Source organism: Amycolatopsis sp. NPDC051128, assembly GCF_040682715.1.
Classification (GTDB): Bacteria; Actinomycetota; Actinomycetes; order Mycobacteriales; family Pseudonocardiaceae; genus Amycolatopsis.
Genome location: NZ_JBFBBN010000004.1, coordinates 54,290 through 109,200, shown reverse-complemented (window position 1 = coordinate 109,200; position 54,911 = coordinate 54,290). Strand labels below are relative to the sequence as shown.

57 protein-coding genes, 3 tRNA genes and 2 pseudogenes (2 of these 62 running past the window's edge) are annotated in these 54,911 nt (G+C 70.7%); 27 read left to right on the top strand and 35 right to left on the bottom strand.

All coding sequences use genetic code 11. The features are described from left to right. Positions 1 to 121, top strand: partial view of a protein phosphatase 2C domain-containing protein gene (locus AB0M82_RS06310; RefSeq protein WP_364718179.1) — the 3' end only. 641 nt of this gene lie to the left of the window's left edge; only the last 121 of its 762 coding nucleotides appear in the window; the start codon falls outside the window, past its left edge; it ends in the stop codon at positions 119 to 121. A gap of 75 nt (positions 122 to 196) precedes the next feature. Continuing rightward, positions 197 to 757 (top strand): annotated as a pseudogene (locus tag AB0M82_RS06305) (DUF998 domain-containing protein); the annotation flags it as partial. 84 nt (positions 758 to 841) lie between these two features. On the opposite strand, the gene AB0M82_RS06300 reads toward AB0M82_RS06305, so the two are convergent. Next, a complete protein-coding gene (locus AB0M82_RS06300; RefSeq protein WP_364718177.1) occupies positions 842 to 1,870 on the bottom strand; it encodes a D-cysteine desulfhydrase family protein in 1,029 nt (342 codons plus the stop codon). Between the two features lie 95 nt (positions 1,871 to 1,965). Between AB0M82_RS06300 and AB0M82_RS06295 the strand changes: the two genes are divergently transcribed. The 3 genes from AB0M82_RS06295 to AB0M82_RS06285 are packed head-to-tail and all read left to right on the top strand — an operon-like array spanning position 1,966 to position 4,759. Continuing rightward, positions 1,966 to 3,351 carry an amidase gene (locus tag AB0M82_RS06295; RefSeq protein WP_364718176.1) on the top strand — a complete coding sequence of 462 codons (1,386 nt, stop codon included), beginning with the start codon at positions 1,966 to 1,968 and terminating at the stop codon, positions 3,349 to 3,351. Further along, on the top strand, positions 3,318 to 3,893 hold the full coding sequence (locus tag AB0M82_RS06290; protein WP_364718174.1) for a TetR family transcriptional regulator: 576 nt from the start codon (positions 3,318 to 3,320) through the stop codon (positions 3,891 to 3,893). Before AB0M82_RS06295 ends, AB0M82_RS06290 begins: the two co-directional genes overlap by 34 nt. Then, entirely contained in the window at positions 3,893 to 4,759 is an 867-nt protein-coding gene (locus tag AB0M82_RS06285) for an oxygenase MpaB family protein (RefSeq protein WP_364718172.1), read from the top strand. The genes AB0M82_RS06290 and AB0M82_RS06285 overlap by 1 nt, the downstream gene beginning before the upstream one ends. Here the strand turns inward: AB0M82_RS06285 and AB0M82_RS06280 are convergent. Then, positions 4,746 to 5,297, bottom strand: coding sequence for a CGNR zinc finger domain-containing protein (locus AB0M82_RS06280; RefSeq protein ID WP_364718170.1), 552 nt, complete (start codon positions 5,295 to 5,297; stop codon positions 4,746 to 4,748). The genes AB0M82_RS06285 and AB0M82_RS06280 overlap by 14 nt on opposite strands. 54 nt (positions 5,298 to 5,351) lie before the next feature. On the opposite strand from AB0M82_RS06280, the gene AB0M82_RS06275 reads away from it, so the two are divergent. From AB0M82_RS06275 to AB0M82_RS06255, 5 genes are all read left to right on the top strand, one after another. Beyond that, the gene (locus AB0M82_RS06275) at positions 5,352 to 6,203 is read left to right on the top strand and encodes an alpha/beta hydrolase (protein ID WP_364718168.1); all 852 of its coding nucleotides are present in this window, start codon (positions 5,352 to 5,354) and stop codon (positions 6,201 to 6,203) included. 95 nt (positions 6,204 to 6,298) lie between these two features. Beyond that, positions 6,299 to 7,696 (top strand): hypothetical protein, encoded by a 1,398-nt coding sequence (locus AB0M82_RS06270; protein ID WP_364718166.1) that lies wholly within the window; start codon positions 6,299 to 6,301, stop codon positions 7,694 to 7,696. Continuing rightward, positions 7,693 to 8,085 (top strand): FixH family protein, encoded by a 393-nt coding sequence (locus AB0M82_RS06265; protein ID WP_364718165.1) that lies wholly within the window; start codon positions 7,693 to 7,695, stop codon positions 8,083 to 8,085. The genes AB0M82_RS06270 and AB0M82_RS06265 overlap by 4 nt, the downstream gene beginning before the upstream one ends. A gap of 17 nt (positions 8,086 to 8,102) precedes the next feature. After that, positions 8,103 to 9,245 (top strand): hypothetical protein, encoded by a 1,143-nt coding sequence (locus AB0M82_RS06260; protein ID WP_364718164.1) that lies wholly within the window; start codon positions 8,103 to 8,105, stop codon positions 9,243 to 9,245. Continuing rightward, positions 9,238 to 9,783: a hypothetical protein gene (locus AB0M82_RS06255; protein WP_364718163.1), complete on the top strand. Its 546-nt coding sequence runs from the start codon at positions 9,238 to 9,240 to the stop codon at positions 9,781 to 9,783. Before AB0M82_RS06260 ends, AB0M82_RS06255 begins: the two co-directional genes overlap by 8 nt. A 170-nt stretch (positions 9,784 to 9,953) precedes the next feature. On the opposite strand, the gene AB0M82_RS06250 is transcribed toward AB0M82_RS06255, so the two are convergent. Then, complete coding sequence (locus AB0M82_RS06250) at positions 9,954 to 10,208, bottom strand: DUF397 domain-containing protein (RefSeq protein WP_364718162.1); 255 nt, start codon at positions 10,206 to 10,208, stop codon at positions 9,954 to 9,956. 367 nt (positions 10,209 to 10,575) lie between these two features. On the opposite strand from AB0M82_RS06250, the gene AB0M82_RS06245 reads away from it, so the two are divergent. Continuing rightward, entirely contained in the window at positions 10,576 to 10,830 is a 255-nt protein-coding gene (locus AB0M82_RS06245; RefSeq protein WP_364718160.1) for a hypothetical protein, read from the top strand. A gap of 73 nt (positions 10,831 to 10,903) precedes the next feature. On the opposite strand, the gene AB0M82_RS06240 is transcribed toward AB0M82_RS06245, so the two are convergent. The 4 genes and pseudogenes from AB0M82_RS06240 to AB0M82_RS06225 form a co-directional block, all read right to left on the bottom strand. Further along, the gene (locus AB0M82_RS06240) at positions 10,904 to 11,509 is read right to left on the bottom strand and encodes a class I SAM-dependent methyltransferase (RefSeq protein ID WP_364718159.1); all 606 of its coding nucleotides are present in this window, start codon (positions 11,507 to 11,509) and stop codon (positions 10,904 to 10,906) included. Beyond that, entirely contained in the window at positions 11,506 to 12,291 is a 786-nt protein-coding gene (locus AB0M82_RS06235) for an SAM-dependent methyltransferase (protein ID WP_364718508.1), read from the bottom strand. Before AB0M82_RS06235 ends, AB0M82_RS06240 begins: the two co-directional genes overlap by 4 nt. A gap of 40 nt (positions 12,292 to 12,331) precedes the next feature. Then, a pseudogene (locus AB0M82_RS06230) lies at positions 12,332 to 13,181 on the bottom strand (SAM-dependent methyltransferase); the annotation flags it as partial. A 90-nt stretch (positions 13,182 to 13,271) separates the two neighbouring features. Then, complete coding sequence (locus tag AB0M82_RS06225) at positions 13,272 to 14,135, bottom strand: helix-turn-helix transcriptional regulator (protein ID WP_086860877.1); 864 nt, start codon at positions 14,133 to 14,135, stop codon at positions 13,272 to 13,274. A gap of 234 nt (positions 14,136 to 14,369) precedes the next feature. On the opposite strand from AB0M82_RS06225, the gene AB0M82_RS06220 reads away from it, so the two are divergent. Together AB0M82_RS06220 and gndA are read left to right on the top strand one after the other, a co-directional pair. Then, complete coding sequence (locus AB0M82_RS06220) at positions 14,370 to 15,290, top strand: MBL fold metallo-hydrolase (protein ID WP_364718158.1); 921 nt, start codon at positions 14,370 to 14,372, stop codon at positions 15,288 to 15,290. 86 nt (positions 15,291 to 15,376) lie between these two features. Further along, complete coding sequence (gene gndA, locus AB0M82_RS06215) at positions 15,377 to 16,816, top strand: NADP-dependent phosphogluconate dehydrogenase (RefSeq protein ID WP_364718157.1); 1,440 nt, start codon at positions 15,377 to 15,379, stop codon at positions 16,814 to 16,816. Positions 16,817 to 16,971: 155 nt separating this feature from the next. Here gndA and AB0M82_RS06210 read toward each other — a convergent pair whose 3' ends face one another. The 4 genes from AB0M82_RS06210 to AB0M82_RS06195 are packed head-to-tail and all read right to left on the bottom strand — an operon-like array spanning position 16,972 to position 20,990. Further along, a complete protein-coding gene (locus tag AB0M82_RS06210; RefSeq protein ID WP_364718156.1) occupies positions 16,972 to 17,709 on the bottom strand; it encodes a Clp protease N-terminal domain-containing protein in 738 nt (245 codons plus the stop codon). A 50-nt stretch (positions 17,710 to 17,759) separates the two neighbouring features. Beyond that, a complete protein-coding gene (locus AB0M82_RS06205; RefSeq protein ID WP_364718155.1) occupies positions 17,760 to 18,935 on the bottom strand; it encodes a 4-hydroxybenzoate 3-monooxygenase in 1,176 nt (391 codons plus the stop codon). Next, positions 18,932 to 20,146 carry an FAD-dependent oxidoreductase gene (locus AB0M82_RS06200; protein WP_364718154.1) on the bottom strand — a complete coding sequence of 405 codons (1,215 nt, stop codon included), beginning with the start codon at positions 20,144 to 20,146 and terminating at the stop codon, positions 18,932 to 18,934. Before AB0M82_RS06200 ends, AB0M82_RS06205 begins: the two co-directional genes overlap by 4 nt. A 52-nt stretch (positions 20,147 to 20,198) precedes the next feature. Next, positions 20,199 to 20,990 (bottom strand): IclR family transcriptional regulator, encoded by a 792-nt coding sequence (locus tag AB0M82_RS06195; RefSeq protein ID WP_364718153.1) that lies wholly within the window; start codon positions 20,988 to 20,990, stop codon positions 20,199 to 20,201. Between the two features lie 116 nt (positions 20,991 to 21,106). On the opposite strand from AB0M82_RS06195, the gene AB0M82_RS06190 reads away from it, so the two are divergent. Next, positions 21,107 to 21,571, top strand: a complete 465-nt coding sequence (locus tag AB0M82_RS06190) for a hypothetical protein (protein ID WP_364718152.1) — start codon at positions 21,107 to 21,109, stop codon at positions 21,569 to 21,571. 40 nt (positions 21,572 to 21,611) lie between these two features. Here AB0M82_RS06190 and AB0M82_RS06185 read toward each other — a convergent pair whose 3' ends face one another. Then, positions 21,612 to 21,929: an NIPSNAP family protein gene (locus AB0M82_RS06185; protein WP_364718151.1), complete on the bottom strand. Its 318-nt coding sequence runs from the start codon at positions 21,927 to 21,929 to the stop codon at positions 21,612 to 21,614. Continuing rightward, a complete protein-coding gene (locus AB0M82_RS06180; RefSeq protein ID WP_364718506.1) occupies positions 21,929 to 23,053 on the bottom strand; it encodes a 5-methyltetrahydropteroyltriglutamate--homocysteine S-methyltransferase in 1,125 nt (374 codons plus the stop codon). The genes AB0M82_RS06185 and AB0M82_RS06180 overlap by 1 nt, the downstream gene beginning before the upstream one ends. Before the next feature lie 134 nt (positions 23,054 to 23,187). On the opposite strand from AB0M82_RS06180, the gene AB0M82_RS06175 reads away from it, so the two are divergent. Continuing rightward, positions 23,188 to 24,519, top strand: a complete 1,332-nt coding sequence (locus AB0M82_RS06175) for a nucleobase:cation symporter-2 family protein (protein WP_364718150.1) — start codon at positions 23,188 to 23,190, stop codon at positions 24,517 to 24,519. Here the strand turns inward: AB0M82_RS06175 and AB0M82_RS06170 are convergent. Continuing rightward, complete coding sequence (locus AB0M82_RS06170; protein WP_364718149.1) at positions 24,506 to 25,045, bottom strand: TetR/AcrR family transcriptional regulator C-terminal ligand-binding domain-containing protein; 540 nt, start codon at positions 25,043 to 25,045, stop codon at positions 24,506 to 24,508. The two genes, AB0M82_RS06175 and AB0M82_RS06170, sit on opposite strands and share 14 nt — an antisense overlap. A gap of 88 nt (positions 25,046 to 25,133) precedes the next feature. Here AB0M82_RS06170 and AB0M82_RS06165 point away from each other — a divergent pair, with 88 nt between their 5' ends. Continuing rightward, positions 25,134 to 25,574, top strand: a complete 441-nt coding sequence (locus AB0M82_RS06165; RefSeq protein ID WP_364718147.1) for a pyridoxamine 5'-phosphate oxidase family protein — start codon at positions 25,134 to 25,136, stop codon at positions 25,572 to 25,574. A gap of 8 nt (positions 25,575 to 25,582) precedes the next feature. On the opposite strand, the gene AB0M82_RS06160 is transcribed toward AB0M82_RS06165, so the two are convergent. Then, positions 25,583 to 26,110, bottom strand: a complete 528-nt coding sequence (locus AB0M82_RS06160; protein WP_364718146.1) for a hypothetical protein — start codon at positions 26,108 to 26,110, stop codon at positions 25,583 to 25,585. A 169-nt stretch (positions 26,111 to 26,279) separates the two neighbouring features. Here AB0M82_RS06160 and AB0M82_RS06155 point away from each other — a divergent pair, with 169 nt between their 5' ends. Both AB0M82_RS06155 and AB0M82_RS06150 read left to right on the top strand, forming a co-directional pair. Further along, positions 26,280 to 27,029 (top strand): rhomboid-like protein, encoded by a 750-nt coding sequence (locus AB0M82_RS06155; protein WP_364718144.1) that lies wholly within the window; start codon positions 26,280 to 26,282, stop codon positions 27,027 to 27,029. A gap of 40 nt (positions 27,030 to 27,069) precedes the next feature. Next, positions 27,070 to 29,436 (top strand): EAL domain-containing protein, encoded by a 2,367-nt coding sequence (locus AB0M82_RS06150; RefSeq protein WP_364718142.1) that lies wholly within the window; start codon positions 27,070 to 27,072, stop codon positions 29,434 to 29,436. On the opposite strand, the gene AB0M82_RS06145 is transcribed toward AB0M82_RS06150, so the two are convergent. Beyond that, the gene (locus AB0M82_RS06145; RefSeq protein ID WP_364718140.1) at positions 29,430 to 30,233 is read right to left on the bottom strand and encodes an arylamine N-acetyltransferase; all 804 of its coding nucleotides are present in this window, start codon (positions 30,231 to 30,233) and stop codon (positions 29,430 to 29,432) included. The two genes, AB0M82_RS06150 and AB0M82_RS06145, sit on opposite strands and share 7 nt — an antisense overlap. A gap of 33 nt (positions 30,234 to 30,266) precedes the next feature. Then, on the bottom strand, positions 30,267 to 30,617 hold the full coding sequence (locus AB0M82_RS06140; protein WP_364718139.1) for a YciI family protein: 351 nt from the start codon (positions 30,615 to 30,617) through the stop codon (positions 30,267 to 30,269). Between the two features lie 188 nt (positions 30,618 to 30,805). On the opposite strand from AB0M82_RS06140, the gene AB0M82_RS06135 reads away from it, so the two are divergent. After that, positions 30,806 to 31,189 carry a hypothetical protein gene (locus AB0M82_RS06135; protein WP_364718137.1) on the top strand — a complete coding sequence of 128 codons (384 nt, stop codon included), beginning with the start codon at positions 30,806 to 30,808 and terminating at the stop codon, positions 31,187 to 31,189. A gap of 187 nt (positions 31,190 to 31,376) precedes the next feature. After that, on the top strand, positions 31,377 to 31,667 hold the full coding sequence (locus AB0M82_RS06130) for a hypothetical protein (RefSeq protein WP_364718135.1): 291 nt from the start codon (positions 31,377 to 31,379) through the stop codon (positions 31,665 to 31,667). Positions 31,668 to 31,960: 293 nt separating this feature from the next. On the opposite strand, the gene AB0M82_RS06125 is transcribed toward AB0M82_RS06130, so the two are convergent. The 5 genes from AB0M82_RS06125 to AB0M82_RS06105 form a co-directional block, all read right to left on the bottom strand. Further along, positions 31,961 to 32,034: transfer RNA gene (locus AB0M82_RS06125), tRNA-Phe, on the bottom strand. 31 nt (positions 32,035 to 32,065) lie between these two features. Next, a tRNA-Asp gene (locus AB0M82_RS06120) sits at positions 32,066 to 32,139 on the bottom strand. Positions 32,140 to 32,177: 38 nt separating this feature from the next. Next, positions 32,178 to 32,250, bottom strand: a tRNA-Glu gene (locus AB0M82_RS06115). Positions 32,251 to 32,349: 99 nt separating this feature from the next. Then, on the bottom strand, positions 32,350 to 33,144 hold the full coding sequence (locus AB0M82_RS06110; protein ID WP_364718133.1) for a hypothetical protein: 795 nt from the start codon (positions 33,142 to 33,144) through the stop codon (positions 32,350 to 32,352). 168 nt (positions 33,145 to 33,312) lie between these two features. Beyond that, positions 33,313 to 33,567 carry a hypothetical protein gene (locus tag AB0M82_RS06105; RefSeq protein WP_086683067.1) on the bottom strand — a complete coding sequence of 85 codons (255 nt, stop codon included), beginning with the start codon at positions 33,565 to 33,567 and terminating at the stop codon, positions 33,313 to 33,315. Positions 33,568 to 34,421: 854 nt separating this feature from the next. Here AB0M82_RS06105 and AB0M82_RS06100 point away from each other — a divergent pair. Then, positions 34,422 to 34,859, top strand: coding sequence for a hypothetical protein (locus AB0M82_RS06100; protein ID WP_364718132.1), 438 nt, complete (start codon positions 34,422 to 34,424; stop codon positions 34,857 to 34,859). A 172-nt stretch (positions 34,860 to 35,031) separates the two neighbouring features. Here the strand turns inward: AB0M82_RS06100 and AB0M82_RS06095 are convergent, their stop codons facing one another. Then, positions 35,032 to 35,235: a cold-shock protein gene (locus AB0M82_RS06095; protein ID WP_003097368.1), complete on the bottom strand. Its 204-nt coding sequence runs from the start codon at positions 35,233 to 35,235 to the stop codon at positions 35,032 to 35,034. 469 nt (positions 35,236 to 35,704) lie between these two features. Here AB0M82_RS06095 and AB0M82_RS06090 point away from each other — a divergent pair, with 469 nt between their 5' ends. The 4 genes from AB0M82_RS06090 (at position 35,705) to AB0M82_RS06075 (ending at position 38,414) form a co-directional block, all read left to right on the top strand. After that, positions 35,705 to 36,904, top strand: a complete 1,200-nt coding sequence (locus tag AB0M82_RS06090) for an Ig-like domain-containing protein (RefSeq protein ID WP_364718130.1) — start codon at positions 35,705 to 35,707, stop codon at positions 36,902 to 36,904. A 169-nt stretch (positions 36,905 to 37,073) separates the two neighbouring features. Then, positions 37,074 to 37,367, top strand: coding sequence for a hypothetical protein (locus AB0M82_RS06085; protein WP_364718129.1), 294 nt, complete (start codon positions 37,074 to 37,076; stop codon positions 37,365 to 37,367). 4 nt (positions 37,368 to 37,371) lie between these two features. Beyond that, the gene (locus tag AB0M82_RS06080) at positions 37,372 to 37,926 is read left to right on the top strand and encodes a SigE family RNA polymerase sigma factor (protein WP_364718128.1); all 555 of its coding nucleotides are present in this window, start codon (positions 37,372 to 37,374) and stop codon (positions 37,924 to 37,926) included. A 5-nt stretch (positions 37,927 to 37,931) separates the two neighbouring features. Next, positions 37,932 to 38,414 carry a hypothetical protein gene (locus AB0M82_RS06075; protein WP_364718126.1) on the top strand — a complete coding sequence of 161 codons (483 nt, stop codon included), beginning with the start codon at positions 37,932 to 37,934 and terminating at the stop codon, positions 38,412 to 38,414. Positions 38,415 to 38,734: 320 nt separating this feature from the next. On the opposite strand, the gene AB0M82_RS06070 is transcribed toward AB0M82_RS06075, so the two are convergent. After that, on the bottom strand, positions 38,735 to 40,069 hold the full coding sequence (locus tag AB0M82_RS06070; protein ID WP_364718125.1) for an MFS transporter: 1,335 nt from the start codon (positions 40,067 to 40,069) through the stop codon (positions 38,735 to 38,737). Positions 40,070 to 40,306: 237 nt separating this feature from the next. On the opposite strand from AB0M82_RS06070, the gene AB0M82_RS06065 reads away from it, so the two are divergent. Next, the gene (locus AB0M82_RS06065) at positions 40,307 to 40,900 is read left to right on the top strand and encodes a PaaI family thioesterase (RefSeq protein ID WP_364718124.1); all 594 of its coding nucleotides are present in this window, start codon (positions 40,307 to 40,309) and stop codon (positions 40,898 to 40,900) included. A 56-nt stretch (positions 40,901 to 40,956) separates the two neighbouring features. Here the strand turns inward: AB0M82_RS06065 and AB0M82_RS06060 are convergent, their stop codons facing one another. The 11 genes from AB0M82_RS06060 to AB0M82_RS06010 form a co-directional block, all read right to left on the bottom strand. Further along, entirely contained in the window at positions 40,957 to 43,623 is a 2,667-nt protein-coding gene (locus AB0M82_RS06060) for a tetratricopeptide repeat protein (protein ID WP_364718123.1), read from the bottom strand. 52 nt (positions 43,624 to 43,675) lie between these two features. Then, a complete protein-coding gene (locus tag AB0M82_RS06055) occupies positions 43,676 to 44,647 on the bottom strand; it encodes a glutamate ABC transporter substrate-binding protein (protein ID WP_364718121.1) in 972 nt (323 codons plus the stop codon). Next, positions 44,644 to 46,062, bottom strand: a complete 1,419-nt coding sequence (locus AB0M82_RS06050; protein WP_364718120.1) for a hypothetical protein — start codon at positions 46,060 to 46,062, stop codon at positions 44,644 to 44,646. Before AB0M82_RS06050 ends, AB0M82_RS06055 begins: the two co-directional genes overlap by 4 nt. 180 nt (positions 46,063 to 46,242) lie before the next feature. Continuing rightward, the gene (locus tag AB0M82_RS06045) at positions 46,243 to 47,514 is read right to left on the bottom strand and encodes a GAF domain-containing protein (protein ID WP_364718119.1); all 1,272 of its coding nucleotides are present in this window, start codon (positions 47,512 to 47,514) and stop codon (positions 46,243 to 46,245) included. Positions 47,515 to 47,684: 170 nt separating this feature from the next. Beyond that, positions 47,685 to 48,665 (bottom strand): alpha-ketoacid dehydrogenase subunit beta, encoded by a 981-nt coding sequence (locus tag AB0M82_RS06040; RefSeq protein ID WP_364718118.1) that lies wholly within the window; start codon positions 48,663 to 48,665, stop codon positions 47,685 to 47,687. 15 nt (positions 48,666 to 48,680) lie between these two features. Further along, positions 48,681 to 49,586 carry a thiamine pyrophosphate-dependent dehydrogenase E1 component subunit alpha gene (locus AB0M82_RS06035; RefSeq protein WP_364718117.1) on the bottom strand — a complete coding sequence of 302 codons (906 nt, stop codon included), beginning with the start codon at positions 49,584 to 49,586 and terminating at the stop codon, positions 48,681 to 48,683. Beyond that, on the bottom strand, positions 49,583 to 50,617 hold the full coding sequence (locus tag AB0M82_RS06030; protein WP_364718115.1) for an NAD(+)/NADH kinase: 1,035 nt from the start codon (positions 50,615 to 50,617) through the stop codon (positions 49,583 to 49,585). The genes AB0M82_RS06035 and AB0M82_RS06030 overlap by 4 nt, the downstream gene beginning before the upstream one ends. A gap of 199 nt (positions 50,618 to 50,816) precedes the next feature. Further along, positions 50,817 to 51,041: a heavy-metal-associated domain-containing protein gene (locus AB0M82_RS06025; RefSeq protein ID WP_364718114.1), complete on the bottom strand. Its 225-nt coding sequence runs from the start codon at positions 51,039 to 51,041 to the stop codon at positions 50,817 to 50,819. A 64-nt stretch (positions 51,042 to 51,105) separates the two neighbouring features. Further along, positions 51,106 to 51,309 carry a cold-shock protein gene (locus tag AB0M82_RS06020; RefSeq protein ID WP_013222289.1) on the bottom strand — a complete coding sequence of 68 codons (204 nt, stop codon included), beginning with the start codon at positions 51,307 to 51,309 and terminating at the stop codon, positions 51,106 to 51,108. A 208-nt stretch (positions 51,310 to 51,517) separates the two neighbouring features. Then, complete coding sequence (locus tag AB0M82_RS06015; RefSeq protein WP_364718113.1) at positions 51,518 to 51,691, bottom strand: hypothetical protein; 174 nt, start codon at positions 51,689 to 51,691, stop codon at positions 51,518 to 51,520. Positions 51,692 to 51,905: 214 nt separating this feature from the next. Beyond that, complete coding sequence (locus AB0M82_RS06010; protein WP_364718505.1) at positions 51,906 to 53,564, bottom strand: thiamine pyrophosphate-dependent enzyme; 1,659 nt, start codon at positions 53,562 to 53,564, stop codon at positions 51,906 to 51,908. 124 nt (positions 53,565 to 53,688) lie between these two features. On the opposite strand from AB0M82_RS06010, the gene AB0M82_RS06005 reads away from it, so the two are divergent. Further along, positions 53,689 to 54,911: the 5' portion of a hydroxyacid-oxoacid transhydrogenase gene (locus AB0M82_RS06005; RefSeq protein WP_364718111.1), read on the top strand. 58 nt of this gene lie beyond the right edge of the window; the window shows 1,223 of its 1,281 coding nt (coding positions 1–1,223); its start codon is at positions 53,689 to 53,691; its stop codon lies off the right edge, out of view.

The window sequence follows — 54,911 nt, the reverse complement described above, 5'->3', positions numbered from 1 at the left end:
CGGGCCCGACGCCGTGCTGAACGCCGTCCGCACCGCGGAAAAGCAGGACCCGGACGGCGCCCGCTGGCCCCGGCCGAAGCGGCACGACGACCAGGCACTCGTCCTCGTCGATTTTCATTAGGGGGGTCGACAATCAGGGGGTTAATCAGGGTCTTCCCGGATCACGAACCTCCCATTTCCCGAGACCCTGGATGGCATGGGGACGGAAACGGGGAAACGCACGAGACCATGGCGGCTGGTGGCACTGGGCGCGATCGGGTGGGGCCTGTTCACGGCCGTGGTGATGCACATGATCAGCTCGCACGACCCGGTGTACGACACGCTGTCGAGCTACACCATCACTGACCGGGGCGAGGGCATGCTCGCCGCGAGCGTGCTGTCGCTGGCCATCGGGTCGCTGGCGGTGCTCGGCGCGCTGCACGTCGCCGGCGTGCCGCTGTCGCGGACGACCCGGCTGCTGCTCGCGCTGTGGGCGCTCGGGATGGCCGCGGCCGCGGTGTTCCCGGCGAGCTACCCGGCGGCGCCGGCCCCGGTGAGCGGTGAGATCCACCTCTACGCGTGCCTGGTCGCGTTCCTCAGCCTGCCCGGCGCGGCGATCTCGCTGCTGGAACCGCTGCGGGGACGGCCGGAGCGCGTCGCCCTGGTCCGGGCGATCCAGCTGGCCGGGGGCGCTTTCGGGCTCTTCGCCCTGAGCTTCGTCTTCGTGCGGCTGAACGAGGCCGGGATCGAGCCGTTCGGCGCGGTCTCCGACGCGGTCCCGATCGGCGTCACGCAGCGGCTGCTGCTGCTCGCCGACGTCATGCTGCTGGTCACGCTGCTGGGGGTCGCGACCCGGCTGGAGTCAGCTTTCGACGGCCGCCGCGAATTCGGGCGCGTAGCCGTACAAGCCGGGCAGCCCGCCGGTGTGCAGGAACACCACGTGGTCGTCCGGGGCGAACTGGCCCGCCCATTCGATCAGCGCGGCGGCCACTTTGCCGGTGTAGACCGGATCGAGCACAACTCCCTCGGTACGGCCGAAAAGGCGTAGCGCGTTCCAGACCGCGTCGGTCGGGATGCCGTAGCCGGGACCGAGCGTGGAGTCGCCCAGCCGGACGTGGTCGAGCGACGGCGGTTCGACGCCGAGCAGCGTCGCCGCGCCCGAAGTGAGTTCGCGCAGGTTCTCCGTGGCCTCGTCGAGCGGGTGGCTGACGCAGGCGACGCCGACGCCGAGGCCGCCGAGCAGCCCGGCGGCCAGCGCCACCCCGGCCGCGGTGCCGCCGCTCGCGTGCGGGACGACGAGGTGGGCCCGCTCGATCCCGCGTTCGGCGAGCTGGGTCGCCAGCTCGTGGGTGGCGCGCACGTACCCGAGGGCGCCCAGGTCGTTCGAGCCGCCGACCGGGATGGTCGCGACCTTCCGGCCGTCCTGGGCGGCTTCGGCGACCAGGCGGTCGTAGGTGCGGCCGGTCTCCTCGCCGTCGGCGCAGACGTGGACGGTCGCGCCGAAGAGCCTGTCCAGCGGGAGGTTGCCGCCGCGTTCGTACGCGTCGCCGTCGCGCGGGACCTTCGCGGTGAGGACGAGTTCGCAGCGCAGACCGAGTTTCGCGCACGCGGCGGCGGTCTGCCGTCCGTGGTTCGTCTGGAGCGCGCCGAAGGTGATCACGGTGTCCGCGCCGGCTTCCCGGGCGGCGCCGAGGTGGTATTCCAGCTTGCGGAGCTTGTTGCCGCCCGCGCCGAGCGGGTGCACGTCGTCGCGCTTGAGCAGGAGGTTCGGCAGACCGAGGGCTTCACCGAGCCGTGGCGCCGCGTGCAGCGGCGTCGGCCAGCCACCGAGGTCGACGCGCGGGACGGCGTCCAGCGCCGCGGCAGGGAATCGGGCGAAGTCGAACGTCACCAGCCCGATCCTAAGCGCGGCCGCCGCGGGGATCGCCGAACCGGCCGGAATCCGGTAACGTTCGTTCGAACGAACGAGAACCTTCGGGGGCTGCCATGACCGCGACGCCGAAGACCGGCCTCGACTTCGCCAGCCTCGCCGCGCAGGCGGGCCGGCTGGCCGCGGGCGAAGTCACCTCGAGCGAGCTCACCGCGGCGGCGCTCGACCGCGCGCACGCGAGCCAGCCCACGCTCAACGCCTTCCGCCACCTGCGCGACGACGAGGCCCACGCCGAAGCCGCCGAAGCCGACCGGCGGCTCGCGGCCGGTAACCGGGCACCGCTGCTCGGGGTGCCCGTCGCGATCAAGGACGACGTCGACCTCGCCGGGCTGCCCACCGCGTTCGGCTGCACCGGGGACTTCCCCTGCGCGACGGCCGACGCGCCCGCCGTCGCGCTGCTGCGCGAAGCCGGCGCCGTGATCATCGGCAAGACGAACACTCCCGAGCTGGGCCAATGGCCGTTCACCGAAGGCCCCGCCTTCGGGGTGACGCGCAATCCGTGGCACACCGGCCACACCCCCGGGGGTTCTTCGGGCGGGAGCGCGGCCGCGGTGGCGTCGGGGGTCATCGCGGCCGCGCTCGGTTCCGACGGCGCCGGTTCGGTGCGGATCCCGGCCGCGTGGACCGGGCTGGTCGGCATCAAGACGCAGCGCGGCCGGATCCCGACCGACGGCGAGCTGTTCCACGGCCTGACCGTGCTCGGCCCGCTCGCCCGCACGGTCGAAGACGCCGCCCTGCTGCTCGACGCCGCGGCCGGCACCCACGAGACGTTCCGGACGGCCGCGCGCCGCGAGCCCGGCAGGCTGCGGATCGGGCTGTCGACGCGGATTCCGTTCACCGCCACCAAAACGCGGCTCGACCCGGTCGTCGAGGGCGCGGTGCGGCGGCTCGCCGAGTCGCTCGCCGGGCTGGGCCACGAAATCGTCGAAGTCGAGCCCGACTACGGGCTGATCGGCCTGACGTTCCTGCCGCGTTCGCTGACCGGGGTCCGCGACTGGACGCTGCGCGTGCCGGACCGCGCCGGGCTCGATCCGCGCACCCGCAGCAACGCCGGGCACGGCCGCCTGCTCGCCGGGCCGGCCCTGCGGCTGGCCCGCGCCCTCGAGCCGGGACTGCACCGGCGGATCGGCTCGGTGTTCGGCCGCGTCGACGTGCTGCTGACCCCGACCACCGCGACCCCGCCGCCGCGGATCGGCACGTTCGACGGGCTGTCCGGCTGGGAGACCGACCAGGCGATGATCGCCGCCTGCCCGTACGCTTGGCCGTGGAACGTGCTGGGCTGGCCGGGGGTCAACGTCCCGGCCGGGCAGACGAACGGCGGGCTGCCGCTCGGCGCGCAGCTGCTCGGTCCGTCGCACGCCGAAGAGCGGCTGATCTCGCTCGCCGCGCAACTGGAAGAGGTCGAACGGTGGCCGGAGCGGCATCCCGAGACAAGCTGGTAAGCACCCGGGAAGCCATCCTGCGCGGCGCGTTGAAGGTCGTCGGCGAGCACGGGGTCGGCGGGCTGACGAACCGCCGGATCGCGGCCGTCGCCGGGGTTTCGCTCGGCACGCTCACCTACCACTTCCCCAGCCAGACGGCGTTGCTGCGCGAGGCGATGCTCATGTTCGTCGAGGAGGAAACGGCGAAGCTCGGCGCGATCGTCGACGGCTACCGCGCGGACGGCCTCAGCGTCGAGCAGGCGGCCTCGGTCGTCGAGCACGTGATCGCCCAGCTGCCGTTCGGCGCCGACGAGCTCGGCGCGCACGAGCTGTACCTCCAGTCCGCGCGTGACCCAGAGCTGCAAGAAGCTTCTTCGCGCTGCTTCGCGGCGTACGACGAGCTGGCCGTGACGATCCTCGAAGTGCTGGACGTGCCGGAGCCGCGGCGGCTGGCCGGGCCGGTGGTCGCGCTGATCGCCGGGCTGCAGTTGCGCCGGCTCGCCACCGGCGAGACCGACACCCCGGTGGCCGGACCGCTGATGATGCTGATCCGCGGTTCCTGATGGCCCCGCCGGTCGTTCGCGGCACGGCGGCGTGGAAGTACTTCGGCGACTTCCGCGACGGGTTGCTGGCGGGGCAGGTCCTGGTGCTGCAGGTGGCGCACCCGGTCGTCGCGGCGGGCGTGCGGGATCACTCGGACTACACGGAAGACCCGTGGACGCGGCTGATGCGGACCGGCGCGTCGCTGTCGATCTACGTCTACGGCGGCAGTGCGGGCGCGCGCGTCGAGGCCGACCGGCTGCGGGCAGTGCACCGGCGGTTCACCGGCTTGTCGGATGGACGCCGGTACAGCGCCTTGGATCCTGCCGCGTACGCGTGGGTGCACGCGACGCTGGTGAAAGTTCCGGTTGACGCACAACGGTTTTTCGGGCATCCACTGTCCAGTTCGGAGCTTGAGGAGTACTACGCGCAGATGTGCGACATCGGGCGGATGCTCGGGGTGCGCGAACGCGACCTGCCGCCGGACTGGGCGGGATTCCTGGACTACTACGACTCGATGGTGGCCGGGTTTTCCCGGAATCCGACGATCGACCAGCTCTTCGAGACGATCCGGACGGTGCGGAAGCCGGTGCGGTGGCTGCCGGACACGTGGTGGCGGTGGCACGCTCGGACTCAGATGTTCTTGATCCGGGCCACTTTGCCGCCCGCGCTCCGTGATCTCCTTGGTCTACAGTGGACTCTGCGCGATCAGCGGCGGTTCTCGCGGTTCGCTTCGGCGGTGCGGGTTCTGGCAACGCCGATCCCGGCCGGGTCGCGGACCGCGCACATGCGGTGGATCGGGAAACTCAACGTGTGGTTCCGCGCGCACCCGCGGGCGTATCGGGCTTTGGTGCGGGGCGACGGTCCGGGATCGTTCAGTCGCGGCTGATCGTGCGGGCGTAGTGCGCCCGGGCCTTGGCCCGGTTTCCGCACCGCGCCATCGAGCACCACTGCCGGTTGCGACGCGGGGAAGCGTCGCAGAAGCGCAGCCCGCAGTCGTCCGCCGCGCAGACGCGGACGGCGGCGTCGCTCGTCGCCAGGTCGATCGCGTCCGCCGCCAACGCCGCGAACGCCGCCGCCACCGGATCCTTCGGGGCCGGCATCTCGCGCCGCAGACGGCCGTCGTCGAGCGCGAGGCGCGGCGGCGGGGCCGGGGCCGCCGCGGCCGCGTTGTTCACCAGGTCGATGTCCATCCGCCCGGGCAGCTCGTCGGCGAGCAGCACCCGGTCGATCGCCTCTCGCAACGCCTTCGCGGCGAGCATGTTCCCGGCCGTCACCGGCACCCGGCCCGCCGTGAAGCCGGCCAGGGAAAGCCACTCGGCCAGCGCGTCGGGCCCGGTCAGCAGCTCGACGCCGCCCTCGTGCCGGCTGCGCATCGTGTTGACGAGGTCGAGGCACGGCCGTCCGCCGTCGAAGACCCACTCCATACCCCGCATTCTAACCCTTGAAGACAGTTAGAAGGGACGCTACCGTCTAACCGTATGAACCGGTTAGAGAACACCGCCACGGTGAACGGGCTCCGGATGCATTACCTGCGCGTCGGAGACGGTCCACCCCTGTTCCTGCTGCACGGCTGGCCCCAGACTTCACACTGCTGGCACCAGGTCCTGGCACCCCTCGCCGAGACGCACACCGTGATCGCCCCCGACCTGCGCGGCTACGGCCGCACCGACAAACCGAAAACCGGCTTCGACAAGCGCACGATGGCCGCCGACGTCGCCGCGCTGGCCGAGCACCTCGGGTTTCCGAGAACCGCCGTCGCCGGGCACGACCGCGGCGGCCGCGTCGCGCACCGCTGGGCCCTCGACCGCCCGGACCAGGTCGACCGCCTCGCCGTGCTCGACATCGTGCCGACCCGCGCGATGTGGCAGCGGCTCGACGTCATCGCGAAGCCCTCCTGGCACTGGCTCTTCCACCTGCAGCCCGACCTGCCGGAACTGCTGGCCGGCCAGAACATCGCCGGCTACCTCGGCTACTTCTTCGAACGCTGGACCTACCAGCGCCACCGCCTCGACGCGGCCGCCGTCGCCGAGTACGTCCGCGCCTTCTCCCAGCCCGGCGCGCTGCGGGCCGGCTTCGACGACTACCGCGCCTCCTTCCCGGACGACGCCGAACTCGACGACGCCGACTTCGCCGCCGGAAAGCGCGTCACGCAGCCGCTTCTCGCGCTGTGGGGCGCGGACGGCCTGGTCGCCCAGCTGCCGGCCCTGGAGATCTGGCAGGAGTACGCCAACGACGTCACGGGCGGAGCCCTCGCCGAATGCGGCCACTTCCTGGCCGAGGAGCAGCCGGACGAAGTCGTCTCCCACCTGCGGAAATTCCTGAACCCCTGAGACCACCGGGGCCGCCGGTCCCCCGAACTGGGGACCGGAGTTCCCTCGCCGCCGTGACGCCCGCCACCGGCCACCGTCGCTAGGTTCGGACCACGATGGGGACCAAATCAAGCGCCGCGTTGCTGATGCTGCTGACCGTGCTCGGAATCGCGCTCGACGGCGGGATCGCGCACGCCGACGGCGCACCGAGCGGCGCCGACATCCAGATCGCGCAGACACTCGGCGCGCGCGAACTGACCGTGATCATCCGCCGGGTCGACGTCACGCCGTCGCCGTTGCGGGTCGACGTCGTGACGCACCAGGGCACCGCGCCCGGCACGCTCCACCTGACCGCGGCGGCCGACGGCGTCGTGACGTCGCGGGGCGACGTCGTGCTCGGCGCCGAACCGGGCGTGTACCCGGGAAATCTCCAAGTCGGCAAGCCGGGGCCGTGGGAGCTTTCGCTGACCGACGGCACCGGGGTCACCGCGACCATCCCGTTCATCGTCCCGGCGCGGGTCGTCCCGCCATGGGAGAAGGCGACCTACGGCGGGTTCGTCGCCGCGGGCGCCTTCCTGCTCGTCGCCCTGGTCGTGGGCGTGCGAGCCAAGCGGACCGCGTTCGCGCTGATCCCGGCGGGCGGCGCGGTCGCCGCGATCGCCGTCGCGGTCACCGGCGCCCTGCTGTCGGCCGGCACTCCCCCGCCGCCCGCGCCCGGCAGCCAGCTCGATCCGACGTTCGACAACGTCACCGACCCGTACGCCAACGCGCAGCTGTCCACAGTGGATTACTCGCGGCCGCCGGTGAACCTGGCGGCGCACACGACGCCCGGCGGCTTGCGGCTCAGCCTCACCGACGGCGCCACCGGCCGCCCGGTCGACGACCTGCTCATCCACGACAACGCCCTCGTGCACCTGGTGCTGGTCTCACCGTCGGGGCGGATGAGCCACCTGCACCCGGTGCGCGTCGGCCCCGGCGACTACCGCGTGAGCCTCGCCGATCCGGAAGCGGGCACGTACGCCGTCGCCGCGGAACTCGTCCGGCGCGGCGGCGGGGTCCAGCTCGTCCGATCCACTGTGGACGTGACCGGCACCGCCGCCCCCGCGCCCGAGCCGGCGGGCGCCGGACCGCGGACGGTCGACGGCACCCCGGTGGACCTCTCCATCAGCGAGGGGACGCCGACCACCATCACCGCGCACTTCCGGACCCAGGACCTCCAGCCGTGGCTGGGCATGCTCGGCCACCTCATCATCGCCGGGCCGATCACCGGGCAACCGGGCGCGGCCGCCGCGAAGGCGCCCACGTGGGCGCACGTCCACGCCATGATCCCGCCCGTCGCCGGCCAGATCGGCCGCCCCGACGAGACCGTCGCCGCGTACGGCCCGGACGTCAGCTTCACCTACACCTTCGCCGCGCCCGGCCGGTACCGGATCTGGCTGCAGGCCGAACGCGGCTACCGCGTGCTCACCATCCCCGCCGTGGTGGACGTCCCGACGACAGGAGCCGGACGATGAAACGCCCGACGCTGCTCATCGTCGTGGTCGCGCTGGTCGTCGCGGCCGTCGCCACCTGGCTGCTCTGGCCGGGCGGCAGCGCGAAACCCACCGCGCAGCAAGCGGTTTCCGGGCCGTACACCGTCCAGTTCTCCGCGGACCAGCCACGCATCGGCGCCAACACGTTCACCGTGGCCGTCACCGGGCCCGCGCCCGACGCCGTCACGGTCGCGCCGGTCATGGCGCAGATGGGGCACGCGTTCCCGGCCGTGCCCGCCGGGCCGGACGGGCCCGGCCGCTTCCGCGCCGCGGACGTCGGACTGCCGATGGCCGGGCAGTGGGAGATCACCGTCTCGCTGCGCGGACCCGGTGGGCCCGCCCAAGTCGTCTTTCCCGTGTTGGTCAAGTAAGAAGGAGGGTCGGGGGAATGGATCTCACCGCATCCGGCGTCCGTGTGACGCCGGTGGCGAAACAGGCACGAGCGGGGTTGCTGCCGGCGAACGTCGTGCTCGGCGGGTCGCTGCTCTCACTGGTCGGGCTCACCTGGGACATCCAGTGGCACAGCGACGTCGGGCCGGACACGTTCTTCACGCTGCCGCACCTGTTCCTGTACGCGGGCAGCGCGGTCGTCGGGCTGGCGAGCCTCGCCGTCGTGCTGCTGACGACGGCGGCGCGGCGCGCGGGGCGGCCGGTCGACCCGCGGATCGGCGGGCGCGTGGTCAACGTCTTCGGCCGGACCTTCGCGGCGCCGCTGGGCTACCTCGTCTCCGGCGTCGGCGCGGCGACGTTCCTGCTGTACGGGCTGTGGGACCAGTGGTGGCACGGGCTCTACGGCTTCGACGCGGTGATCGACTCGCCGCCGCACATCGGGCTGCTGCTGTCGATCACGGTGTCGCTGATCGGCACGACCGCGGTGTTCGCCGCGGCGCGGGAGCACCGCTGGGGCCGGCTCGGCACGCTGGCGTCGCTGACCGTGTTGCTCACCTTCGGGCCGGTGCTGGCACTGGGGCTGCAACAGGTGCCGGACGACTACGCCGACGCCGTCTCCATCGGAACGTCGATGATGGCGGTGCTGCTGGTCGCGGTCGGCGCGGGGTTCCTCCGCCGTCCCGGCGGCGCGGTCGGCACGGCGGCGATGGTCGCGGTCGTGCAGGCGGTTTTCTGGTGGTTCTCGCCGTGGGCCGCGAAGGCGTACGCGGACATGGTCGACCTGCCGCTGCGGGACGCGACCTCCGGCGTACCCGAAATGCCGTCGCTGACGCCGATGGCGTTGCTGCCGGTGGCCGCGCTGATGGAGCTGGTGTACCTCGCCGGCCGCCGGCGCGGGTGGCGCGTCGGCCGGGTGTCCGTGCTCGCCGGCGGGATCGCCGGGCTGCTGATCGGCCTGAGCCTGCCGGTCCAGCGCTTCCTGCTCTACACCGGCGCGCACCTGCCGCCGGCCTGGTACCTGACGACGACCGCCGTGCTCAGCGCGGCGCTGGGGCTGCTCGGCGGGTTCGCCGGGTGGCGGTTCGGCGGGATGCTCTGCCTGCTGGCACCCGCGAAGAAGGGGGAAACCGCTGATGCGTAACACACTCTTGGCCTTGGCCGCCGTGGCCGGGCTGCTGTTCGCCACCGCGGCGCCGGCGAACGCGTACGAGCCGGTGAACATCGTGCACACCGAACGCGTGCAGGCCGGGCCCTACGGGCTGACGGTCGGGTTCAGCACCTGGCCGCTGAAAGCCACGCAGTCGCTGGACTTCACCTTCATCCCCGACGGCGGGATCGGGGACAAGTCCGGCACGCTCACGATGGTCAACCCGGAGGGCGGGAAGAACCGGACGCAGCGGCTCGTCCGGCACCCGCGCAAACGCGAGGTGTGGGGTCTCGACGTCCGCTCGATGCCGCGGCCGGGCGAATGGACGTTCCGCTTCACCCTCGACGGCCCGGCGGGGGCCGGCACCGGCGAGCTGCGCGCACTGCCGGTGCTGGAACAGCCGGGGCCGCCGATGGGCGTGAGCTGGGCGATCAGCACCCTGCCGTTGATCGGGCTCGTGGCGCTGGTCGTGGTGGCCTGGCGCCGGACCCGAAGCCGGTTGCGGGGCGGTGAGCTTCCGGCAATCGGGTGAGATTCCCGCTCAATAGCCGGCCACGCGTATCCGCGTCGTCGCGAAGGCCTCCTTCACCAGAGAAGACGGGGAAGGAGGCCTTCACCATTTTTCTCGGACACAGCGGGACACAGCTTCGGATCACCGCCGGATACGGACGCGTGATCATGATCACCCGCGCGGGGCGGACCTCAGGCCGGCAGGTCGAACTGCCCGGCCTTGACGGCGACCAGGAACGCTTCCCACTCGGCGGTGTCGAACACGAAGACCGGGCTGGTCGCGAGCTTGGTGTCCCGGACACCGATCAAGCCCTCGCGGCCCAGGTTGACCTCGACACAGCTCCCGCCGTTGGGCTCGCTGGCGAACGACTTCTCCCAGGCGGCCTCTTCGAACAGGGACACGGCCTTGTTCGGATCGTAATCCGCGAACGACGGATAATCCGCCATGGGTCGTACCTCCGAGGATCGATGGGGGGCGCGGCCGTGACCTGGTCGAAACTGCCCGCCCCCGGCTACTCAGTGTCTCAATGGAGTACCCCACAGGGCCAAGCGGGTGATCAACTAGGTCCGGCCTCGACATGAAGATTATTCCAGGAGTAGGATTAATCGCATCGGTCGGGGCGCTGGCGTCGGTGAATGACTGCCTGCTCGCGACGGACGGTCATCTACGCAGGCCGAGCGCCGAAACCGAACCAATCCAAGCCGTCGCAGGACCTCATGGGGGAGGATCAGCGTGATCGTCGAGGACAGTGCGCCCCCGGGCGTGCAGCTCGCGGGCCCCCGGGCACCGCGACGAGAGCTGGGGGTGTAGACGATGGCCGTCCGGGTGAACTCGCTCTTCCGCCGCGAGGAGGAAGAACACCGTGGCCGCCGGGGAATCGGGAACGAACTGCGGAACCGCTTCGGCTTCAGCCTGATCCAGGCGCCACTGCGCAAGACCACGACGTGGGCGACGGACCAGGACCTCCCGATGCGGCGCCACTCCGACGGCGTCCGCACGACCCGCCCCATGGAGGCCACGATCGACCTGGCTCCGCTGCTGCGCGGCCGCATCGGTTCGCGCGCCTGAAACCCTGAACTGCCGTACCACCACAAAGAGCCCCGGTTCCCTGATGGGATCGGGGCTCTCGCGCGCGCCGGGACTACGGTTTCCGCAACAGCAGCCGTCCCTGGCGGAAACTCCGCTCCCCTTCCGTGGGTTCGCGGTAGATCCGGCCCACTTCGACGAGCCCCGCTTCGAAAGCCAGTGACGCCAGCTCGTCCAGCGGCCAGCAGTAGGCCGTCGTCACCTTGTGGTCGAACTCGACCAGCGGGCCGCCTCCGGATTCGAAGCACCCCAACAGAACGTGACCACCCGGCGCCAACGTCCGGGTGAATTCGGCGAAGTAGCCCCGCATCTCCGACGGAGGCGTGTGGATCACCGAGTACCACGACAGGATCCCGGCGAGCGACGCGTCGGGCAGGTCGAGCGCGGCCATGGAGCCGACCTCGAACCGCAGCCCCGGTTCGGCCGCCCGCGCCAGCTCGATCATCGCCGGGGACACGTCGACACCGAACACGTCGAGGCCCAGATCGCGCAGGTGCGCCGTGAGGTGCCCGGGGCCGCAGCCGAGGTCGGCGACCGGGCCGCGGCCGCGCACGGAATCCGCGAACGCCGCCCAGGCGGCGCGGTCCAGCGGGTCGCCGTCCCAGATGTCGCGAACGAACTCCTGGTACTGGACGGCGACCGCGTCGTAAGCCGCCGTCACGGCTTACGGCCGAGGCCGCAGACGTGGCCGACGAACGCCGGGTCGTTCGCGACCTTCCGCGTGGCCTTGGACTCGATCTCCTCCGGGTGCCACTCCGGCAGGTACACGATGCCGGGCTCCACCATTTCCAGGCCTTCGAAGAAGGTCGCGAACTCCGCCCGGCTGCGCAGGTGGAGCGGGGTGCTCGACCTGTTGTACTGCTTCATGATCGACTCGCGGCTCTCGGAGTCGGCCATCCCCTCCATGCCGTCGCTCGTCAGGTGCGAGGACAGGAAGTACGAGCCGGAAGGCAGCAGCGACAGGTACTGCTGAATGGTCTGGGCCACCGGCTCGTCCGGGCCGAGGAAGTACAGGACGCCCACCATGATCAGGCCGATCGGGCGGTTCTGGTCGAAGACGCCGGTGTCGAGCGCGCGTTTCCAGATGTCGGCCGGGTCGCGCAGGTCGCCGTGCAGCACCGCGTGCCGGTCGGCGACGCCCTCCTTCTCCAGCAGGATCTGCGAGTGCGCCACCGCGACCGGCTCGTTGTCGACGTACACGCACCGCGCGTTCGGGTTCACCTCCGCCGCGACCTCGTGGACGTTCCCGACCGTCGGAACGCCCGAACCCAGATCGAGGAACTGGTCGACGCCGTTGCGCGCCAGGTACCGGACGCCGCGGCCGAGGAAGTCGCGGCCGACCCGGGCGACCGTCTTGATCATCGGGAAGGTCTTGACCGCCTGCTCGCCGAACTGCCGGTCGATGGCCCAGTTGGCGTCGCCGCCGAGGAACCAGTCGTAGATGCGGGCCGCGTTCGGCCGCTCGAGGTCGACGCCTTCGGGGGCTTCGGGATCCTGCGTCGTCATGCGTTCCGTCCTCCAGGCTTGCGGCCGACACCGCCGACCACGCTCGCGAGGGGGACCGTGGCGGCGCCGGGCTCGGGACGCCACTGTCCCACAGGCACGATTCCCGGCTCGACCACGTCGAAGTTACCGAAGAACGCGGCGATCTCTTCGAGCGACCGGGAAACCGCGGGCGAGTTCGTCCGCGCGGACAGCTCGACCAGCCGCCGGATCTGCGCCAGCTCGTCACCTTCGACGCCGGATTCGGTCGCGTGCGAGAGCACGAACGCCGATCCCGGCGCCAGGAGCGTCCGGTAGTCGCGGATGGCTTCGCGCACACCGGTGACGTCCGGCAGGAAGTGCAGCACCGCCACGGTGAGCAGGCAGATCGGCCGGTCGGGGTCGAACACGCCGGTGGCCAGCGCGGCTTCCCAGACCTCCGCGGCGTTACGGAGGTCGGCGTACAGCACGGCGTGGCGCTCGGGATCGCCCTCCTCTTCGAGCAGGATCCGCCCGTGCGCGACGGCCACCGGCTCGTTGTCGACGTAGACACACCGGCTGTCGTCGGCGTGGTCGTCGGCCACCTCGTGGACATTGCCCGCCGTCGGGATGCCGGAACCGAGGTCGAGGAACTGGGTGATGCCCTGTGCCAGGCAGTACCGCACGGCCCGGCCGAGGAAGTCCCGGTTGCCCCGCGCCAGGGTTTTCACCAGCGGGAAGGCTTGCACCGCCTGCCGGCCGAACTGCCGGTCGACCGCCCAGTTCGCGGTGCCGCCGAGCGCCCAGTCGTAGATCCTCGCCACGTTCGGCCGGTCGAGATCGACGGCGTCCGGGAGGAAATCGGGGTCCACGATGTCCACTTCCGGTGGTGGATTAGAGCGCAACTCGGCCACTCTACCGAAAGTTGTTCACCAGCCGGACGCTTCGCGCGGCCATTCGCCCTATTGGATCTGCTGCATCTGGGCGCGATAACCCTCCGCGAGCTCCTTGAGGAACTGCCGGGTCTCCTGGCGCTCCAGCGCGGCTCCGCGCAGCCTGTCCCACGAGTCGACGAAGATGTTGAAGTCCTTGACGTCGTCGAGGTACAGCCCGCCGGCGGAGTGCTCGATGTAGACGAAGTCCCGCGTGCGGTCGGGGAACCGCATGATCGTGAAGTCGTTGGGCACCGCGGCCAGCCGCGCGCCGAACGGCAGGACGTGCACGTAGACCCGCGGGTGCTTCTCGAGGGAGAGCAGGTGCTCGACCTGGTCCAGCATCACCGCGGGCGCGTATCCACCGGGCGCCCGGCGCAGCGCGCCTTCGCTGATGATGAACCGGTAGTACGGCGGCTGCTGCTGCTCGAACACCGCCTTGCGATCGAGCCGGTTGCGCACCAGCGACGTCACGTCGGTCGCGCCCGCCTCGGTGAACTGCTTGAGCATGTAGTGCTCGGACTGCAGCGGGCCCGGGATGCGCTCGCCGTGCCAGGTGAGGATCTCCGCGGCCGCGGGTTCCAGATCGGTGAAGGTGCGGAACCAGTGCGGCACCACCGAGCGGTAGCCCGACCAGTGGCCACGCTGCCCAGCGGCGGCCCGCGCCAGGTTCATCAGCGTGTCGGCTTCTTCGCCGTTGATCCCGAACGCGTTCAGCATCGATCGCACATCCCCGAGCTTCACCCCGACGGCACCGGACTCGATCTTGTTGACCTTGCCCTGGGTGCAGCCGAGGACCTCGGCGACCTGCTGCTGTGTCATCCGCGCCGCGGTGCGGGCATGCCGGAGCTCGTTCCCGAGCTGCTTCCGGCGCGAGGTGACGGTGCTGGCCATCGCCCTGCTCTCCCGGACCACTACCAAGCGACGGCGGCCAGCGGCCGCCGTCGCACGCGAACTATCGAACCCACCCAGGTTAGTGCTTCACCTTGCGGATCTCGATGATGACACCGCGCAGCGTTCCAGGAAACGGCGCAGAATGCCAGTCACCTGCCTTGTCACTCGCCTGGACCAGCGAAATTCCGAATTTTTCCGCCAACCGGCGGAGCCCGGCTCGGGCATAGTGGGCGCGTGCCCGATCGTTCGCCCGCCGCGGCCTCCGTCACCTCGCTCGCCGACCAGGCCCACGGCTACGTCCAGCCCGACGGCTCCTGGTACATCAACAACTGCGGGTTCGTCGACGCGGGCGACCACACCGTGCTGATCGACACGTGCTCGACCGAGCGCCGCACGCGGGCGCTGCTCGCGGCCGTCGAAGCGACCACCGGCAGCCCGGTGACGACGCTGGTGAACACCCACCACCACGGCGACCACACCAACGGCAACTACCTCGTCGACGGCGCGGCCGTGGTCGGGCACCGCAAGACCCGCGAGCTGATGGTCGCCGAAGGCATCCAGACGTTCGAGGGCATCTTCGTCGGCAGCGACTGGGGCGAGCTGCGGTCGCGGCCGCCCGAGGTCGTGTTCGACGACCGGCTGACCGTGCACGCCGGCGACGTCACCCTCGAGCTGATCCACCCCGGCCACGCCGCGCACACCACCAACGACGTCCTGGTCTGGCTGCCCGAGCAGCGCGTGCTGTACGCCGGTGACCTGGTGTTCAACGGCGGCAGCCCGTTCGCGCTGATGGGCTCGGTGGCCGGCTGGCGGAAGGCGCTCGACGTCGTCCGGGAGCTGGAGCCGGCGGTGATCCTGCCCGGGCACGGGCCGGCCTGCGGGCCGGACGTCGTCGACACGGTGGACGCGTACCTGGCGTTCCTCCAGAAGACGGCCGAACGCGGCAAGGCCGCCGGGCTGTCGCCGCTGGAGCTCGCCAAGGAGACGGACCTCGGCGCGTTCGCGTCGCTGAGCGAGCAGGAGCGGCTGCCGGGCAACCTGCACCGGGCGTATGCCGAGCTGGACGGCGCCGAGTGGGGCGCGCGGATCGACCTGGTGGCGGCGATCACGGACATGCTCGCGTTCAACAAGGGCCCGATCCGCTGCTTCTCCTGAACTGAGCGGGCCGCCGCTCCGTGGCCTCCGTTGAGCGCACGATCGGACTAGGGTCTGAATCGAGAGAGTCTTTCGGAAGGACGCGGATGAGCAAGAAGGCGAGCATCGGGGTCACCGGCCTGGCGGTCATGGGCCGCAACCTGGCCCGCAACCTGGCCCGGCACGGGCACACGGTGGCCCTGCACAACCGGTCCGAGGAGCGGACCCGCGCGTTGGTGGAGCAGTTCGGCGACGAGGGCGACTTCATCCCCGCGTACTCCGCGCAGGCGTTCGTCGACGCGCTGGAGCGGCCACGGCAGGTCGTGATCATGGTCAAGGCGGGCGGCCCGACGGACGCCGTCATCGACGAGTTCGCGCCGCTGCTCGAAGAGGGCGACGTGATCATCGACGCCGGCAACGCGCACTTCGCCGACACGCGCCGTCGCGAGAAGGCGTTGCGCGAGCGCGGGCTGCACTTCGTCGGCAGCGGTGTCTCCGGCGGCGAGGAGGGCGCACTGCACGGGCCGAGCATCATGCCCGGCGGCTCGAAGGAGTCGTACGAGTCGCTCGGCCCGCTGTTCGAGGACATCTCGGCGAAGGTCGACGGCGAACCGTGCTGCACGCACGTCGGCGCGGACGGCGCCGGGCACTTCGTGAAGATGGTGCACAACGGCATCGAGTACGCCGACATGCAGCTGATCGCGGAGTCGTTCGACCTGCTGCGGCACGCGGGCGGCTACTCCCCCGCCGAGATCGCGGACGTCTTCCGCACGTGGAACACCGGGCGGCTGGACTCCTACCTGATCGAGATCACCGCCGACGTCCTGGCGCACGTCGACAAGACGTCCGGCAAGCCCTTCGTCGACGTCGTCGAGGACGCCGCCGAGCAGAAGGGCACCGGCCGCTGGACCGTGCAGATCGGTCTCGACCTGGGCGTCCCGATCTCGGGCATCGCCGAAGCCGTCTTCGCGCGTTCGCTGTCCGGGTCGACGTCGCTGCGCGCGGCGGCTCGCGGCCTCGGCGGTCCCTCGCGGACGCCGCTGTCCGGCTCGGAACTGGAGCGCTTCGCCGACGACGTCGAGCAAGCGCTGTACGCGTCGAAGGTCGTCGCGTACGCGCAGGGCTTCAACCAGATCCAGGCCGGCGCGACCGAGTACGGCTGGGACATCGACCTCGGCAAGGTCGCCTCGATCTGGCGCGGCGGCTGCATCATCCGCGCGAAGTTCCTCAACGACATCACCGCGGCCTACGCCGACGAGCCTTCGCTGCCGACGTTGCTGACGTCGGGCGGCTTCCGCAAGGCGGTCGAGGACGCGCAGGACTCGTGGCGCTCGGTGATCTCGACGGCGGTCCGCCTCGGCATCCCCACGCCGGGCTTCTCGACGGCGCTGGCGTACTACGACGGCCTCCGCGCCGACCGCCTGCCGGCGGCGCTGGTCCAGGGCCAGCGCGACTTCTTCGGCGCCCACACCTACCGCCGCGTCGACCGCGAAGGCTCGTTCCACACGGCCTGGGCCGCTGAGGGCCGCCCGGAAGCCTCCGCCTGAGTTCAAAGCCGTGAATGTCGCATTGAGGGACTTCAAGTCTCTCAATGCGACATTCACGGCTTTTGGCGGTCGCAAGCGGGAGGACCCCCTGGTCCCACCCGGTCAGAGCAACGTCACCAGGACGACCGCGAGGATCGCGGCCAGCAGAAGGAGTCTCACCGGCCCCGGACGGCGAGGATCTCCGCCAGCGCCTCCAGGATCTTCGCCTCGGCCTTGTTCTTCTTGACGCCCAGGCCGTCGAGCACCTCGAACCCGGCGCCCTCGCCCTGCTCCAGCAGCGCCAGGAGCATGTGCTCGGTGCCGATGTAGTTGTGCCCGAGCCGCAGCCCCTCGCGCATGGTCAGTTCCAGGGTCTTCTTGGCGGCGCCGGAGAACGGCACCGGGTTCGGCGCGGGCACGACCGCCTCCGGCAGCCGAGCCTCGGCGGCTTCGCGGACGGCGTCGAGCTGCACACCCTGGGCCAGGATCGCCCCGGCGGCCAGCGCCGCGGGTTCGGTGAGCAGGCCCAGCACGATGTGCACGGTGTCGATGTGCGGGCTGCCGTGGTCGAGCGCCGCTTTCTGCGCCTCCATGACGACGTGTCGCGCGCGGTCGGTGTAGCGGCCGTAGAGGCGTTCGATGTTGCCGCCCGGGTCGCCGCCGGGGTCGACCTTCGGCACGAACCGCTTCTGGGCGGCCTGTTTCGTGACGCCCATGCTGGCGCCGATCTCGGTCCAGGACGCCCCGGACCGCCGGGCCTGGTCGACGAAGTGGCCGATCAGGTGGTCGGCCACTTCGCCGAGGTGCTGGCCCACGTAGACCGCGTCGGTCAGCTGAGCCAGGGCGTCCTTGTCGTTGTTGCTCTTGATGGCGCTGATGAGGTCGTCGAGTCTGACGGGGTTGGGTAGGGTCATGACGTCAACTGTAGGTTGACGATTCAGTGTCGTCAACCATGGGTTGACGATCAAGCGAACGGCAGCCCCACGTAGTTCTCGGCCAGACTGGTCGCCGCCGCCCGCGACGACGTCGTGTAGCGCAATTGCGACAGCTGCAACTGCCGGGCGAAGCCGTCCGAGTGCGGGTCAATGTGCAGCATCGTCGTCATGAACCACGAGAAGTGCTCCGCCCGCCACACCCGGCGCAAGCAGGTGTCCGAGTAAGCCGAAGCGAGCGACTCGTCGCCGCGCAGCAACGCTTCCAGCGCCCGCGACAGCACCCGGACGTCGGCGATCGCCAGGTTCATGCCCTTGGCGCCGGTCGGCGGCACGATGTGCGCCGCGTCGCCCGCCAGGAACAGCCGGCCGTGGCGGAGCGGTTCCGCGACGAAGCTGCGCATCGGCGTGATGCCCTTGTCGAGGATCGGGCCTTCGCGAAGGGTGAAGTCCCCCTCGACTTCGAGCCGCGCGGTCAGCTCGGCCCAGATCCGGTCGTCGGACCAGGCTTCGAGAGACTCCGCGGGGTCGACCTGGAGGTAGAGCCGCGTGATCTCCGGCGTCCGCATGCTGTGCAGCGCGAACCCGCGTTCGTGGTGGGTGTAGATCAGCTCGTGGTGCGACGGCGGCGTCCGCGCCAGCACCCCCAGCCATGCGAACGGGTATTCACGCTCGTACACCGTGAGTGCACTGTCCGGAATGGACGGACGCGAGATGCCGTGGAAGCCGTCGCAGCCCGCCACGGCGTCGCATTCCAGAACCTGTGCGACACCTTCGCCGTCACGGTAACGCACTCGCGGGCGATCCGTGTCCACATCGGACAGAGCAACGTCCGAGACTTCGAAGGCGATCGGGTAACCGCGGGCTTCGTGCACGTCGATGAGGTCCTTGACGATCTCCTGCTGCCCGTAGACGGTGATCGCCCGGCCGGTCAGCTCGGTGAGCGCGATCCGGTGGTCGGCGCGGTCGAACCGCAGCGACAGGCCTTCGTGCGGCATGCCCTCCGCGGCCAGCCGCTCGCCGAGCCCCAACGACGTCAGCAGCTCGACAGTCGGCTGCTCGCACACACCGGCCCGCACGCGCTGCCGGACGTACTCGCGGTCGCGCGCTTCCAGGACCACACAGTCGATCCCGGCGGAGTGCAGCAGGAACGACAGCAGCAGCCCGGCCGGGCCGGCCCCGATCACCGCGACCTGGGTGCGCATCACGCCGCTCGCGACTTGAGGTGCGCCCTGAGGTCGAAGGCGCTCGCTTCGAGGTCGGCGTACGCGGGCTTCGGATCCGCGGTGAACAGGCGCCGCGCGGCGATGTGGTCCGCCGGCCGGTTCACCGACTCGACGGCGATGAGGACGTCGTCGCGGAACGACAGCACGGAGAACTTGCCCGCGGCCGGGTCGCCCGCGACCACCGTCCGATCGGCACCCGCGAGGATCCCGGCGATCTGCAGCTTCGCGCCCGCCTGGTCGGTCCAGAACCACGGCAGGCTGTCGTACGGCTCCCCTGCGCCGGTGATCGCCGCGGCCACGCAGCGGGCCTGGTCGACGGCGTTCTGCACCGACTCCAGCCGGATCGCCGCGTCCGCCCACAGACAGGGGAAGTTCGCGCAGTCGCCGATGGCGAAGACCTTCGGGTCCGCCGTGCGCAGTTGCGCGTCGACGACCACGCCGTTGTTCACCGGAAGGCCGGCTTTCTCGGCGAGCGCCGTCTCGGGCACCACGCCGACGGCGATCACGACCAGGTCGGCGGGCAGCCGGGTACCGTCGGACAGCTCGACCTCGCGGACGCGCTCGTCGCCGTGCAGGGCGGTGACGCCCTGACCGAGCAGCACCGTGTGCCCGGCGTCGCGGTGCAGCCGGGCGAAGTAGGCGGAGATCTCCGGCGTCGCGACGCGGTTGAGCAGCCGGTCCTGGGCTTCGACGATCGTCACCGGGCGGCCGGCGTGCGCGGCGAACTCCAGTCCGATGAACCCGCCGCCGACCACGACGACGTCCCCCGCCTCTTCGAGCGAGGCGCGGAGCCGGTCGGCGTCGTCGCGGGTGCGCAGGGTCAGCACGCCCGGCAGGTCCGCGCCGGGCACGGGCAGCGTCCGGTTGCGGGCGCCGGTGGCCAGCACGAGGTGGTCGTAGTCCAGTTCCCGGCCGTCTTCGAGCCGCACCTTCGACGCCCCGCGGTCGATCGACTCGACGCGGGCTTCGACCAGCTCGATGTCGTTTTCGGCGAAGAAGTCCGCATCGCGCAGGTGCAGTTGTTCGAGCCCGGCGGTCCCGGCCAGGTAGGCCTTCGACAGGGGCGGCCGCTGGTACGGCACGCCGGGCTCGTCCCCGGCCAGCACGACCTGGCCGTCGAAGCCCAGTACCCGCAGCGACGCCACGGCCTGGAACCCGCTCTGACCCGCCCCGACGACGAGAACCCTGGACATCCCTGCTCCTCACCATCCGGCAGACCCTCGTTCTCATCCGACCACAAGAGGCTCAAGCCGTCGAGGAATCGCCGGAGGACCGCAAGGCCCGCGGCGCGCCCAGCACCCGGGAAATGCCCCGAGCCGCGGCCCGCACCGCCGGGACCAGCGTCCGCGGGTCGGTTCCTTCCGCCGGGACGACCACCGAGATCGCCGCGACGACCTCGTCCGTGGCGTCGTGGACCGGCGCCGCCACGGACAGGGCGATCAGCTCGACCTGGCCGTCGCTGATCGCGTACCCGTCGCGGCGGACGTCCGCCAGCACCCGCCGCAGCCGCGCGGGCGAGCTGATCGTCTTCGGCGTGAACGTCTTCAGCGGGCCGGCCAGGACCTCCTCCTGGGCCTCGGCCGGCGCGTGCGCCAGCAGCACCTGGCCGACGCCGGTCGCGTGCGCGGGCAGCCGTCCGCCGACGCGCGTCAGGACGTTGACCGCGCCACGGCCGGAGATGCGCTCGACGAACACCACCTCCGGCCCGTCGAGCACCGCGAGCTGCACGTTCTGGTGCGTGGCCTCGTAGAGGTCCTCCAGGAACGGCATCGCGCTTTCCCGCAGCTCAGCACCGTGCGGCGCGAGCGACGCCACCTCCCACAGCCACAGCCCGACGCGGTACGCGCCCGTTTCGTCGCGCATGAGCGCGCCGCGCCGGGTGAGCTCGCCGGCCAGCCGGTGCGTGGTCGACAGCGGCAGCCCGACGCGGCGGCTGAGCTCCGACAGCGTCAGCCGCGGCCGCTCGGCCGTGAAGGCGCCCAGCAGGTCGAGGACCCGGTCCACGACCGACGGCGGCCGCGGCGCGCTGTGTCGCATGAGGCCAGTCTTCGCACCGGCCGGAAGAGCCGCAACCCGCGGCTAAACCCCTCGCCGCGGGGAGGCGTGTGGAGGGGTGCCGCCTCGCCCGAGACGGCACAACGAGGGGAAATCGAATGAAAACCTGGGCAAGACTGGGCGTGGTCGTGGCCACCGTGCTGAGCGCGGTGGCGGTTTCCGTGCCGGCGGCTTCGGCCGCGGTCAACCCGTACACCCCGGAAGAGGCCTGCGCCAACGACTTCGGCGGCACGTGGTCCAAGGCAAGAGACGGCCACCGCGACGTGAAGTCCGGCTCGACCAAGTGGGGCGACGTCTGGCTGATGTACAACTCGTCGCACGCCAACTGCGTCGCCACCATCAAGTCGGTCGACGTCGGCACGCCGACCTACACCCGGGCTTGGCTGCTGATCGAGGGCAATACGGTCTGGAACCTGAACGCCGGCTCGTTCAAGTACTACGCAGCGGTCAAGGCGACGGCGAACAACCACTGCGTCCAGTACGCGGGCGACATCTACCGCACGGCGACCCCGACCAGCGCCATGGCACAGGGTGCCCGCTACGCCTGGGGCAACTGCACGTGACCCGGCGGTCGCCCCGGGGTGCACCCCGGGGCGACCCACCTCAGAGGTCGTCGTCCGGCAGCAGCGGGCGCATGAACGACCGCCGGTACCGCACCACGCAGCCGCTCTCCTCGCGGATCTTGTCGGCTTCGATGAAGTCCGGGTCGACGCCGAACAGCGTCCGGTAGCGCTCGTACGCGGCGAGGCTCTCGAAGCTGAACAGCGCCCGGGCTTCGTCGCTCGCGCCCTCCGCCGGCAGGAAGTAGCCGTGGTGGACGCCGCCTTCGCGCTGCACCAGCCGCATCCACGCGGCGGCGAAGCGTTCGAAGTCGGGGAGCTTCGCGGGGTCGATGACGTAGTCGACGACGCAGGTGATCATCAGTGGCCACCCCAGACGCGGTCGGCGGTGGCCACGATCAGCTCGAGCTTCCGCAGCTGGTCGTCCGGGGTCAGGTCGTTGCCCTCCTCGGTCGAGGAGAACCCGCACTGCGGCGAAAGGCAGAGCCGGTCGACGTCGACGTACCGCGAAGCCTCCTCGATCCGCCGCACGAGGACGTCCGGGTCCTCCAGCTCCGGCCGCTTGGTCGTGACCAGGCCGAGCACCACCTTCTTGTCCTTCGGCACGAACCGCAGCGGCTCGAAGCCGCCGGAGCGTTCGTCGTCGTACTCCAGGAAGAAGCCGTCGACGGCGAGTTCGCCGAACAGCGCCTCCGCGACGAACTCGTAGCTGCCCTCCGCGGCCCACGACGACCGGAAGTTGCCGCGGCACAGGTGCGTCGTCACGGTCAGCCCGTCCGGCCGGCCTTCGAGGGCCGCGTTCATCGTCGCGATGTTGCGCAGGTGCTGCGTGTCCGGATCGCCGCCCATCCGCGCGACGAGCTCCCGCTGCGCCGGGTCGTTGAGGTAGGCGAGGCTGGTGTCGTCGAGCTGCAGGTACCGGCAGCCGAGGTCGGCCATCGCGCTGACCTGCGCCTGGTACGCGGCGCTCAGGTCGGCGAAGAACTCCTCGAGGTCGGGGTAGACGCTCTCGCTGACCGCCGCCCGGCCGCCGCGGTAGTAGACCATGCTCGGCGAGGGGATGGTCAGCTTCGGCGTCACGCCGGGGTCCACATGGGACTGCAGGAACCGGAAGTGGTCGGCGAAGATCGGCTCGTCGAGCCGCACCTTGCCGTCGACCTGCAGCCCCGGCGGGCTGAACTCGAGATCGCCTGCCAGGTTGTGGAACTTGACGTGCAGCCGCTGGTCGCTCTTCGAGATCCCGCCGAGCGCGTAGATGAAGTCCATGTGCCACGAAGCGCGCCGGAATTCGCCGTCGGTCGCCGAACTCAGCCCGGCCGCCTTCTGCATCTTGATCACGTCGCGGATCGCGTCGTCCTCGACCGCGCGGAGGTGCTCCGCGCCGATCTCGCCGTTCTCGTGCCGCCGTCGCGCGTCGCGCAGCACCGGAGGCCGCAGCAGGCTCCCGACGTGATCGGCGCGAAACGGGGGGCCCACCTGGGAAATACCGCCCGAAGTCATGCACCGATGGTCACACATCCGCGGCCGTTCCGCCGCCCCCGGAAACGAGATCATCATGCCGCCGACTTGCTACCGTCATCGGCGCCGCGTTGGCTGTGGCGGGAAAAAGGGGGCTGTTGATGACGAAACCCGTGGTCCACCCGGTCGACGCGGGCCTGCCCGCGGGCAGGCTGACACTCCTCGGCCTGCAGCACATGTCGATCATGTACGCCGGTTCGGTCGCGGTGCCGCTGATCGTCGGCAGCGCGCTCAAGCTGGACCCGGCGACGATCGGGCTGCTGGTCAACGCCGACCTGCTGGTCGCAGGCATCGCGACGCTGATCCAGGCGGTCGGCATCGGGAAGATCCTCGGCATCCGGCTGCCGGTGGTGGCGGGCGCGACGTTCAGCGTCGTCAACCCGATGATCCTCATCGCCGGGCAGTACGGGCTGCCCGCGGTCTACGGCGCGATGCTCGCCTCCGGGGTGTTCGGGCTGCTGATCGCGAAGCCGTTCGCCAAGATGATCCGCTTCTTCCCGCCGCTGGTTTCCGGGACGCTGCTGCTGGTCATCGGCGTCTCGCTGGTCGGCCCCGGCGCGGCGATGATCGCCGGGCACGACCCCACGTCGCCGGACTACGCGGCGCCGTCGCACATCGCGCTGGCGTTCGGCGTGATCGCGCTGGTCGTGCTGTTCACGCGGGTGCTGCGCGGGTTCGCCAACCAGATCGGGCCGCTGCTCGCCCTCGTCATCGGCCTGGTCGCGGCGATCCCGATGGGCCTGGTCCACTGGGACGGCATCGGCGACGCGGGCTGGTTCGGCCTCGCGTCGCCGTTCCAGTTCGGCGCGCCGACGTTCCCGGTCGCCGCGGTGCTGTCGATGTGCGTCGTCATGCTCGTAACGTTCACCGAGTCCACGGCCGACCTGATCGCCGTCGGCGAGATCACCGGGCGGCCGCCGACGGACGCGGACCTCGCGCGCGGCCTGGCCACCGACGGGGTGTCGGCGGTGCTCGGCGGCGTGATGAACTCCTTCCCCGACACGGCGTTCGCGCAGAACGTCGGCCTGGTGCAGATGACCGGGGTGCGCAGCCGCTGGGTCGTCGCGGTGACCGGCGGGGTGCTGGCCCTGATGGGCCTGGTGCCGAAGATCGGCGCGTTCATCGCGGCGATCCCGGAGCCGGTGGTGGGCGGGGTCGCGGTGGTGATGTTCGCGATGGTCGCCGCGGTCGGCGTGCAGAACCTCAAGAAGGTCGAGTTCTCCGGCAACCACAACACTTTCGTCGTCGCGGTGGCCCTCGGGGTCGGGCTGCTCCCGGCGTTCGTGCCGGACTTCTTCACGCACTTCCCGGCCTGGCTGCAGACGATCGGCGGCAGCCCGATCACGGTCACCGCGTTCCTGGCGTTCGCGCTGAACCTGCTGTTCAACCACGTCGGCCGGCGCCGCGAGCCGGACCTGCTCAAAGCGCCGTGAGGAGCCGTTCGACGAGCCGGGCCCCGATGCCCGGCTCGACCGGGCGCCGGAAGAGCACGCGCAGGTAGAGCGGGGCCAGGACGAAGTCCAGCACCTCGTCGACCGAAGGCACCGGCTCGCCGCGCGCCGCGGCCGCGTCGAGCGTCCGCTGCAGGTCGTCACCGCGGGCCTTGAGGTATTCGATCGGCTCCTCGTCCGGGGCCATGGTCGCGACGAGCGCGCGGAGCAGCACCTGGCCGTGCCGGTCGCGCATCGACCGTTCGACGCCTTCGGCCCAGCCGGCCAGGTCGCCGCGCAGCGAGCCGGTGTCCGGGATCGGCGACGTCGTGCGCAGGCGCGTCACGGCGGCGTCGACCAGCAGGTGGTCGCGGCTGCCCCAGCGCCGGTAGATGCTGGTCGGGTTCACGCCCGCGTGCGCGGCGATCTTCGGGATCGCCGCGTCGATCTGCCCCGCGGCGAGCAGGTCCACGACGGCCTCGTGGACCGCGTCTCGGACGCGGGCGCTGCGGCCGCCGGGTCGGGTCATCCACTTATCCTAAAGCAAACACACTTGCCTTAACGAGCCCGGCGTGCGTAGCCTTAAGGCAAATCGAATTGCCTTAAGGAGCCCGGCCATGAAGATGACCAAGGAACAGCGCGAAGCGTTCCTCGCCGAACCGCACGTCGGCGTGCTCAGCGTCGCCGCCGAGCCTGGCCGCGCGCCGCTGACCACGCCGATCTGGTACCGCTACGAGCCGGGCGGCGACGTCCTCGTGATGACGTCACCGGGCCTGCGCAAGACCCGGCTGATCGAGGCGGCCGGCCGGTTCGCGCTGTGCGTCCAGCAGCAGGACGGCGTCTACAAGTACGTCTCGGTCGAGGGCCCGGTCGTCAAGACGTGGCCGATGACCAAAGCCGAGCGGCACGAAGTGGCGGCCCGCTACCTGCCACCGGGCGTGAGCGAGGCGTACACCGACGCGACCGACGAGAGCCACGGGAACAACATCGCGATCGTGATGCGCCCGGAACGCTGGAACACCTCGGACTTCAGCGACCTCGCGGAGCGGCTCGCCTGATCCGGCGGTCACCAGCAGATGATCAGGAAACACGAGGTCCGGGGCGGCGGTGGTGGCGGCGGTGGCGTCGGGGGCCGCGACGAGCCGCTGGACGGGGTCGTGGTCGTGGTGACCGACGCACTCGGGTCGCCGCTGGTCGGCGTGGTGGTCGGGGTCGAGGTCGCCTCGGTGCTGCTGTCCGGCCCCGAAGTGCGGCCCGGCACCTCGGTGACGGTGCCCCGGTGCTCGCCGTTCCCCGGGACGACGTCGCCGCCGGTGCCACCGCCGACGCCACCGTCGTTCGGCGAGTCGGTGGCCTGGTCCGCGCCGCCCAGACCGGTGGTGCGCTGCGGAAAGGGGAGGACGTGGATCTGGTCGACCGGGGACGCGTCCTGGCGCCCCTTGCCGCCCCATGCGACCAGCACGGCGGCGGTCCCGCAGCCGATGACGACGGCGAGCATCACCGCGACCACCCGCCACCGCGAGTTGGCCGGTGGCGGACGATCGCCCCAGCCCTCGCGGACGAGCAGCTCGGCGACCGATACCTCGTCGTTCACCCGGTCAGACCTCCCAGAGAGGCCTTTCGGCCCACATTGTGGCCGTATTATTACCGCACCTAGCACCCGAACGGGTGAGATCCAAGTAAAAACTCTCACCGGCTGCGAAACCTGACGGTGGGTGAGCGTCCACAGCGGTTTCACAGCTGAGTTTCGTGATACTCCCAGCATGACCGGCGAAGCTCGGACCATGCTGATGAGAGCCGGACGGCCGGTCGTCAAGCCCGCCGACGCGCGCTACCGCCGGCTGTCCGTCGCCCGGTTCGTCCCGAACCCGAAGACGACGCCCTTCACCTTCGGCTACCTGGTCCTCCTGCTGGGCACGACGCTGCTGCTCGAGTTCGCCGACCCGGCGGTGACCACCCGGCTGCTCCAGCTGTCCAGCACCGACGCCCACAACCTGTGGCGGCGGCCGCTGTCCTCGCTGCTGACCAGCGCGATATGGCTTTCGGACGAAGGCTGGCTCGCGTACGTCGTGATCTTCACGATCGCCGTCGCGCCGCTGGAACGCCGGTTCGGCGCCCGCCGCGCGGCGACGGTGTTCTTCTCCGGCCACGTGCTCGCCACGCTCGCCACCGAACTGCCGGTGATGGCCCTGATCAGCGCCCGCGTCCTGCCCAGCTCGGCCGGGCACTGGCTGGACGTCGGCGTCAGCTACGGCTTCTTCACCACGGCCGGCGCGCTGGCGTTCCTCCTGCGCGGCCGGCCGCGGCTGTGGGCGCTGGCCACGATGGAGGCCTTCATCGCGGTGATCTACGTCAGTGACGACCCGGCGAGCCTCGATTCGGTCGTCACGCTGCTCGGCCACGCGGTCGCGGCCCACTTCGGATGGCTGTTCTGGGGCCCGCGGCTGCCCGGCGCAACCGCTGCCCAGGGCCGGATTCAGTCGGATATACACGAACCGGAGTCGGTGGTGTAATCGACGGGCCCAACGCCGACTTCATGGGGGACGGACGCACATGGAGGCAGACGCCGCCGCCGCGAACGGGCCGGTCGCGCCTTCCTCCGCCGAGTTCGCCGAGCTGATCGAACTGAGCCCGGACGCGATCTGCGTCCACGAGAACGGCGTCGTCACGTACGCCAACCGCGCGGCCCTCGAGACCTTCGCCGCGCGCTCGGCGGCCGACGTGGTGGGCCGCCGGTTCACCGACTTCGTCGCCGAGGACTCGCGGACCGCCGTGGTGGAGAAGCTCGCGCGGCTGACCGGGCCGGGTGCGGCCACCGAGCCCGTCGAAGCGCTCATGTCCCGTTTGGACGGCAGCAAGTTCGCCGTGGAGACGGTGTCGGTGCGCCTCGGCGAGCGGCACGCGTACCAGGTCGTCATGCGGGACATCACGGCGAAGAAGGCGGCCGCGGACGCCCTCCGCTACCAGGCCGCGCTGGTGTCGCACGTCAGCGACGCCCTGATCGCGACCACCGGCGAAGGCGTCGTGACCAGCTGGAACCCCGCCGCCGAAGCGGTGTACGGCTGGACCGCGGCCGAAGCCGTCGGGCGACGCGCGAGCGAACTGGTCGGCGCACCGCTCGACCTGCCCGCCATCCGGCGCGGCGGTGGCGTCGCCGAGGCGGTGCACCGGCGCTGGGACGGCGCTCCCCTGGCCGTCCGCGTCTCGGCAGCCGAAATGAACGACGGCTACGTGCTCGTCTGCGCGGACGAAACCGCGCGACGCCGGGCCGAGCAGAACTACCGGACGGTCGTCGCGGCCCTGGACGAAGGCGTGCTGGTGACGGGCCCGACGGGCCTCATCGAAGCGGCGAACCCGGCGGCCTGCCGGATCCTCGGCTTCGCCGAGGCCGACCTGGTCGGCGTCCCGGGCCACACGCTGGTGCTGTTCACCGAATCCGGGCAGTGGATCCCGCCGGACGAGATGCCGTCGGTGCGGACGCGACGGACCGGGATCACGCACAACGGCCTTGTCGTGCGTGTGCGCCGCCCTGACGGCCGTGACGTCTGGGTGTCGCTGACGTCGCGGCTGCTCAACCCCGGCGACCCGTCGACGATGGCGGTGGTCACGTCGTTCACCGACATCACCGCGACCCGCGCGATCAGCGCGCGGCTGGCGCACGACGCCACCCACGACCCGCTCACCCGGCTGGCGAACCGGACCCTCGTGCTCGCCCGGCTCGACGCGGCCGAGCGGGGCGCGGTCACCGTGCTGTTCCTCGACCTGGACAAGTTCAAGGTCATCAACGACTCGCTCGGGCACTCGGTCGGCGACCAGGTGCTGCGGATCGTCGGCGAGCGCCTGCGCCGCAGCTCCGGCCGCGGCGACCTGGTCGGCCGGCTCGGCGGCGACGAATTCGTCGTCGTCACCGGGGAGGTCACCGAACCCGGCGAGGTCCGCGCGCTGGCCGAACACCTGCGGGCCACGCTGGTCGAGCCGATCGGCGTGCTCGGCAGGCAGCTGCACCTCGACGCCAGCATCGGCGTCGTGCTCGTCGGCGTCGCCGACCGCCGCAGCGCCGAGGACCTGTTGCGCGACGCGGACGTCGCGATGTACCAGGCGAAGACGCTCGGACGGGGCCGGCACCACTTCTTCGACGTCGGCCTGCGCGAGCGGGTGCAGCGGCGGCTGCGGATGGAGCAGGACCTGCGCGACGCGGTGCACGACGGTCAGCTCTGGCCGGCGTACCAGCCGGTCGTCGACCTGCGGACCGGTGAAATGGTCGCGGTCGAGGCGCTGCTGCGCTGGACGCACCCCCGGTACGGCGCGATCCCGCCCGTGGAGTTCATCCCGCTGGCCGAGGAGAGCGACCTGATCAACGTGATCGGCAAGGAGATGCTCCGCGCGACCACCCGCGAGCTCGCGGCGCGGCGCACGGGTCAGGGGTGGGACCTGACGCTGAAGGTCAACCTCTCCGCCCGCCAGCTCGACGACCCGCACCTGGTGCCCGCGGTCGAGGACGCGCTGGCGAGCACCGGGCTGCCCGCCGGCGCGCTGTGCCTGGAGGTCACCGAAAGCGCGTTGATGCGCGACCAGCAAGCGGCCTCGGAAGTGCTGGCGTCCCTGCGGTCGCTGGGGGTGCTGCTGGCGATCGACGACTTCGGCACCGGCTATTCGTCGCTCGCCCAGCTGCGCCGGCTGACGCTGGACGCGCTCAAGATCGACCGCTCGTTCATCACCGGGATCGCCGAGTCACGGGACGCGGAGGCGATCGTCACGAGCATCATCGCGATGGCCCACGCGGTGGACCTGACGGTGATCGCCGAAGGCGTCGAGTACGCGGAGCAGCTGGAGCTGCTCCGCGAGCTCGGCTGCGACCAGGCGCAGGGCTACCACCTCGGCCGGCCTGTGTCGGCGGCCGAACTGTTCGGCGCTCAGTAGGTTTTCCGGAGTTCGGCCAGTTCGTCCGCCGTCAGTTCGACACCGAGGTCCTTGAGGGTGGCGTCGAGCTCGTCGGGCGCGACGGTGGTGGTTTCGCTGCTGCCGTCGGGCTTTTCGACCGTGAGTTCGCGGCCGAGCAGCTTCCTGCTGACGCCCGGTTCGAGCGTCATGACCACCAGCCGTCCGGTGAACGGCGACTTCGGGTGCGTGGACGTGTAGTGGTGGTAGACCTCGTAGTCGATGCGGTGCATCTCGTCGAGCCGGAACTCGAGCAGGTCTTCCCAGCCGTCCCGGGTCTGTTTCCGCAGCGTCCACCAGCCGTCCTGGTGGTTCATCCGGTGCGGCCAGCCCGCTTGGTCGACTTCCGCGCCATCGACGAGCGGCATGGGGTCGAGAATCCCGGCGCCGAACCCGACATCGGCGAGGAACTGCGCGCCGTCGACCTCGACGACGAGCGTCATGTGCGTGTAGGGCCCGGGCCGCCGCGGCTGCACCCGCGCGGAAAGCCGGCGCACGGTGTAGCCGAGCCGCTCGAGAACGGCGGCGAAGAGGCCACTCTGTTCGTAGCAGTAACCGCCCCGCCGCCGCCCGACGAGCTTCGCGCTCACGACGTCGAGCGAAATCCCTTGGTGCTGCTCGAGAACGACGTCGACGTTCTCGAACGGGATGGCCCGGACGTGGGCCCGCATGAGGTCACGGAGCGCCTCAGCCGACGGCGGACGCCGCTGTCGCGCGATCCGCGCCAGGTAGGCGTCGAGGTCGATGGCGTCGGTTTCCCATTCCCCGGAAGTACTCATGGGCGCAGGATGCAACCTCGACCTACCTGGAGGTCAACCTTCGTGGACGACCTTCCGCACCTCGACGGCGGTGTACTCGGCGTCGGGGATCTTGCCGGCCAGTTCGACGGCGCGCGCTTCACTCTCGACGTCGACGACGTAGTAGCCGCACAGGAAGGCCTCGGACTCGACGAAGGCACCGTTCTTGGTGTGCGGCACGCCGTTCTTCACCTGGACGGTCTTGGTCTCGCCGGGTTCGGCGAGCGCCTTGGTCTCGACCATTTCGCCGGACCCGGTGATGAGCTCGATGAAGGCGCCGTGTCCTTCGTAGACGGCGTTCTTCTGGTCGTCGGTCAGGGTGGCCCAGAGGGTCGGGTTCATGTGGAGGGTCAGGAGGTATCGCACGTCGGCTCCCTGGAGGTGGGCGGCGGCCCGGGGCGGGCTGCCTTTCGCCGGTGGGTCGAGGCGAAGGTCTTGCTCCGGACATGCCTCCGGCGGTTCACTCGTTCGGCCTAACGTGTCATGGGTGGCTGACAGGGGCCACGGGCAACCCCCGTGCAAAATCAGGTCAGGTGCCTCGATATGAATGCCGCATGGCCTATGTCAGGTTTCAGAGCGCCGAGCCCAACGCCGAAGGACGCCATCCCGGCTTCCTCGGCTTGATCAACAACCTGAGCAAGGCCGGTCGCCTCACCGCCGAGCAGGAAGCCTTCCGCCGGAGCAACCACGCTTGGTACGAGTCCCACTACACCAACCCCGCGACGGTCGATCCGACCGTCTACGACCACGCGGTCAACCCGGGCGCAACCGCCTGGTTCAAGGAGTCGGCCGAAGCGCTCGTCGCTCGCGCCGCCGGCTACCTCGAAGTCCTCGAGGCCCATGGCGTTCAGTGCGACAAGCTGGTCTCGCACCAGGCGCCCGGGAAGATCATCTACGAGGATGCCGATCAAATCGTGATCGTCCCGTTCAGTGCTTGACGATGATGGACTCGGGTAACTCGGCAGCGTCTCCGCGTGCGGCGAGCTTGCTCAGTTCGTCGACCAGAGTGAGTCAAGGCTGGATGACCGACGCGAGATCCGGGACCGCCAGGCCACTGCACGGACGCGAACTGAGACGGGGCCTGACCAGCCGATACGCTCCTGCCGGACCCGGTAGAGTGCTCCTATGGCAGCCGACGAGAACGACGACCTCAACCGCAAGGTGCGCAAGCTCGCCGTCGACCACGCGGAAACCCGCTGGCTCGCGCTGCGCGTCGACGACGACGTCAAGGAGATCCGCGCGGACCTGCGGACGGTCCAGCGTACTCAGCAGGAGCACACCGACATCCTGCAAGAGCACACCGGACGGTTCGACTCGATCGATGCCCAGCTCCGCTCATTGACCCAGCTGGTCGGCCAGGTCCTCGAACGCCTCGAAGCTCCGAGCGATAACCAGCACGACGACTCGGGCGCGTAGCCAGGTTCGTCGCCGGGGGTCACGCCGGCGCGGCCCCGAGGTCCGCATGCTGTCGATCACGAATGCGCCGGCCTTCCCCAGCACGTCGCGTTTGCCGGGGCGAAGCGGTATCAGCACATGACTGGCGGGCTCCGTCGGGACATCGCGGACCAGCTGAACGAGTACCTGTGGAAGCCCGACCGCAAGGCCAAGGGCAAGTGACGGAAGGGGCGCAAGAAGGGCGATTGAGACGGAGCGCACGCGAAACAGCCCCCGCCGGGTTCGGTGGGGGCTGTTTTGGCTGATCAGAACGGTGGCCAGGGCCGGGGTCGAACCGGCGACCTTCCGCTTTTCAGGCGGACGCTCGTACCAACTGAGCTACCTGGCCGGGAACGCCGGCAAGGAGCCGAACGATCTTGCGACCCTGACGGGACTCGAACCCGCGACCTTCGCCGTGACAGGGCGACGCGCTAACCAACTGCGCCACAGGGCCTTGCGTTACTGCTGTCTTGCATTTACTACAGTACTGCGTACTCCCAACGGGATTCGAACCCGCGTTGCCGCCTTGAAAGGGCGGAGTCCTAGGCCGCTGAACGATGGGAGCCCGGCCGGTTTCGGGTGACCGACCGACCGCGCTCTCAGGTCCCCCTGGGAGCGATTACAAGCATAGGGCACGCCGCCACCGCTTTGCACAGGGGGTTCCTTAAGCTCCCGGCAAAGCTGGGACCTGGGCAAACGTCGCCAGCTGCGTCAGGAGGCGCTCGACCTCGGCCTGCTCCGGTTCCGTCAGCGCCGACGCCAGCAGCTCGCCGATCCGTTCGTCGGTCAGGGCCTCCGCGCGGTGCCAGCGGTCTCGCAGGTCCGGCTTGGCCTCGGCCGCCGCGATCAGCTCGTCGGCCGCGGCTTCCGGCCACGCCGTGCGCAGCAGGCGCGCGCGGCCGCCCTCCGGGTCCGCGATCACCGCCTCCGGCACGGACAGGCCCACCGCCCGCAGCGCCGCGAAGTGCAGGCCGCCGCGCAGCTCGCGGAAGACCATCAGCGCGAAGCCGAGGCGTTCGACGTCGGCCGTGGGGCGGTCGGCGTTCTGCCAGCCGGCGAACAGCGCCAGCCCGCTGGCGTCCGCGGCATCGATCACGCGGAAGAGCAGCTCCGCCAGGCGACCGGAGTCCGGTACGGCCGAAAGGTTGACGCGCGACCAGCGCGCCGATGACTCCGCGTAGGCGCGGACCGCGGCGGGGGCGTCGAGGGCCGCCGTCGCCGGCGGCAGGACGAAGTCGAACAGCCAGTGCGGGAAGATGCCGAACAGCTCCGCGGCCACCTTCGGCGGAACGTCGCCGAGGACCGCCGAACGCCCCCGGACGTACAGCGAACGCGGCGGCAACCCGACCTCGGCCTCGACCGCCACCAGCTCCGGCGACGTCATGAACCGGCCGCCCAGAACCTGCACCACCGGCCGGATCCGGTTCGCCAGCCCGGCCTCGCCCTCGATCGTCGTCATGTCCGCCCCTTTCGACGCGGCAAACATAACACTGTTACGAAACCTGGGTCAAGTGGCCTTCACCAGCCCGGCAATTACTCCCCAGAAAGACGCCCAACCAGCACAAACATCACCGGAACAGGCCCGGGGGCGACACACCCGCCACCGGACCCACCGGCCAACACCCACTCAACGCTGAACCGGCGCCTGCCCGTCCTCGTCCAGATTCAAGCCCAGCATCTCCAGCAACTGCACACAGTCCTCAACCCCCAGCGCACCATTCGCCACCGCCAGCCGCGCCCGCCGAACTTGATCATCCGACACCCGCTGCGCGTCAGCAGCCCCGCTGCGCTGCGCGGGCAACCCCCCGGCAAACGGAGCACTCCCCCCATCGGCACCTTCGTACCGAAGGAGGAACTGCCGCACTTCAACAGACCCGCTCATAGCCCCTCCATACGGCTCACAACAACTTGGCCGCGAGGCTAACCAGCACCAGCCACCACACACAGCCCCCCGGAGAGTGAACCTGAGGCCACGCTCCGCTCAACGCAGAGCAATCGGCAACCAGGAAGAACACCCCCGCCCGAACGAACGTCACCGCAGGCCAAAGTGACATCGCACGCGGAAATTTCCCGCTCTCCACTCGCCCAACCCACCAACTCGTGCAACAATCGAACTGCTGACACACCCCCGGTCAGCGCCTGTGGAGATCCCCTCCGACCCCCGCGTTCCTCCCCCTGGCGCGGGGGTCCTCCATTTCTGGGGTCGGCTCGGGCTTCGCCCTTCGCCGGCCCCGTCATTTCGGCGTATTGCCCGGGGGGCCGAGCCCCCCGGACCCCCCACGGTGCCTCTCTCGCGACTTCCAGCGTGGCTGGTTTTCGCCTCGGGCGCGGGGCGCCCTGGCGGGCCTCCCGAGTTTGGCGAGCCTCCTGAGACTGGGCGCTGACGCGCCCCCGTGGGGACCGGCGGCCGACGAACGGGGTCCGGCCTGTCGGACTGGGCCGGGGTTATGAGGGATCCCACTTCGCGGCGACCCGGACACCGCTCCGGGGCCGCGTTGCCGGCTCGGGCGCTGGGGCGCCCTTTGGCTGCTGTTGGGGGTGTTTGGGGCCGGCCTCGGGCGCGGAGCGCCCTGGCCTCTTTGGGGGTGATCGACTCGGTGGGTTAGGGGGGAGTTGCTGTGGGTGCTTTTGGGGTTGGGCTGAATGGGTGGTCGTTGGGCTGGATGGGGAGGGGGTCCGGCGTGTTGTGGCTCACAGTGGTTTGTGTGGCGAGACCTAACCGTTATCGTGGCGTTCGTGCCTCTTCCCTCGCTTGGCCGCTTGAGCAGCCGTACGAACCTCAAAGCCGTTTCCTCCGGGCGTCACCGTGGTGCCGCGAAGGGTGCGGATGACGGTGCCGTCGAGGACACCGAGCTCACCAGCTATCTCGCCGCCCTGGCGCCGGACAACGACAACGAGAGCACCGGCTCCGGTAAGCGGTTCGGTGAGGCGCAGGTGTTTCAGCTGCGGGTGAGCCTCATCGCCAGCCAGCAGCTCAAGGACATCGCCGAGGAGCGGAACATCTCGCCCCAGGCGCTCGCGCAGGAGTGGATCCTGGAGCGGCTCAACTGGGAAGGCCAGGCTGCTTCGCTGCAGGATCAGCGGCAGGTGGCCAGCGGCGAACTGACCGAGCTCACCGATGAATTCCACTTCCCCGCCGACGCCTTCGATGCGCCGGTTGGCGGACGGCATTAGGACAATTGTCGTAGTCAGGCCATGAGAAAGGGCCCCCGGCATGATCGCCGGGGGCCTTTCGCTCAGGCCTTAAGACACGCAAAGGGCCTGTGAGACTCATTCAGCCGTCGCCCGCCACGGAAACCAGCGGCATGCGCGGGGCGAAGCGGGCTGGCCAGAACAAGTCTCAATCTCAGATCGCGCGGACCTTCTGGGCCTGCGGGCCCTTCTGACCCTGGCCGACCTCGAACTCCACCCGCTGGTTCTCTTCGAGGGTGCGGAATCCGCGGCCCTCGATCTCCGAGTAGTGAACGAACACGTCGCCTTCGCCGCCGTCCTGCGCGATGAAGCCGAAGCCCTTCTCCGCGTTGAACCACTTCACAGTGCCTTGCGCCACCGCTGTACTCCTCGTTACACAGATCCGCTTCGAATGCCACCGAAGCGGCACCCAGACCGTCCCGGGCGGTTCCAACGAGACGAGTCAAGAGCGTGTCGGCTCCATGGCTCGCGTCAGAAGTTCCGCGAGTGTGAAGCCACGAACACGCAAAACGACGGCCTGAGAGCAGACTACCGGGATCTGGCCAAAGTTGAACCCCGTGATCGAGGCGAAAACCGGCTGTGCACACCAAGGTCACCGGAACGTCGTAGGGCTCCCCACCCGGTTTTGTCGGACCCGCCCAGTAGTCTCGCGCCGCACGCGACACCGTGATCACCGGATACGGCTCGGAGTCGGCCGTGCCCCCTCCGTAAAAGCACCCGTGGACCCACTGTGACCTTCGTCACTCGACTTCTGCTCAACGTCGCAGGTCCACGGGACGTCTCGGAGGAGGAAGCACCAAAAAGGGGCAAAGGGGAATGGGTTGACGGTGAGGAATTCCACGCGGCGCCGGGGCGCTGCCGTGGCACTGGGCTTGGTCGCCGTGCTGGCGCTGGGGGCGTGCAGCAGTGAACCGACTGTCTCGGCGAGCGGCGCCTCGGGGGGCGGCCCGACGCAAGCACCGGCGCCCACCGCGCAGCCCGCGAAACTGACCGTGGCGCCGGCCGCCGGAGCCCAGGACGTGCCGCCCGGCGAGCCGGTCGGCGTGCAGGTCACCGACGGCACGATTCTGTCGGTCACCCTGACCAACCCGGACGGCAAGCAGGTCCAGGGGCAGACATCGGCGGACAAGAAGAGCTGGAGCGCCACCGAGCAGCTCGGCTACGGCAAGACCTACACCTGGTCCGGCCAGGCGCAGGGCGCCGACGGCAAGAACCTTCCCATCGGCGGCGCGTTCACCACGGTCAAGCCGAAGCGTCAGGTGTCGGCCAGCCTGAACGTCGGCGACGGCCAGACGTACGGCATCGCGATGCCGATCGCGCTGACCTTCCCGAGCCGCGTCACCGACAAGGCCTCCGTCGAGAAGGCGCTGTCGGTCGAGACGACGCCGAAGACCGAGGGCTCCTGGGCCTGGCTGAACGGCGACACCTCGGTGCACTGGCGGCCGAAGGAGTACTTCAAGCCCAACACGCAGGTGAAGGTCAACGCCAAGATCTACGGCGTCAAGATCGGCGACGGCGTGTACGGCAAGCAGGACGTGTCGGCCAGCTTCGCCATCGGCCGCTCCCAGATCGTCAAGGGCAACACCCAGCAGCACACGATGCAGGTGATCCGCGACGGCCAGCAGATCGCCGACTACCCGGTGAGCTACGGCCTCGACGCCGATCCGGGCCGCGTCACCAACAGCGGCGTGCACGTCGTGATGGGCAAGCAGGCCTCGTACGCGATGAGCAACCCGAAGTACAACTACGAAAACGTCGTGGTGCCGTGGGCCGTCCGGATCTCCAACAACGGCGAGTTCATCCACGGCCTGGCCGCGTCGGTCTGGGCGCAGGGCAAGAAGAACGTCTCGCACGGCTGCCTGAACCTGTCGCCGGCGCGGGCCAAGGAGTACTACGACGGCGTGCTCACCGGCGACCCGGTCGAGATCACCGGCAGCACGCAGACGCTGGACGCCAGGGACGGCGACTACAGCGACTGGACCTACGACTGGGCCAGCTGGCAGAAGCTGTCGGCGCTCGCCCGCTGAACCACCGGCGAACACCGGGCGGCCGGGAAGCCCACCGCGGGCTTCCCGGCCGTTCGTGTTTCCGCCGAAAACCCGCGAAATCCGGTGCAACCCCGGTGATCACCCGCCGCATGACTAAGGGCAGAGGCGCGGCGATCCCCTGCCGCGCCCGCGAGAATGAGGAGCTGTCTTGCGTATCCGCATCGCCCTGACCCTCGGCGCGCTCGTGCTCGCCGGTGGCGCCCTGACCGGTGGCATCGCGCTGGCTTCGGAGGCGCAGGCGCCGGTCGCCCCGACCCCGACTCAGGTGACCCGGCCGGGCGAGCCGACCTTGGCCCCGACGCCGAGGAACGTTCCGGCGGTCTCGGCCGCGCCGCGCGAGACCCGGCCCGACCGCTCGGGCCGGATCCCGCGCGTCCCCCGGGCCGTCCCGGCCGGGCCGACCGGTGACCTGCACCTGCCGGCCATCGGGGTGACCCGGTAGCCCGGTGACCAACCGCTCCCGTCCGTCGACCGGGCCGGGCTCGCCGTGGGACGGCGAGTTCGCCCGGTACTTCGGCGAGCGCGCGCACAGCCTGCGGTCCACGGCTTTCCTGCTCTGCGGGGACTGGCACCAGGCCGAGGACCTCACGCAGGCCGCGCTGCTCAAGCTCTACCTCGCCTGGCCGAGGCTGTCGCGCCACGACGCCTTGGACGCCTACGCCCGCAAGGTCGTGCTGCGCACGTTCCTCGCCGAGCACCGGCGCAGCAGGTGGAAACGGGAGCGGCTCACCGACACCCCGCCGGAGCTTCCGGCGGAACCCGCCACGAGCGACCAGGACGTCCTGGTCCGGCAGGCGTTGGCCGTACTGGCCCCGAGGCAGCGGGCCGTGCTGGTGCTGCGGTACTTCGAGGACCTGAGCGTCGAAGAGACGGCGCAGGCCCTCGGCTGCAGCACCGGCACGGTCAAGAGCCAGGCCTCCCGCGGCCTGGCGACGCTGCGCACCCGGCTCGGTCCGCACTACGGTGCGCTGATGTTCAGCGCGACCACGGAGGGGAGGTGACGAACATGGACCCCGAAGACGACGTCCGCGTGTTCCTGACCGGCGCGGCCGGCGGCACGCAGCCGCCGATGCGCCTCGAGGCCGCCGACGTGATCGAGCGCGGCGGCCGGGTCCGGCGACGACGCAAGCGGTTCGCGGTCGCGGGCACCTCGGCCGCGACGGCGGTCGTCCTCGCGGTGGCCGGTTTCCTGGCCGGTCACCGCGCCGGGCCGCCGGAGCCGGTCATGCCGGCCGGCCCCGGGCTGTCCACGATCGGCACCACCGCCCCCCTCCCGTCGCCTTCGGACATCCCTGTCCCGGCGACGTCGATCCCGCCGCCGTCGACGGCACCTGACGGCCGCACCACGCCGCGGTCGGGGCGCACGCTGGTCCCGCAGGTGCCATCCGCGAGCCGGCCGACGAGCCGCCCGACGCAGTCGACCGCGGCACCCTCCTCGGCCCCGCTCGAAACCCGGCCGGACGCACCGAAGGCGACACCGACGCGCTAGCCCGTGGTGCGGATCACCGCGCCACGGTGGGTTTTCGACGAAATATCCGGCCGGTTCGTGGCGATATGCCCTGTGGCGTTCCGATCGGACGCCGGAACCCCGCTCAGCCGGACGCTCGGCGCCGGCCCGAGAACCCGAGGAGGAAGCACATGGTGCTCGCCGCACTGATCGTCGAAACCGGAATCGCCGTCGTGGCCGCGGGTGCGCTCGCCGCTTGGTCCCGCAAGCGCTTCGCTCCTCGGAACGACGCGAGCTGACCCACGGCACACGTGTGCCCCGCCCGGTGATCCGGACGGGGCACACGTATTTCCGGCGGCCGCTCAACGCTGAGCGGCCGCGGAGGTCACCTTCCCGCCGGCGTCCTCGGTGTCGATCTGGTCCATCGGCACCTGGGCCGTCTCCGGGATCTTGATGATCGGGATGATCGCGATCAGCGCCGCCGCCATCAGGTAGTACGCCGGCCAGTCCTCGTTGCCGGTGCTCTTGATCAGCGCGGTCACGGCGACCCCGGCCGTACCGCCGAACAGCGACGTCGAGATGTTGTAGCCGATCGCGAACGAGCCGTAGCGCACCCGGGTGGGGAACATCGCCGGGAACGTCGAGCCGATCACCGCGAGGATCAGGACGAGCAGGATCGCCACGATCAGGAACCCGACGAACAGCCACAGGATGCTGCCGGACTGCATCAGCTTGAGGCAGGGCCAGCTCAGCACCAGGAACCCGATGGCCGCGGTGAGCAGCAACGGTTTCCGGCCGATCCGGTCGGACAGCGCCCCGAGCGGGATGATGATCGCCATCTGGATGACTTCGACCGCGATGATGATCAGCGTCGCCGTGTTGTCGTTGATCTTCAGCGTGTCCGTGAAGTACGTCGGCATCGTGGTCAGCAGCAGGTAGTCCGCGACGTTCAGCAGCAGGACGATGCCGATCAGGTTGAGGATCATCCGCCAGTTGCGGACGAAGATCTCCTTGAGCGGCGCCTTCTTCGGCGCCTCGCCGGCGGCCTCCATCCGGCGGAACTCGGGGGTGTCCTCGAGCTTGTTCCGCAGGTAGAGCCCGATCAGGCCGAGCGGCAGCGCGACGAAGAACGGGATCCGCCAACCCCAGGCGTCGACCTGATCGGCCGACAGGGAGAGCGTCACGGAGAGCACCACGAGGTTGCCGAGCACGTAGCCGGCCAGCGTGCCGAGCTCGAGGAAGCTGCCGAAGAAGCCACGGCGCTTCGTCGGCGAGTACTCGGCGATGAACGTCGCCGCTCCGCCGTACTCACCACCGGTGGAGAAGCCCTGGATGATCCGCAGCAGCAGGATCGCGATCGGCGCCGCGATGCCCATGCTGTAGCTGCCGGCGTACGTCGGCAGGACGCCGACCAGGAACGTGCAGCCGGACATCAGCAGGATCGTCATGGCCAGGACCCGCTTGCGGCCGAGCTTGTCGCCGAGCGGCCCGAAGAACGCCCCGCCGAACGGCCGCACGATGAACCCGACCGCGAGCAGAGCCAGCGATTTCAGCACGGCGTTTCCCTCGCCGGGGAAGAACTGCGAGCCGATGCTCACCGCGATCGCGCCCGAGGTGAAGACGCCGTAGTCGTACCACTCGGTGGCGTTTCCCATGGCCGACGCCCACACGGCGCGCTTGACGGTTCTCTCGTCCACTGACGGTTTCCCCGTCGATGCTGCTGCTTCGCTCATGCTGGCGACGACCTCCTCCGTGCAGTGCCCACCGGGCCGTTCGAGCTCATCGGCCCAGTCTTGCCCGGCTCCCAGCGGTCGGCAGCATGAGCCGGGAATCCAATACGGTGGGGAACTTTCCGGCTACTGAGAGATATCCGTTGCCGACATACCGCACGGGGCGGACGCGGCCGGCGTCTACCGGCGAGTTAACGTCAGCGCATGAGTCGTGTTTCTCAACCGTGGCCGCCGGTGCCGGTGGAGCCGGCGGTTCCGCACCCGGAGGCGCCGTCCGCGGGCACCGAGCTCGGCGTGCACTTCACCGAGTGCTTCGGGTGCGGCGACGAGGCCGACGCCGGGCTGCACCTGCGCTCGACCGTCGGTGAGGGCCAAGTCGTGCACTCGCGCTTCACCGTGACCGCCGCTCACCAGGGCGCGCCGGGGCTGGCCCACGGCGGCCTGCTGGCCTGCGCGTTCGACGAGGCACTCGGCTCGGCGGTCGGCAACCTCATGCGCCGCCCGGCGGTGACCGGCAAGCTCGAGACGGACTTCCGCCGCCCGGTCCCGGTCGGCTCGACGCTGTTCATCGAGGCCCGGCTCGACGGCATCGCGGGCCGCAAGATCTACGTCAGCGCGGACGGCCGCCTCGACGCCGCGGACGGCCCGATCGCGGTGAGCGCGCGGGCGCTGTTCATCGTGGTCGGCTTCGAGCACTTCAGCACGCACGGCGACCCGGAAGCGCTGCAGAAGCTGGCCGCGCAGCACGAGAAGAACCAGCGGGAACGCCGCGAGCGCGACTGGGAGATCAACCCCTGACCCGGTCGTGAGTGCGTAACGGTGTTCGAACACTGTTACGCACTCACGACCTCTGGTCAGGTGAGCGTGCGGGGACGGATCGCGTTCGCCCGGTCCACCAGCTCGACGCGCTGTTCGATCGTGGTCGCCAGCCGCGCCAACCCCCGGTAGCACCGCTCCAGGCCGAGCCGCAGCTCGCGCTCTTCGAGCGGGCAACCCAGCACCCGCGCGCCCGGCGTCGGACCGCCCTGCTTGGGCTCGCGAAGCCACTCGTACGCGGCTTCGAGCACTCCCGCGCTGAGCCGGGTCTGACGTTCGACGTCGAGCCGAAGCCGTTCGAGGCGGGCCGACGCGTCGAGCAGGTCGTGCTCGGTGACCGGGGTCTCGCGGCCGTTGGCCTTGGTCGCCGTCGTCTTGATCCTGATCGCCGCGACCTGCGCGTCGACGTAGTGCGTCGAAGACGGCGGCACCGTCTCGAGCACCTCGACCGCGCCGGACCGCGCGCCCTGCGCGAGGTAAACGCGGGCGAGGCCGAAGGCGGCGCTGACGTAGCTGCGGTCGGTCCGCCAGACCAGTTCGTAGAACCGCGCGGCGGCGAAGTAGTCGCCGACGCCTTCGGCGCTGACACCCAGCGCGAGCTTCGGCGCGATCTCGCCGGGCAGCTCGTCGTACACGGCTTCGAACGCCACGTGCGCGACCCGCGAACGCCCGCCCGCCAGCTCGATCAGCCCGCGGTACCAGTCGATCCGCCAGTCGTGCGGGAACCCGTTCTTGATCGCCAGGTACTGCGCCGCTTGCAGCTGCCGCTGCGCCTCGGCCAGCTCGCCCAGCTCGATCCGGGCGCGGACGATCCGCAGCCGCACCTCGATCGACTCCCGCGGCGCGCCGGCCAGTGCCTCGATGGCGCCCCGCGGTTCGAGCGCGGTCGTCGTGGCGAGCACGCCCGCCGCCGGGTCGTCCGTGTCCACCTGCGGGATCGGCAGGCCGGCGACAACCTCGTCCGCGCCGGGCAGCGGCACGCTGGCCCCGGCCTCCGGCACCACCAGCTGCACCCCGAACGTGCGGCTCTCCGGGCCGAACACCGTGGACGCGCCGGGCCGCGGCTTGCCGGTGCCGAGCGCCATGATCTCGCGCAGCACCCCGGTGAGCTGGTCGGCCATCTCCTCGGCGGAGAGGAACCGCCGGTCCGGGTCGGCGTGCGTCGCGCGCTTCAGGAACCGGTGGTACGAACCGAACAACGCGAACAGCGGGACCGCGTCGGGGCCGGGCAGGGTGGTCTTGAACTTGGTCGTGTAGCCGGTGAACTCGAAGCTCAGCACGGCGAGCGTGCGCCCGACGGTGAACAGGTCCGACGCCACCGAAGCGCCCTGCGTCGCGAGTTCCGGCGCGCTGTAGCCGGTGGTGAAGAACAGCGGGCTCTCGTAGTCGTCGATCCGGCGGACCGCGCCGAGGTCGATCAGCTTCAGCTGCTCGTTGGTCTGGATCACGTTGTCCGGCTTGAGGTCGCAGTAGAGCAGACCCTGGCTGTGCAGGTACCCCAGCGCGGGCAGGATCTCCAGCCCGTACGCGATGACCTGGCCGATCGGCAGCGGCTCCGGACGGCGGCTCTCCCGGTGGTGCGCCAGCGCGAGCTGCCGCAGCGACTGGCCGCCGACGTACTCCATGACGATGTAGCCGACGGTCGTTTCGCTCTGGCGATCCGGGTGCTGCACGAAGTTGTGGATCTTGACGATGTTCGGGTGCTCGACCTCGGCGAGGAACCGCTGCTCGTTGGCCGCGGCCGCCAGCGCCGTCGGGTCACCGGTGTCGATCAGTCCTTTGAGGACGACCCAGCGGTCGCTGACGTTGTGGTCCTGCGCCAGGTAGATCCAGCCGAGGCCGCCGTAGGCCAGCGCGCCGAGCACTTCGTACTGGCCGCCGACCAGTTCGTGCGGCTGCAGCTTCGGGAGGAACGAGAACGGCGCACCGCAGTTTTCGCACTTGCCTTCCGGCGCACCGGGTTCCCCGTCCTTGCCCCGGCCGACCTTCGCACTGCACTGGCCGCAGAACCGCTTTTCCTCCGACACCACCGGGTTCGCCAGCACCGCCGACGCGGGGTCGCGCGCGGGCACCGGCGGGACGTCGACCAGCCCGGCGCCGAGCCGGCCGCGCCGCGACCGCGACGTGCGCGACGACGTCCGCCGCGAAGTGCCGGGGAACGCGCCGGGGCCGGAACCCGAGCCGCTGCCGGTTCCCGAGCCGGTCCCGGTGTGCCTGCCTTCGCTGGTGCGCTCGGGCAGCACGCTCTCGGTGCCCGGGTCCGGCAGTATTCCCGGGCCGGTCTCCGGCCGCGGCGCCGGCGGCATGATGCTCTGGGTCTCCGGCGCGGGCGCGGCGAGCACGCTGGTTGGTTGCGGCGCTTCCGCTTCCACGTCCGGGCGGACGGCCTGCGTCGGCTGGAGCGGCGGCACGACGGGGTTGATGCTGCCCGGCGGCCGGGTCGGGTCGTCCGCGCCCGGGATCGGCGCGACCGCCGGCCGGCCGCGCGGCGGCGTCGGCGGACGGCGGACGGGGGCGTGGAAGACGGTCTCTTCACCACCGGAACCACCCGAGCCACCCGACGGCTCGCCGTCGTCGAGGCGGCCGGAGATCGACGGTTCCGGTGTGTCCCACCGCACCGGTGGCGGCGGCTGCCAGCTCGGCGCGGCCACCCGCGGCTCGTCGTCCGACGCGGCGTGCCGAGGACGGCGCGGCTCCTCCGACACAGCTACCTCCCAGATCCCCGGCGCGCGGAGATCGATCCTAGTCGCGACGCGCTCACTGGTACTGCGGCGACGGCGGTGAAGCCGGTCCCAGCCGGGCTTCCACCCAGCGGCGGTAGCTCTCCTGCCACACGCCGCTGTTGCGGATGTTCTCGAGCACGGCGTTCACGAAGCGGACCATGTCCTCGTTGTCCTTCGGCACGCCGATGCCGTAGTTCTCCTGGGTGAACTGCTCGCCGACGACCTGCAGCGTGGGGTCCTGCGCGGCCATCCCGGCGAGGATCGTGTCGTCGGTCGAAACCGCGTCGACCTGGCCCTGCTGGAGCATCACCAGGCAGTCCGACCAGTTGTCCACCGAAACGGGCACCAGCTTGGCCGGGTCCGTCGCGATCTTCGCCGCGGACGTCGACTTCTTCGCCGCGCACACCTTCTTGCCGCTCAGGTCGGCCAGCTTGGTCGCTTTCGACTCCTTCGTGACCAGCAACCGCTGTCCCGCGACGTAGTACACGGACGAAAACTGGACTTCCTTCTTGCGCGCGCACGTGATGCTGTAGGTCCGGACCACGATGTCGACCTCGTGCTTCTGCAAGACCTCCTGGCGCTGCGACGACGTGATCGCGCGGAACTGGACGCGGCCTTCCGGCGAGCCGAAGATCGCGCGGGCGATGGCGTTGACCATGTCGATGTCGAAGCCCTCGATGTCGCCCGAGGTGGGGTTCCGGAACCCGAACAGGTAGGTGGTCTGGTCGACGCCGGCGATGAGCTTGCCGCGTTCCTTGATCTTCGCCATGGTCGAGCCGCCCGGGATCGACGTGCCCGCCGGAGCCAGGCTGGCCAGGGGGTTGCAGCCGGTGTCGCCGCCGGCGCCTGCCGATGTGTCCGGGCCGGCGACGTGCGCTGGCTGCGGCCACCCCGCGTTGCCGACCGGGGCCGGGTCGACCGGTTTCCCGGGGCTGCCGCAGGACGCCGCCAAGAGCGCGACGAGCGCCAGCACGCCCGTCCGGACCGTGTTCCCCCGCCTGCTCACCGGTACTCCCTCAGTCGCTCCCGGATCCCCATGGTGACACCCGCGGCGGCAGCGACCGCCAGCACGGCGAGGCCGGGCGCGAGGAGCGTCAGCGCGCGGTCGCCGCTGTGGGTGTCGTCGAGGAATTCCTGCCTGCCGACGTCGATGGCCGCCTGGAGGCTGTCGTCGAGCCGCCGGAACGCCGGCGCCGAGCCGTCGGTCTTGTCTTCCAGCACGGCGAAGTCGACGGCTTCCTGGTACTGCCCGGCCTTGTCCTGGGCGCGGACCTGCTGGTGCGACTTCATCCAGTCGTTCGCGGCCTTCGTCGCGTCGGCGACCTTCGCGACGCCGTCGCCGTCCTTGATCAGGCCGCGCGCTTCGCCGAGCAGGCCGCCCTGGCCGTCCGGGCCGACCAGCTGGGCCGCGTTGGCGCCGAAGTCCTGCTCGTACGCGGCGCCGTCGCCGCGCGCGACCAGCGTCAGCGTTTCGTCGGCGCGGGCCTGCAGCGCGGCGATCCGCGCGCGGACGAGCACGTCGACGCGGTGCGAACCGTCGTCCTGGCCGCTGCCGACCAGGCTGCCCTGCACGATCAGCGCGACCGCGCCCCACAGCAGCGAGACCACCACGGCGGCCGTCGCGACGACGAGACCGACGTTGAGCAGCCGATTGGTGCGGCGGGTCAGGTAGACCTGCGCCGCGATGAGCGCGACCAGCAGCGCGACCAGCAGGATGGTGGCGAGCCAGGGGAATCCGGTGGCGTCGTCCTGCTCCTCGATCAGCCGCTCGGTGTCGACGCGGTAGAGGTCCTGCGCGGCGGGCAGGATCTCGGCCCGCATCAGTTCGGACGCCTCACGGAGGTAGGACGCGCCGACCGGGTAGCCGAGCCGGTTGTTCGTCCGCGCCGTCTCGACGAGCCCGGTGTAGACCGGAAGCTGCCGGTTCAGCACGTCGACCGGAGCGGCCGCGTCGGCGACGTCGGCGGCGTCGGAAGCCGCCTTCGCGAGCGCCGCGCCGGCTTCGGCGACGTCCCGCTCGTAGCGCTGACGGAGCTCGGGCGGCTCGGTGCCGATGGAGAGGAACGCGCTGGCGGCGGTCGCGTCCGCGTCCGAGAGCGACCGGTAGACCTGCTGCGACGCGGCGGCGAGGGGCTCGCGGTGGTCGATGACGCCGGTGATCGTGTCGTCGCGGTCCTGCACCGACAGCGTCGCGACCAGCCCGGCGACGAGCGCCAGCAGCACCAGCCCGACGGCGATCACGGTCAGCCGGCCGGGCGTGGTCGCGGCGGACCGGACGATCGCGCGGACCCCCTGCCCCGGCAGGTCCAGGAGCCCCAGCAGGCCGCTGCGGCCCCCGGCGCGGTCGCGGCCGTCCGGTGGCGACGGTGGGAGTCCCGGCGCGGGCGCCGCGGGACCCGGGGCCGTCGCAGTGCTGGTCATCCCCGATTCCTCCCGGTGACATCCGGGGCTCCGCCCCGCGCCGGGGGCTTCGCCACCCGGACCCCCCAAACTCGGTATGAATCCGTACCCGCAGAAGGTAGCCGAGTCGTCCTAGGCACAGCCACCTGCACCGCCCGCTGTCACCAGCACGTGATCTCGAAAGGCGCCCCCGCGAGAAAGTCAGCCGCGGATGGCCGGGGCGAGCGAATGCGGCAACACGACTTCGGGGGCCGGTGGCCGCCGGACCAGCACCTCGACGTCGTCGGCGAACCGGTACGGCTTCGCGCCGAGGATGCCACCGAAATGGCGGCGCAGCCGGGACATTTCGGCGCGGACGGTGACCGTGCGGCCGGCGTCGCCGAACAGGTCGAACGACAGCTCGGACGCCGAGCGGCCGTCGCGGCGGCTGGCCAGGACGTACAGCATCTCCGCGTGCCGCGGGCTGAGCCGGTGCGTCCAGGTCCCGGACGCGCTCGACACCGTCAGCCGCGGCTCGCGCGACGACCGGACGTCGAGGACGACCTGGGTGGGCGGGGCCGCATCGTCGTCGGTGGGGTCGGTGGGCCGGATCAGCCAGCCGCCGGGCACCGGCTCGACCGCGCAGTTGCCGTACGCCGGCAGCCAGACCCGGCCGGGCGCGAAGCCGGTAGGCAGCGCGATCCGGTCGACCGGCGCGAGCCCGGCGGCCGCGGCGACCCAGCCGTGTTCGTCGGCCACCACGGCCCGCCCGCCGACCTTCGCGAGCACCGGGACGGCGAAGCCGCGAAGCCGTTCCAGCTCGGTGAGGTGGGTGGTGCGCAGCTGGGACTCCGCGAGCCGCGTCACGGCGTCGACCAGCGCCAACGTCGTCGCGTGGACGGTCGAGGCCGGGCCGGAGAGGTCGACGACGCCGAGCAGCCTGCCGTCCCGCGGGTCGTGCAGCGGCACCGCGGCGCACGTCCAGGAGTGGTGCGAACGGACGTAGTGCTCGGCGGCGTACATCTGGACCGGGCGGCGCGCGACCAGCGCCGTGCCGATCGCGTTGGTGCCGACGGCCTCCTCCCGCCAGTCGACGCCTTCGACGAACCCGAGCCCGTCGGCGTGGCGGCGGACCGCCGCGCTGCCGTCGCGCCAGAGCACCTTGCCGCCCGCGTCGACGATCACCATGATGTGCGCGGCCTGCTCGGCGAGGCTGATCAGGCCGCCGCGCAACGTCGGCAGGGCCGCCACCAGCCCGCTCGTGCGGCGGCGCGTTTCGAGCTCTTCGAAGGTCAGGACGGGCGCGGCGGCGCGGCTGTCCGGATCCATGCCCAGCCGGCGCATCCGCTGCCAGGACGCGCCGATGACGGCCCGGGGACGGCTGGGCAGCGCCTTGCCGGTCAGGGCCGCTTCGTGCACCTGCGCGAGGACACGGGCGTGCCGCCGGGGGTCCGCCCCGGCGGGCAACGCTGCCTCGAGGTCTCGTTGCCCCAACCACCGCTCCTTGCTCTGCCTCCTCAGTCTGCCTTTTCGATCCGTTGATCGGAAGATGGGGGCGATCTCGCGAGAGGGCTCTTCGCCGGCCAGGGAGGCGCCGGCGAAGAGCCCTTCGGCGGCCTCCGGCGGGGCCAAAAACCACCGGAGGCGGGACCGGGGTCAGCGGATCATCGCTGGTACTCCACGACCGCCTTCGCCGCGTTGAGCACCTTCTGCGCGTCGGGGAGGTAGAGGTCCTCGAGCGCGTCGGAGAACGGCACCGGCGTGTGCGGCGGCGCCACCATTTCGATCGGGGCCCGCAGCGCGGCGAACGCCTCCTTCGCGACGAGCGCGGAGATGTCCGTGGCGAGGTTGCAGCGCGGCGACGCCTCGTCGACGACGACCAGCCGTCCGGTGTGGCCGACGCTGTCGAGGATCGTCTCGGCGTCGAGCGGGCTGGTGGTGCGCGGGTCGATGATCTCGGCTTCGATGCCGGACGTCGCAAGCTCTTTCGCGGCTTCTCCGGCCACCGCGACCATGCGCCCGATCGCGACGATCGTCACGTCGCCGCCGTCACGCACGATGTTCGCCTCGCCGAACGGGATCGTGTAGCTGTCCTCGGGCACCTCGCCTCGGGTGTCGTAGAGCGCCTTGTGCTCGCAGAAGATCACCGGGTCGTCGTCCCGGATCGACTGGATGAGCAGGCCCTTCGCCTCGTACGGGTTCGACGGCACGACGACCTTCAGCCCGGGGATGTGCGTGAAGATCGGGTACAGGCACTGCGAATGCTGCGCCGCGGCCCGCAGCCCCGCGCCGTACATCGTGCGGATCACCACCGGCGTCCGGGCGTTGCCGCCGAACATGTACCGGAACTTGGCCGCCTGGTTGAAGATCTGGTCGAAGCAGGCCCCCATGGAGTCGATGAACACGAGTTCCGCGACCGGCCGCTGCCCCCGCGTCGCGGCGCCGATCGCCGCGCCGACGACGGCCGACTCGGAGATCGGCGTGTCGAGCACCCGGCCCGGGAACCTGGGCACAAGCCCCTTGGTGACGCCGAGCACACCGCCCCAGGCGTCGTCCCCGCCCATGACGATGACCGACTCGTCGCGGGCCAGCTCCTGCGCCAGCGCCTCGGTGATCGCCTCGCGGTAGCTGATCGTGCGTGCCATGGGCGTGCGCTCCCGTCAGTACGAGACGTAGACGTCGGTTTCGAGGTCCTTCAGCGTGGGTTTCGGCGCGGCTTTCGCCGCGGAGACCGACTCCTCGATGAGCTTCGCGACTTCGGCGTCGATGTCGTCGAAGTCCGGTTCGGACAGCTCACCGCTGTCGATGACGCGGGCGCGGAACCGCTTGAGGCAGTCGCCGTCGGCCTCCACGGAGAAACGAGTGGATCTGACCTCGATCAGCGTCGGGCCACCGCCTTCGCGGGCACGGCCGATCGCCTCGCCCGCGGCTTCGTGCACGGCGAAGAAGTCGAATCCGTCGACGATCACGCCCGGCACGCCGAACCCGGCGGCCCGGTCGGCGATGTTGTCCGACGCGACGGACCAGGTGCTCGACGTCGCTTCGGCGTAGCCGTTGTTTTCGGCGACGAAGATCGCGGGCAGGTTCCAGACGGCGGCGAGGTTCAGCGCCTCCAGGGTCGTCCCCCGGTTGCCGGCGCCGTCACCGAAGAACGCGACGCCGACACCGCCGGTGTTCTGCTGCTTCGCGGCGAGCGCGGTGCCGCAGATCAGCGGCGGGCCACCGCCGACGATGCCGTTCGCGCCGAGCAAGCCCTTCGAGAGGTCGGCGATGTGCATCGAACCGCCCTTGCCGTGGCAGGAGCCGGTCCGGCGGCCGTAGATCTCGGCCATCATCGCCTTGACGTCGACGCCCTTGGCGATGCAGTGGCCGTGGCCGCGGTGGGTGCCGGCGATCGCGTCCCGGTCGCCGAGGTGGAGGCAGACGCCGGTGGTCGAGGCTTCGTCACCGGCGTACAGGTGCGCGAACCCCGGGATTTCGCCGGTCGCGAACTCCTCGCGGACCCGCTCTTCGAAGGTCCGGATGGTGCGCATCACGCGATACGCCTCCCGCAGGGTGTCCGTCATCTTCGACGCTCCTTCCCCAGCTCGGTTTCGGCGCGCAACAGCCCCTTCCGCGCCGCCTCCGCCATCGCCGCCCGGACGTCGACGCACCACGGCCCGTCCGGCTTGAGCTCGACGAAAGCGCTCTCGCCGGTCTTCAGCTCGAGTTCGCGCTCGCCGTCCAGCGCGATCACGCCGCCGGCCGCGGCGAGCTCGACCCGCACGCCCGGCCTGAGGACGCCCCAGGCGCGCACGCCGACCGGCCGCACCAGCCCGGGCGCGATCGGCGCGTGCACGACGTACGGCGTCTCCCCGGCCGGCCCGAGTTGCAGCGCGACGCCGTCCGGGCTCGACCGCGGGCTCGGGCAGAGCTGGCCGGGCACGCTCGACAGGCCGATGCCGTCCGGCTCGGCGAAGGTGCAGTACAGCTCGGTGAGCGACGTCGGATCCCACAGCGCCCGCGCCCCGATGTGCTTGCTCAGCGACACGCAGACGTCGACGAGCGCGATCTCGCGGCGTGCCTTCGTGACGACCTCGAGCACGCTGACGCGGTGGGTGACGAGGTCGGGATCGATCTGCCCGGTGGCGATCAGCCCGGCGGCCAGGCCGGCCACGGTCGCCTCCCGCTTCTGCGGGAAGGCGTTGTTGGTCCCGGTGGAGAGGGCGAGGATCGGCACGTCTTCGCAGGCCGCGGCGGCCACGCGGGCGGTCCCGTCCCCGCCGAGGACGACGATGACCCCGGCACCGGCCTCGACCATCCGGCGGACCGCGTTCGTCGTGTCGGCGGCGGTGCCGGTGAGGGGGTCGTCTTCGCAGAAGCCGACGGCCGGCCAGGTGCCGCCCCGGCCGAGAGCTTGCCGGACCGTGGCGGAAATCCCACCCAGATCGGTCGACACCAGGGCCCGGTCGAGCCCGGTCACCGCGAACGCGGCCAGCAGCCGCTGGACCATGTTCGCCTTCTCCGCGGTGGGGAACACCGACGCCTGTGCGACCAGCCGGCGGATGTCCCGCCCCGAAGCCGGGTTCGCGACGATCCCCGCCACCGTTTCACCCACCTGACCTCCCGGTACCTCACCGGAGAACAGGAGACTCCGCGGTCGGGCGGTCACGGAAGGGTTGCAGGGCGTTGCAGTGTCCGCTCGGGATCACCGTCGTGGGCGCGTGCTCGAGGCGGCGAAGATCACACCGGCGATCTTCAGTGGACTGTCCAACGACGACAGTTAAGAACCAACCGGGGCCGGACACCGGGAACCGCTACGGGACCAGGCTGACCGTGCCCCCGTAGGTGAAGCCCGCCTCCTCGACCGCGGTGCGGACGTCGCCCTCGGCCAGTGCGGCTTCCGCACGCACGACCACCCGGCCGGACGGGACGTCGACGGCCACTCCGGTCACTCCGGGCAGGGACGTGAGTTCTTCGGTGACCGACTGGGCGCAGTGGCCGCAGCTCATCCCGGAGACGAGGTAACCGTGCTCGATCATGGTGTGGAGCATACGAAAAGGGCCGTCACCCTGAACGGGTGACGACCCTTTCCCAAGATCAAAGTCAGATAACGGTGACCGACGTGGCCTGCGGGCCCTTCTGGCCCTGGCCGATCTCGAACTCGACGCGAGCGTTCTCTTCCAGGCTCTTGAAGCCGTTACCCTGGATCTCGCTGTAGTGAACGAAGACGTCGCCGCCACCGTTGTCGGGGGTGATGAAGCCGAACCCCTTCTCGGAGTTGAACCACTTCACAGTGCCCTGAGTCATCAAAATCTCCATGCTGTAACACAAAAAAACAGGAAGCCACTTCGGCGTCCCAGGTCAACACCCGGGCGGTTTGCTTCCTCGGCGAGGAGACACTACGCCCGCTGAAATCTGCGAGCGTGACTCAACACGAACACAAAAATCAAGACCAACTGCAGTAAAGCACACCTTGACCAGGGCGGACAAGCCGTCTTCACCCGGAAGGGGTGAGCTATTCGCCACTCGCCGGTCGCAGACCCTCCGCCGAGAACGGCGAACGCCAGTCCGTGTCGTGCTCCGCGGCGACCACGGCGTCGTCGTGGGCCTCCGCGCTGGCGCTGAACAGCACCGGTACGACACCGGAGGACTTCCGCGCTTGTTCGCGTGCGTGCTGGTGATCGGTCACGTCGAAACTCCCCTCGTTCCCTGCCCGCTGCGGCGGGTCATGACCGTGATGGTGCCGTGCGGCACCGGCGGAAAACCCGGTTGTCTCCCGCCGGGACCCGGCCGGGAACGGTTCAGCGGCGAACCACCACCGGAACACCGCCAGGCTACCTGAGCCAAGGCCGTGCTACCACACGACATTCCCGACGTTTTCCGAATGAAACCGGCCGAAACCCTTACTGGGCGGGCGGTTGCGGACGGGCCTGGCCGAGCAGGGCCGACAGCCGCACGTCCGGGGTCACGACGTCGGGGTCCGTGCGCACGTCGATGACGCACGGCCGCTGCCGCACCAGCGCGCTGGCGATGATCGGCTCGAGCTCCTCGCGATCGTCCACCGTGTACCCGGCCGCCCCCAGCCCACGCGCCCACGAAGCGAAGTCGGTCAGCGGGATGGAGACCCCGGAGAGCCGGCCGTGTGTGCGGGCCTGGTGCATGGCGAGCGCGCCGTGCACGCCGTTCTGGAACACCACCACCATCACCGGCGCCCGGTACCGGACGGCCGTTTCGATTTCCTGCCCCGTCATCAGCGTACCGGCGTCCCCCGCCATGGCCACCACGGTCCGCCGCGGCTCGACCAGCTTCGCCGCCACGGCGGCCGGCACGGCGTAGCCCATCGCGGCGTTGCTCGGGCCGAGCTGGCTGCGCGGCGCCGTGAAGCACCAGTAGCGGTGCATGAACTGCGCGAAGTTGCCCGCGTCGCTGGTCACGATGGTGTCCTCGGGCGCGAGCTTCCGCAGCGCGCGGACGACGTCGACCGGGTGCACCCGGGTGTTGCCGCTGGTGTCGGGCGGGGTCATGAAGGTGTGGACGGCCGCGTTCGCCGCCGAAGCCCGCCTCGTCCGCGGCGAAGCCACCGCGCGCAGCTCCCGCAGGAACGGCTCGACCTCGGAGTCGACGCGAAACGTCAGTCCTCGCCGCTTCGGGCTGACGTCGATGCCGGTACCGACCATGACCAGCGTCTGCTGGGCCGTCGGGTAGCGGTAGGCCTGGGTCGTCACCTCGTCGAGCTGGGTGCCGAGCGCGAGGACGAGGTCGGCGCGCTCGAGCGCGTCCAGCTGCCGGGCCGGGATGCCGAGCCCGAGGTGACCGGCGTAGCGCGCGTGGTTCTCCGGGAACGCGTCCTGCCGCCGGAAGGCGTTGTAGACGGGCAGCGCGAGTTCGTCGGCGACCAGGATGAGCTCGTCCCGCGCGGACCGGGCCCGGCCGCCGACGATGACCACCGGGTACTTGGCCTCGTCCACCAGCTGGGCCACGGCGTCCGCCGAACGGCCCAGTGTGCCGGAAGCCGGCGGCCGGACCCGCGCCATCGGCTTCGCCGCGTCGTAGGGCATGCCCCAGACATCGCAGGGCACGCCGAGCACGACCGGCCCCGGCCGGCCCTCCTGCGAGGTGGTCAGCGCGTGCGCGAGCAGCGCGGGGAGGCCGTCCGGGTCGGTCACCCGCAGTGTCGACTTGGCGATCGACTCGAACATGGCCGTCAGGTCCGACGTCGGCAGTTCGCCGGACGACGACGGCATCGGCTCGGTCGCCGGCGTCTCCAGCAGGACGATCATCGGCGTCTCGTCCTGGTAGGCCGTCTGGACGCCGATCGCCAGGCTCGCCGCGCTCGGGCCCCGGCTGGCGAGCAGCACGGCGGGACGCTCGGTGAGCTTGCCCTCCGCCTCCGCCATGAACGCCGCACCCGCGTCGTGGCGCGCCGAGACCAGCGTGATCTCCCGCTCGCGCTGCAGCGCGTCGAGCAGATCGAGGAAGGACTCACCGACCGCCGCGTACACGCGACGGACACGCGCCTCGGTCAGGATCCGCACGGCCGTCTGGGCGACGGTCGCTCCCAGTTGGTATCTAATGAGGAGAGCTTAGGCGGGCACCGTTCAGTGCAGTCAAGTGATCTTCGCCGAAACCCGGCAAGGATGGACCGAATGTCCGCTTTGACCGACCGCCGATCATGGGAGCGAGGACTTGGCCACCACAGAACATGAAACAGTTTTTACCTATGGCGCACCAGGGTTGAAGTACGGCACCGGCGCCAGCGACGAAATCGGCTACGACCTGACCCAGTACGGCGTGCACCGCGTGCTCGTCGTGACGGACCCGCAGGTGGCCGCGACCGGCTGGCCGCGCCGCATCGCCGACGGCATCGCGGGCTACGGCATCGAGGCCGAGATCTTCGACGGCGTACACGTCGAACCCACCGATGTCAGCATGCAGAAGGCGGTTGACTTCGCGCGCGGAACCGGTCCGTACGACGCCTTCGTCGCCATCGGCGGCGGGTCCAGCATCGACACCGCCAAGGCCGCGAACCTGCTGACCAGCAACGACGGCGAACTGATGGACTACGTCAACGCGCCGGTCGGCGGCGGCCGCGCCCCGGACCGCCCGCTCAAGCCGCTGGTCGCGGTGCCCACCACCACCGGCACCGGGTCCGAGAGCACCACGGTCTGCGTCCTGGACGTGTTGTCCCTGCGCGTCAAGAGCGGGATCAGCCACCTGCGGCTGCGCCCGACCCTGGCCGTCGTCGACCCGCGGCTGACCGTCAGCCAGCCGGCCGGCGTCACCGCCGCCAGCGGCATGGACATCCTGTGCCACGCCGCGGAGAGCTACACCGCCAAGCCGTACACCGAGTTCGCGCGCAAGCGCCCGGAGCAGCGCGTGCCGTACTGCGGCTCGAACCCGCTGGCCGACATGTTCGCCGAGCAGTCGCTGCGGCTGCTGTCGTGGGCCCTCCCCGCCGCGGTCCGCGACGGCGCCGACTTCAAGGCGCGCGAGGCCATGGCCTTGGCCGCGACGTTCGCCGGGCTCGGGTTCGGCAACGCCGGCGTGCACATCCCGCACGCGAACGCGTACCCGATCGCCGGGCAGGTCAGAGACTTCCACCCGGACGGCTATCCGGGCGAAGAACCCATGGTGCCGCACGGCATGGCCGTCTCGCTGACCGCACCCGCCGCGTTCCGCTTCACCTTCGCCGCCGCCCCGGACCGCCACCTGCGCGTCGCGCGCCTGCTGGCGCCCGACTTCGAGTGGCCCGGCGACTTCGCCGACCACCTGCCCGCGGTGCTGATCGACCTGATGCGGCGGATCGGCATCCCGGACGGCATCGGCGCGGTCGGCTACACGGAGTCCGATGTGGACTCGCTGGTCGAGGGAACCCTCAAGCAGCAACGGTTGCTGGCCACCGCGCCGCG

Bases quoted from the DNA above. Each gene is read 5' to 3' on its own strand.
- AB0M82_RS06295 (WP_364718176.1), top strand. From the start codon at position 1,966: ATGACCGCGACGCCGAAGACCGGCCTCGACTTCGCCAGCCTCGCCGCG.
- AB0M82_RS06285 (WP_364718172.1), top strand. From the start codon at position 3,893: ATGGCCCCGCCGGTCGTTCGCGGCACGGCGGCGTGGAAGTACTTCGGC.
- AB0M82_RS06280 (WP_364718170.1), bottom strand. From the start codon at position 5,297: ATGGAGTGGGTCTTCGACGGCGGACGGCCGTGCCTCGACCTCGTCAAC.
- AB0M82_RS06275 (WP_364718168.1), top strand. From the start codon at position 5,352: ATGAACCGGTTAGAGAACACCGCCACGGTGAACGGGCTCCGGATGCAT.
- AB0M82_RS06270 (WP_364718166.1), top strand. From the start codon at position 6,299: ATGGGGACCAAATCAAGCGCCGCGTTGCTGATGCTGCTGACCGTGCTC.
- AB0M82_RS06265 (WP_364718165.1), top strand. From the start codon at position 7,693: ATGAAACGCCCGACGCTGCTCATCGTCGTGGTCGCGCTGGTCGTCGCG.
- AB0M82_RS06260 (WP_364718164.1), top strand. From the start codon at position 8,103: ATGGATCTCACCGCATCCGGCGTCCGTGTGACGCCGGTGGCGAAACAG.
- AB0M82_RS06255 (WP_364718163.1), top strand. From the start codon at position 9,238: ATGCGTAACACACTCTTGGCCTTGGCCGCCGTGGCCGGGCTGCTGTTC.
- AB0M82_RS06250 (WP_364718162.1), bottom strand. From the start codon at position 10,208: ATGGCGGATTATCCGTCGTTCGCGGATTACGATCCGAACAAGGCCGTG.
- AB0M82_RS06245 (WP_364718160.1), top strand. From the start codon at position 10,576: ATGGCCGTCCGGGTGAACTCGCTCTTCCGCCGCGAGGAGGAAGAACAC.
- AB0M82_RS06225 (WP_086860877.1), bottom strand. From the start codon at position 14,135: ATGGCCAGCACCGTCACCTCGCGCCGGAAGCAGCTCGGGAACGAGCTC.
- gndA (WP_364718157.1), top strand. From the start codon at position 15,377: ATGAGCAAGAAGGCGAGCATCGGGGTCACCGGCCTGGCGGTCATGGGC.
- AB0M82_RS06210 (WP_364718156.1), bottom strand. From the start codon at position 17,709: ATGACCCTACCCAACCCCGTCAGACTCGACGACCTCATCAGCGCCATC.
- AB0M82_RS06200 (WP_364718154.1), bottom strand. From the start codon at position 20,146: ATGTCCAGGGTTCTCGTCGTCGGGGCGGGTCAGAGCGGGTTCCAGGCC.
- AB0M82_RS06195 (WP_364718153.1), bottom strand. From the start codon at position 20,990: ATGCGACACAGCGCGCCGCGGCCGCCGTCGGTCGTGGACCGGGTCCTC.
- AB0M82_RS06190 (WP_364718152.1), top strand. From the start codon at position 21,107: ATGAAAACCTGGGCAAGACTGGGCGTGGTCGTGGCCACCGTGCTGAGC.
- AB0M82_RS06185 (WP_364718151.1), bottom strand. From the start codon at position 21,929: ATGATCACCTGCGTCGTCGACTACGTCATCGACCCCGCGAAGCTCCCC.
- AB0M82_RS06175 (WP_364718150.1), top strand. From the start codon at position 23,188: ATGACGAAACCCGTGGTCCACCCGGTCGACGCGGGCCTGCCCGCGGGC.
- AB0M82_RS06170 (WP_364718149.1), bottom strand. From the start codon at position 25,045: ATGACCCGACCCGGCGGCCGCAGCGCCCGCGTCCGAGACGCGGTCCAC.
- AB0M82_RS06165 (WP_364718147.1), top strand. From the start codon at position 25,134: ATGAAGATGACCAAGGAACAGCGCGAAGCGTTCCTCGCCGAACCGCAC.
- AB0M82_RS06155 (WP_364718144.1), top strand. From the start codon at position 26,280: ATGACCGGCGAAGCTCGGACCATGCTGATGAGAGCCGGACGGCCGGTC.
- AB0M82_RS06150 (WP_364718142.1), top strand. From the start codon at position 27,070: ATGGAGGCAGACGCCGCCGCCGCGAACGGGCCGGTCGCGCCTTCCTCC.
- AB0M82_RS06145 (WP_364718140.1), bottom strand. From the start codon at position 30,233: ATGAGTACTTCCGGGGAATGGGAAACCGACGCCATCGACCTCGACGCC.
- AB0M82_RS06135 (WP_364718137.1), top strand. From the start codon at position 30,806: ATGGCCTATGTCAGGTTTCAGAGCGCCGAGCCCAACGCCGAAGGACGC.
- AB0M82_RS06130 (WP_364718135.1), top strand. From the start codon at position 31,377: ATGGCAGCCGACGAGAACGACGACCTCAACCGCAAGGTGCGCAAGCTC.
- AB0M82_RS06110 (WP_364718133.1), bottom strand. From the start codon at position 33,144: ATGACGACGATCGAGGGCGAGGCCGGGCTGGCGAACCGGATCCGGCCG.
- AB0M82_RS06105 (WP_086683067.1), bottom strand. From the start codon at position 33,567: ATGAGCGGGTCTGTTGAAGTGCGGCAGTTCCTCCTTCGGTACGAAGGT.
- AB0M82_RS06075 (WP_364718126.1), top strand. From the start codon at position 37,932: ATGGACCCCGAAGACGACGTCCGCGTGTTCCTGACCGGCGCGGCCGGC.
- AB0M82_RS06065 (WP_364718124.1), top strand. From the start codon at position 40,307: ATGAGTCGTGTTTCTCAACCGTGGCCGCCGGTGCCGGTGGAGCCGGCG.
- AB0M82_RS06050 (WP_364718120.1), bottom strand. From the start codon at position 46,062: ATGACCAGCACTGCGACGGCCCCGGGTCCCGCGGCGCCCGCGCCGGGA.
- AB0M82_RS06040 (WP_364718118.1), bottom strand. From the start codon at position 48,665: ATGGCACGCACGATCAGCTACCGCGAGGCGATCACCGAGGCGCTGGCG.
- AB0M82_RS06035 (WP_364718117.1), bottom strand. From the start codon at position 49,586: ATGACGGACACCCTGCGGGAGGCGTATCGCGTGATGCGCACCATCCGG.
- AB0M82_RS06025 (WP_364718114.1), bottom strand. From the start codon at position 51,041: ATGATCGAGCACGGTTACCTCGTCTCCGGGATGAGCTGCGGCCACTGC.
- AB0M82_RS06020 (WP_013222289.1), bottom strand. From the start codon at position 51,309: ATGACTCAGGGCACTGTGAAGTGGTTCAACTCCGAGAAGGGGTTCGGC.